This is a genomic window from Opacimonas viscosa, assembly GCF_024199005.1.
GTDB classification, from domain to species: Bacteria; Pseudomonadota; Gammaproteobacteria; order Enterobacterales; family Alteromonadaceae; genus Opacimonas; species Opacimonas viscosa.
Window position 1 is genome coordinate 1 of sequence record NZ_JANATA010000020.1, and the last position, 57,671, is coordinate 57,671.

At 41.5% G+C, this 57,671-nt stretch carries 48 protein-coding genes, 1 tRNA gene and 1 pseudogene (1 of these 50 running past the window's edge); 28 read left to right on the forward strand and 22 right to left on the reverse strand.

Features of this window, described 5'->3' with window-relative positions; translation table 11 throughout:
* Positions 1–5 precede the first annotated feature (5 nt).
* The gene (locus NLF92_RS10430; RefSeq protein WP_254101595.1) at positions 6–350 is read right to left on the reverse strand and encodes a DUF3291 domain-containing protein; all 345 of its coding nucleotides are present in this window, start codon (positions 348–350) and stop codon (positions 6–8) included.
* Positions 351–477: 127 nt separating this feature from the next.
* Here NLF92_RS10430 and NLF92_RS10435 point away from each other — a divergent pair, with 127 nt between their 5' ends.
* The 6 genes from NLF92_RS10435 (at position 478) to NLF92_RS10460 (ending at position 4,842) form a co-directional block, all read left to right on the forward strand.
* Complete coding sequence (locus tag NLF92_RS10435) at positions 478–1,053, forward strand: DJ-1/PfpI family protein (RefSeq protein ID WP_254101597.1); 576 nt, start codon at positions 478–480, stop codon at positions 1,051–1,053.
* 96 nt (positions 1,054–1,149) lie between these two features.
* A complete protein-coding gene (locus NLF92_RS10440; RefSeq protein ID WP_254101599.1) occupies positions 1,150–1,719 on the forward strand; it encodes a DUF2726 domain-containing protein in 570 nt (189 codons plus the stop codon).
* Between the two features lie 130 nt (positions 1,720–1,849).
* Positions 1,850–2,542, forward strand: a complete 693-nt coding sequence (locus NLF92_RS10445) for a 5'-methylthioadenosine/adenosylhomocysteine nucleosidase (RefSeq protein WP_254101601.1) — start codon at positions 1,850–1,852, stop codon at positions 2,540–2,542.
* Between the two features lie 42 nt (positions 2,543–2,584).
* Complete coding sequence (locus tag NLF92_RS10450) at positions 2,585–3,532, forward strand: cobalamin biosynthesis protein CobD/CbiB (protein WP_254101605.1); 948 nt, start codon at positions 2,585–2,587, stop codon at positions 3,530–3,532.
* Entirely contained in the window at positions 3,532–4,362 is an 831-nt protein-coding gene (locus NLF92_RS10455) for a helical backbone metal receptor (protein ID WP_254101607.1), read from the forward strand. The genes NLF92_RS10450 and NLF92_RS10455 overlap by 1 nt, the downstream gene beginning before the upstream one ends.
* Before the next feature lie 81 nt (positions 4,363–4,443).
* Positions 4,444–4,842, forward strand: a complete 399-nt coding sequence (locus tag NLF92_RS10460; protein ID WP_254101609.1) for a DUF2721 domain-containing protein — start codon at positions 4,444–4,446, stop codon at positions 4,840–4,842.
* A gap of 137 nt (positions 4,843–4,979) precedes the next feature.
* Here NLF92_RS10460 and tyrS read toward each other — a convergent pair whose 3' ends face one another.
* A complete protein-coding gene (gene tyrS, locus NLF92_RS10465; RefSeq protein ID WP_254101611.1) occupies positions 4,980–6,179 on the reverse strand; it encodes a tyrosine--tRNA ligase in 1,200 nt (399 codons plus the stop codon).
* A gap of 199 nt (positions 6,180–6,378) precedes the next feature.
* Between tyrS and NLF92_RS10470 the strand changes: the two genes are divergently transcribed.
* The 4 genes from NLF92_RS10470 to NLF92_RS10485 all read left to right on the forward strand — a co-directional run bounded on the left by NLF92_RS10470 (position 6,379) and on the right by NLF92_RS10485 (position 10,587).
* The gene (locus NLF92_RS10470; protein WP_254101613.1) at positions 6,379–7,674 is read left to right on the forward strand and encodes a peptidoglycan DD-metalloendopeptidase family protein; all 1,296 of its coding nucleotides are present in this window, start codon (positions 6,379–6,381) and stop codon (positions 7,672–7,674) included.
* A gap of 12 nt (positions 7,675–7,686) precedes the next feature.
* Entirely contained in the window at positions 7,687–8,838 is a 1,152-nt protein-coding gene (locus NLF92_RS10475; protein WP_254101615.1) for an anhydro-N-acetylmuramic acid kinase, read from the forward strand.
* A 74-nt stretch (positions 8,839–8,912) separates the two neighbouring features.
* On the forward strand, positions 8,913–9,863 hold the full coding sequence (locus tag NLF92_RS10480) for an NAD(P)-dependent oxidoreductase (protein ID WP_254101617.1): 951 nt from the start codon (positions 8,913–8,915) through the stop codon (positions 9,861–9,863).
* 172 nt (positions 9,864–10,035) lie between these two features.
* Positions 10,036–10,587, forward strand: a complete 552-nt coding sequence (locus NLF92_RS10485; protein ID WP_432420224.1) for a hypothetical protein — start codon at positions 10,036–10,038, stop codon at positions 10,585–10,587.
* A 17-nt stretch (positions 10,588–10,604) separates the two neighbouring features.
* On the opposite strand, the gene erpA is transcribed toward NLF92_RS10485, so the two are convergent.
* Together erpA and NLF92_RS10495 are read right to left on the reverse strand one after the other, a co-directional pair.
* Complete coding sequence (gene erpA, locus NLF92_RS10490) at positions 10,605–10,949, reverse strand: iron-sulfur cluster insertion protein ErpA (protein ID WP_254101621.1); 345 nt, start codon at positions 10,947–10,949, stop codon at positions 10,605–10,607.
* Positions 10,950–11,028: 79 nt separating this feature from the next.
* Entirely contained in the window at positions 11,029–11,760 is a 732-nt protein-coding gene (locus NLF92_RS10495; protein WP_254101623.1) for a DUF6776 family protein, read from the reverse strand.
* Between the two features lie 81 nt (positions 11,761–11,841).
* On the opposite strand from NLF92_RS10495, the gene NLF92_RS10500 reads away from it, so the two are divergent.
* Complete coding sequence (locus NLF92_RS10500; RefSeq protein ID WP_254101625.1) at positions 11,842–13,599, forward strand: chloride channel protein; 1,758 nt, start codon at positions 11,842–11,844, stop codon at positions 13,597–13,599.
* Between the two features lie 10 nt (positions 13,600–13,609).
* Positions 13,610–14,038: a CopD family protein gene (locus NLF92_RS10505; RefSeq protein ID WP_254101627.1), complete on the forward strand. Its 429-nt coding sequence runs from the start codon at positions 13,610–13,612 to the stop codon at positions 14,036–14,038.
* Between the two features lie 69 nt (positions 14,039–14,107).
* Here NLF92_RS10505 and NLF92_RS10510 read toward each other — a convergent pair whose 3' ends face one another.
* Positions 14,108–14,746, reverse strand: coding sequence for a UPF0149 family protein (locus NLF92_RS10510; RefSeq protein ID WP_254101629.1), 639 nt, complete (start codon positions 14,744–14,746; stop codon positions 14,108–14,110).
* Positions 14,747–14,830: 84 nt separating this feature from the next.
* On the opposite strand from NLF92_RS10510, the gene ppiC reads away from it, so the two are divergent.
* Both ppiC and NLF92_RS10520 read left to right on the forward strand, forming a co-directional pair.
* On the forward strand, positions 14,831–15,109 hold the full coding sequence (gene ppiC, locus NLF92_RS10515) for a peptidylprolyl isomerase PpiC (protein ID WP_254101631.1): 279 nt from the start codon (positions 14,831–14,833) through the stop codon (positions 15,107–15,109).
* 32 nt (positions 15,110–15,141) lie between these two features.
* Positions 15,142–16,344: an Nramp family divalent metal transporter gene (locus NLF92_RS10520; RefSeq protein ID WP_254101640.1), complete on the forward strand. Its 1,203-nt coding sequence runs from the start codon at positions 15,142–15,144 to the stop codon at positions 16,342–16,344.
* A 41-nt stretch (positions 16,345–16,385) separates the two neighbouring features.
* Here the strand turns inward: NLF92_RS10520 and NLF92_RS10525 are convergent, their stop codons facing one another.
* A complete protein-coding gene (locus NLF92_RS10525; protein ID WP_254101642.1) occupies positions 16,386–17,555 on the reverse strand; it encodes a MalY/PatB family protein in 1,170 nt (389 codons plus the stop codon).
* A gap of 310 nt (positions 17,556–17,865) precedes the next feature.
* Between NLF92_RS10525 and NLF92_RS10530 the strand changes: the two genes are divergently transcribed.
* Entirely contained in the window at positions 17,866–18,168 is a 303-nt protein-coding gene (locus tag NLF92_RS10530) for a hypothetical protein (RefSeq protein WP_254101644.1), read from the forward strand.
* Positions 18,169–18,296: 128 nt separating this feature from the next.
* Here NLF92_RS10530 and typA read toward each other — a convergent pair whose 3' ends face one another.
* A complete protein-coding gene (gene typA / locus NLF92_RS10535) occupies positions 18,297–20,138 on the reverse strand; it encodes a translational GTPase TypA (protein WP_254101646.1) in 1,842 nt (613 codons plus the stop codon).
* 528 nt (positions 20,139–20,666) lie between these two features.
* On the opposite strand from typA, the gene glnA reads away from it, so the two are divergent.
* From glnA to NLF92_RS10560, 5 genes are all read left to right on the forward strand, one after another.
* A complete protein-coding gene (glnA, locus tag NLF92_RS10540) occupies positions 20,667–22,076 on the forward strand; it encodes a glutamate--ammonia ligase (protein WP_254101648.1) in 1,410 nt (469 codons plus the stop codon).
* Between the two features lie 145 nt (positions 22,077–22,221).
* Positions 22,222–22,851, forward strand: a complete 630-nt coding sequence (locus tag NLF92_RS10545; RefSeq protein ID WP_254101650.1) for a hypothetical protein — start codon at positions 22,222–22,224, stop codon at positions 22,849–22,851.
* 65 nt (positions 22,852–22,916) lie between these two features.
* The gene (glnL, locus tag NLF92_RS10550; protein ID WP_254101652.1) at positions 22,917–23,999 is read left to right on the forward strand and encodes a nitrogen regulation protein NR(II); all 1,083 of its coding nucleotides are present in this window, start codon (positions 22,917–22,919) and stop codon (positions 23,997–23,999) included.
* On the forward strand, positions 23,992–25,467 hold the full coding sequence (gene glnG, locus NLF92_RS10555; RefSeq protein ID WP_254101654.1) for a nitrogen regulation protein NR(I): 1,476 nt from the start codon (positions 23,992–23,994) through the stop codon (positions 25,465–25,467). Before glnL ends, glnG begins: the two co-directional genes overlap by 8 nt.
* 108 nt (positions 25,468–25,575) lie before the next feature.
* Complete coding sequence (locus NLF92_RS10560; protein ID WP_254101656.1) at positions 25,576–27,438, forward strand: DUF885 domain-containing protein; 1,863 nt, start codon at positions 25,576–25,578, stop codon at positions 27,436–27,438.
* Between the two features lie 105 nt (positions 27,439–27,543).
* Here the strand turns inward: NLF92_RS10560 and NLF92_RS10565 are convergent, their stop codons facing one another.
* Complete coding sequence (locus NLF92_RS10565; RefSeq protein WP_254101658.1) at positions 27,544–28,665, reverse strand: HD domain-containing phosphohydrolase; 1,122 nt, start codon at positions 28,663–28,665, stop codon at positions 27,544–27,546.
* Positions 28,666–28,812: 147 nt separating this feature from the next.
* On the opposite strand from NLF92_RS10565, the gene NLF92_RS10570 reads away from it, so the two are divergent.
* Positions 28,813–29,550: a 1-acylglycerol-3-phosphate O-acyltransferase gene (locus NLF92_RS10570; RefSeq protein ID WP_254101660.1), complete on the forward strand. Its 738-nt coding sequence runs from the start codon at positions 28,813–28,815 to the stop codon at positions 29,548–29,550.
* On the forward strand, positions 29,547–29,918 hold the full coding sequence (gene rraB / locus NLF92_RS10575; protein ID WP_254101662.1) for a ribonuclease E inhibitor RraB: 372 nt from the start codon (positions 29,547–29,549) through the stop codon (positions 29,916–29,918). The genes NLF92_RS10570 and rraB overlap by 4 nt, the downstream gene beginning before the upstream one ends.
* Positions 29,919–30,083: 165 nt before the next feature.
* Here rraB and NLF92_RS10580 read toward each other — a convergent pair whose 3' ends face one another.
* Genes NLF92_RS10580 through pepA form a run of 3 tightly spaced genes read right to left on the reverse strand, consistent with a single transcriptional unit; the run spans position 30,084 to position 34,854 of the window.
* A complete protein-coding gene (locus NLF92_RS10580; RefSeq protein ID WP_254101670.1) occupies positions 30,084–32,855 on the reverse strand; it encodes a valine--tRNA ligase in 2,772 nt (923 codons plus the stop codon).
* Between the two features lie 45 nt (positions 32,856–32,900).
* Complete coding sequence (locus NLF92_RS10585; protein ID WP_254101672.1) at positions 32,901–33,347, reverse strand: DNA polymerase III subunit chi; 447 nt, start codon at positions 33,345–33,347, stop codon at positions 32,901–32,903.
* Position 33,348: 1 nt separating this feature from the next.
* Positions 33,349–34,854 (reverse strand): leucyl aminopeptidase, encoded by a 1,506-nt coding sequence (pepA, locus tag NLF92_RS10590; RefSeq protein WP_254101674.1) that lies wholly within the window; start codon positions 34,852–34,854, stop codon positions 33,349–33,351.
* A gap of 93 nt (positions 34,855–34,947) precedes the next feature.
* Between pepA and lptF the strand changes: the two genes are divergently transcribed.
* Positions 34,948–36,063, forward strand: coding sequence for an LPS export ABC transporter permease LptF (lptF, locus tag NLF92_RS10595; protein ID WP_254101676.1), 1,116 nt, complete (start codon positions 34,948–34,950; stop codon positions 36,061–36,063).
* Positions 36,056–37,120: an LPS export ABC transporter permease LptG gene (lptG, locus tag NLF92_RS10600; protein ID WP_254101678.1), complete on the forward strand. Its 1,065-nt coding sequence runs from the start codon at positions 36,056–36,058 to the stop codon at positions 37,118–37,120. The genes lptF and lptG overlap by 8 nt, the downstream gene beginning before the upstream one ends.
* Before the next feature lie 66 nt (positions 37,121–37,186).
* Here the strand turns inward: lptG and NLF92_RS10605 are convergent, their stop codons facing one another.
* Positions 37,187–37,648, reverse strand: a complete 462-nt coding sequence (locus NLF92_RS10605; RefSeq protein ID WP_254101704.1) for an RDD family protein — start codon at positions 37,646–37,648, stop codon at positions 37,187–37,189.
* Positions 37,649–37,994: 346 nt separating this feature from the next.
* On the opposite strand from NLF92_RS10605, the gene NLF92_RS10610 reads away from it, so the two are divergent.
* Together NLF92_RS10610 and NLF92_RS10615 are read left to right on the forward strand one after the other, a co-directional pair.
* Positions 37,995–38,079 (forward strand) — tRNA-Leu (locus tag NLF92_RS10610).
* Positions 38,080–38,380: 301 nt separating this feature from the next.
* Entirely contained in the window at positions 38,381–40,963 is a 2,583-nt protein-coding gene (locus tag NLF92_RS10615) for a TonB-dependent receptor plug domain-containing protein (protein ID WP_254101685.1), read from the forward strand.
* Between the two features lie 129 nt (positions 40,964–41,092).
* On the opposite strand, the gene prpF is transcribed toward NLF92_RS10615, so the two are convergent.
* From prpF to NLF92_RS10650, 7 genes are all read right to left on the reverse strand, one after another.
* Positions 41,093–42,328 (reverse strand): 2-methylaconitate cis-trans isomerase PrpF, encoded by a 1,236-nt coding sequence (gene prpF / locus NLF92_RS10620; RefSeq protein WP_284700416.1) that lies wholly within the window; start codon positions 42,326–42,328, stop codon positions 41,093–41,095.
* Positions 42,325–44,919, reverse strand: coding sequence for a Fe/S-dependent 2-methylisocitrate dehydratase AcnD (gene acnD / locus NLF92_RS10625; RefSeq protein ID WP_254101708.1), 2,595 nt, complete (start codon positions 44,917–44,919; stop codon positions 42,325–42,327). Before acnD ends, prpF begins: the two co-directional genes overlap by 4 nt.
* 1 nt (position 44,920) lies before the next feature.
* Positions 44,921–46,048: a bifunctional 2-methylcitrate synthase/citrate synthase gene (gene prpC, locus NLF92_RS10630; RefSeq protein ID WP_254101687.1), complete on the reverse strand. Its 1,128-nt coding sequence runs from the start codon at positions 46,046–46,048 to the stop codon at positions 44,921–44,923.
* Positions 46,049–46,154: 106 nt separating this feature from the next.
* A complete protein-coding gene (prpB, locus tag NLF92_RS10635) occupies positions 46,155–47,033 on the reverse strand; it encodes a methylisocitrate lyase (RefSeq protein WP_254101689.1) in 879 nt (292 codons plus the stop codon).
* The gene (locus tag NLF92_RS10640; RefSeq protein WP_254101710.1) at positions 47,030–47,716 is read right to left on the reverse strand and encodes a GntR family transcriptional regulator; all 687 of its coding nucleotides are present in this window, start codon (positions 47,714–47,716) and stop codon (positions 47,030–47,032) included. The genes prpB and NLF92_RS10640 overlap by 4 nt, the downstream gene beginning before the upstream one ends.
* A gap of 87 nt (positions 47,717–47,803) precedes the next feature.
* Complete coding sequence (locus NLF92_RS10645; protein ID WP_254101690.1) at positions 47,804–48,649, reverse strand: enoyl-CoA hydratase/isomerase family protein; 846 nt, start codon at positions 48,647–48,649, stop codon at positions 47,804–47,806.
* Positions 48,650–48,666: 17 nt separating this feature from the next.
* Positions 48,667–51,570, reverse strand: coding sequence for an insulinase family protein (locus tag NLF92_RS10650; RefSeq protein WP_254101692.1), 2,904 nt, complete (start codon positions 51,568–51,570; stop codon positions 48,667–48,669).
* A gap of 321 nt (positions 51,571–51,891) precedes the next feature.
* On the opposite strand from NLF92_RS10650, the gene NLF92_RS10655 reads away from it, so the two are divergent.
* Positions 51,892–52,653 carry an exodeoxyribonuclease III gene (locus tag NLF92_RS10655; protein WP_254101694.1) on the forward strand — a complete coding sequence of 254 codons (762 nt, stop codon included), beginning with the start codon at positions 51,892–51,894 and terminating at the stop codon, positions 52,651–52,653.
* 75 nt (positions 52,654–52,728) lie between these two features.
* Here NLF92_RS10655 and NLF92_RS10660 read toward each other — a convergent pair whose 3' ends face one another.
* The 3 genes and pseudogenes from NLF92_RS10660 to NLF92_RS10670 form a co-directional block, all read right to left on the reverse strand.
* On the reverse strand, positions 52,729–53,655 hold the full coding sequence (locus tag NLF92_RS10660; protein WP_254101696.1) for a manganese-dependent inorganic pyrophosphatase: 927 nt from the start codon (positions 53,653–53,655) through the stop codon (positions 52,729–52,731).
* Positions 53,656–53,907: 252 nt separating this feature from the next.
* The gene (gene ahpF, locus NLF92_RS10665) at positions 53,908–55,464 is read right to left on the reverse strand and encodes an alkyl hydroperoxide reductase subunit F (protein ID WP_254101698.1); all 1,557 of its coding nucleotides are present in this window, start codon (positions 55,462–55,464) and stop codon (positions 53,908–53,910) included.
* 166 nt (positions 55,465–55,630) lie between these two features.
* Positions 55,631–56,056, reverse strand: a pseudogene (locus NLF92_RS10670) (redoxin domain-containing protein); the annotation flags it as partial.
* Between the two features lie 99 nt (positions 56,057–56,155).
* Here NLF92_RS10670 and NLF92_RS10675 point away from each other — a divergent pair.
* On the forward strand, positions 56,156–57,671 hold the 5' portion of the coding sequence (locus tag NLF92_RS10675) for a hypothetical protein (RefSeq protein ID WP_254101700.1). 833 nt of this gene lie beyond the right edge of the window; the window shows 1,516 of its 2,349 coding nt (coding positions 1–1,516); it begins with the start codon at positions 56,156–56,158; its stop codon lies beyond the right edge, outside the window.

Consider the following 57,671-nt stretch of genomic DNA (forward strand, 5'->3'; position numbering starts at 1 on the left):
AAGCTTTACAGCCGAAGCCCCGTGATCAGACTTGCTCTGTCGCGGGGTAGTTCACCAAACCACTCTTTTCTTCTGCGCATAATGTCACTATGGATATTGTTGCGGTATACAAAAGACATTAGCGACGCTTGATCCCGCCAAATTGACATATTAAAGGCGATGTTGGGATCTGGAAATACTTGCACATCCATTGCGTCATTCCCGGCACCGGTAAAGCGCCATATAAATCCATCTTGTCCCTCAGCTGCAGCATTCACACGATCTAAATTATCCATAAAACCTGCATTCACAGGATCTTCAGGAGCGTTTCGAAAACGTGCGATATTGACCTCAGCCAGATGATATTTCATAAAGATTCTGCTTAATTATTTTTGGCAATTTTATTTACTATATAAGAAAAAAACCCCAAACTAAAAGAATAAATCAACCAACACCTAATATTTAGTCGTTGACTGGTAGAGGACCTCAGGGGGAAAAATGAACATCGGTATATATATTTACGAACATGCGGAAGTCTTAGACTTCGCAGGCCCCTTTGAGGTTTTCTCTGTTGCCAAACGCTTGCATTGTGCTGATTGGAATATTACCTTAATTGCAGCTACAGAACAGCAAGTTCCTACCAAAGGGAACTTTCAAGTAGTACCGCACCATACCATAAACGATCACCCGTTGCTTGACTTGCTCGTTGTGCCTGGAGGCATTCATACCTACGAAATGGAAAAACCTGAAATTTTACAATGGCTGCGCCAAACAGACCAAACAACCAAACATACTGCTTCTGTGTGTACTGGTGTATTTCTGCTAGCGAATGCAGGCATCCTCAACACTCAAACAGTGACTACTCATTGGGATGACCTCAATGAACTCCAGGAGCGCTTCCCCACATTAGATGTGGTCAGTAACACACGTTGGGTCAATCAGGGGAAATACACCACATCAGGGGGAATTTCAGCAGGTATTGATATGAGTTTAGGGCTGGTGGAGCGGTTCACTACAAAACAACAAGCAGAAGCCGTAGCCAGACAAATGGAATATGTTTGGGAACATAAATAGATTTTAAAAGGTTGGCATCTTGTTTGCTTTGTATAGTTCAGTGACAAGCCTACATCTGGCAAGTCAATTTTCTGACTGAACTATTAGGAGATCATGATGGAACTCGCCATAATACTTACTATGTTACTTATTGTGATGGCGTTAGGAGTGACCAAACTCACAGCCCAAGAAGTAAACGTACCTTTTAAACGCAAACAAAATTTATTCACGCCGACGGAAAGGCAGTTTATCAGTCTTTTAGAAACCTCGGTTGGACATGAATTTCGCATTCTTTGTCGAGTCCGTTTAAGTGATGTGCTCAGCCCGTCTGGTTCAGATAAAAAAGGGAAAGTAGCAACAGCTAAAGCACAGACAAAACAACTTGATTTTATTTTATGTGAGAAAGAATCAATGCGCCCTGTAGCCGCCATTGACTTAGTCAATAGTGCAGAGAAATACAAAACTCAGCGCGACTGGTTTGTTGCTGGTGCTTTAGAATCTGCACATATTGCTCATATCCGCATTAAGGTGAAAGCTGGATACACGCCAAAAGAAATTCGTGCATGTATTGAAAACAAGCTGGTTGAATACCGTCAAATGACAGAGAAAAAACCTTTAGTAAAAACGAGTACCCGCCCGACTCGTCCGCTTCGCTCTAGCAGAACGAATGGCCCTCAAGCGGCGTAAAGTACAATCGGATAACAGGGCTAAACTTTACATTTGGTTATTTTGCTATCTGATATATAATTTCTTTTTTAAACCTGCCAAGTGCAGGTTTTCTTTTACTAATTAATAGTTCTTTTAGGAATGATACCGCATGAATATTTTAATTTTGGGCGCAATGGATGAAGAAGTTGCATTACTCAATGCCAGTCTAGAAGACATAGCCACTCGACAAGTCGCTCATTTGACTTGTCACACAGGTACCTATGCTGGTCATGTGGTGCTCGTTGCTAAATGCGGTATAGGTAAAGTCGCTGCTGCTTTGGCGACGGGACTGCTTTGTCAAGATTTCCAACCCGATGTAGTTATTAACACTGGGTCTGCAGGTGGGTTTGACCCTCGTATTGATGTAGGTGATATTGTCATCGGTTCTGACCTCATTCAACATGATGTTAACCTCACACATTTTGGCTATAAACTAGGCCAACCTGCAGGTATGCCAGAAGTGTTTTCAGCTGATACTTCCTGGGCTGAGTTAGCCCTTGAGTGTGTTACTGATATGCCAAATATAATGGGGATAAGAGGGGTTATTGGTTCTGGTGATGCATTTATTGGTACGGATGAACAAGCGGCACAAATAAAAGCCGACTACCCACAGTTTGCGGCTGTTGAAATGGAAGGAGCTGCGATTGGGCAAGTATGTCATTTACTCGACATACCTTGTCTAGTGATCCGTTCAATTTCTGACCATGCTAACAAAGCATCATCGATGACATTCGAGCAATATCTACCGATAGCGGCAAAAAACTCTGCTAATCTTGTTATGGCGGTCTTACAAAAAGCGTAAGCGCAGCGTTGCAATCGGTCCTAGCCAAGGTGGAGAATAATTATGTCAGCATTATCTGATGGTGGGTTAGCTTGGTTGACCCAACCCTGGGTAGTGACCATATTATGTGTCATGTCTGCTGTGGTGATGGAGCGCCTCTTACCACTTAGGAGAGTGTCCCATCCTATCGGGATCTTTTTTATTATTGCCCACCAAATGAGCTTAGCTGTCGCCAAAGTACATCATAAACCTGCTTTGTGGATGGGGGTATTTTGTTGGTTGATCTTAGTCCTACCTATTGTGGCTATTATCGCCTTTCTCCTCCAACTTGCCGAATACAGAGTGCTACTTGAAGGCATATTATTGTGGCTCTGTATCGCTCAATTTGGGGTGTCGAACATAACGAAACGCGTTTATGGGTATTTACTAAGAGACAAGAAACAACTTGCTCGTGATACTCTAGCCCCTTATGTACTCAGAGAAACGAACACCTTGTCACCTTTAGGTATTGCTAAAACACATGCAGAAATGCTGATTTTAAGACACTTCCAACAAGTAATCGTTACCATATTCTGGTTTGTTTTATTCGGTATTGAAGCCGCTTTAGTTTATCGCTTAACCTTGGAGTTACAACAAGCCTTTAACACTAAAAAAATAGAATTCAAAGAGGCTGGGATCCTCTTATTATGGATTTCTCGGTTTTTTCAATGGCCAGTGGCAGCCCTCTACACTTTTTGTATATGGCTATTTCACCCTCAAAAAGTTTGGCAGGCGCTTGCGGTCTTGGCACATAAAAATCCGAGTAATTTAGTCCTCGCCAGTATTGGTAAAAGCATCGGTTGTCAATTTTGTGGCCCAGCTATCTACTCCGGCAAAAAAATCAGGACAGCAAAATGTGGGGATGTTTTTCCTCTAAAATTGGACCATTTACGGTTAATCAAGCCTCAACAGAACTTGTACCTTTCTACTTTTTTAATTGTTTGTATCGCTCTGGCTTTAGTGGTGCATTGATGAAGTATTGGATTGCCTCCCTCCTGTTTGCTATGACATTCGTTAGCTATTCAAATAGCTGCTATGCTTGGGTAGTAAAGTCCAAAACACCAAAACAACGGATAATTACCCTCGCTCCTCACTTGGCAGAAATTGTCTATGCTCTAGACAAGGGTACGGAACTCATAGCTGTGAGTGAAGCCTCTAACTATCCTGAAAGTGTCAAGGATTTACCTACTGTTGCGAATTATAGAGGAGTAAATTTTACTGAAATTTTACGTGCCAAACCGACGCATATTTTGGCATGGCAAGGCGGTAATCAAAGTAAAGATATTCAGAGGTTAAGGGCAATGGGGCTTTCAGTACTCGCAGTCAGTGTAGAGTCTTTGACTGATATTACCCAACAAATTATAGATGTCGGCACATATATCAACGCAACCAACACTGCAGCAGTAGCCACTCAGTTCGCCAACGCCCTCAAGAAACATCAAAAAAAATACGCTACAGTGACACCAAAACGTGTTTTTTATTACAGTGCACAGCAGCCTTTATTCACCATTGGCAAAACAGCTTGGGTCACTCAATTACTGGCCACTTGTCAGCTACATTCGATTTATGCTGACAGTGCAATACCTTATCCACAAGCAAATATAGCTTTTGTTCTTAACAGTCAGCCTGAGGTCATCATCAGCAGCCAAAAACAACCTTTAACCGAACTGGAACGGTTTTGGCAGACGCATCAAAACATATTAGCCTCGATGCTAATTCAAGCTGATCCTGACCAAATGCATCGCTTTACCCCTCGAGTACTCGATGAGTTAGGTAGGATCTGTGCCACTGCGCATTTGTAGTTGTAGATAGAGTTAACCCAGACTCGGTGTTATAATACCAACCTCTTATATTGCTTATCCTTAATCAAATAGGTCATCCGTATGGAAATTTCGATTTCGACACCTGCAATGCTCTTTCCTGCTATTAGTTTATTACTCCTTGCATTCACACAACGATTTTTGGCCTTGGCAAATTTGACTCGTTCATTCGCCAACGACTACGAGCAAGAAAATGTCATGTTACAAATCCAAAATTTTCGTAAACGTATTAAACTGATCAGAGAAATGCAGCAAGCTGGTGTGTCTAGCTTCTTTTTTTGTGTTGTGACTATGCTGATGATTTATATGGGCTGGAGCGTCATTGCGAACTGGACATTTGGGATAAGTCTCTTGTTACTTATGTTTTCTCTAGTACTATCCATCAAGGAAATTCATATTTCTATGCAAGCACTCGATGTTCATCTAGAACAAGTATTAAAAGATACCAAGAAAAAAGTGTGATACAAAAAAGCCTGAGTGACGGTTCAGTTTAACCACTCAGGCTTATATTTATTGTTTAGCTGAAGATGATGCGAGCATCGCTTAAAGAGTGCACTCAATAATACCTCTTTTTTGGGTACACACTTCGACGCGCCCTTTTAAACTAGGGTAATTCTCGCAAACTTACGTTTCCCAACTTGATAAACCGCTGTATCGGTCTGTTGTAGACGCAGTTTTGTATCTTCGACTTTTTCACCATTTATCTTTACTGCGCCTTGTTTAATCATACGCATGGCGTCTGAGGTGGAAGCCACTAGACTCGCTTCTTTCAACAGATTCGCAATACCTATCCCATCTTCACCTAAAGTAATAGTCACTTCTGGCATATCATCAGGAATGGCATTTTTTTGGAACCGTTGGATAAAATCAGCATGAGCAGCTTCTGCAGCGGCTGCATCATGGAATCTTTCAATAATTTCTTTGGCTAATAAAATCTTAGTATCACGAGGATTTGCCCCATCGGCTACCGCTACTTTTAACTCATCGATTTCAGCAATCGGACGGAAACTCAATAAATCAAAATAACGCCACATCAACTCATCGGAAATAGACATGATTTTACCAAACATATCATTTGGCGCATCAGTAATACCAATATAGTTATTCAACGATTTGGACATTTTCTGGACGCCGTCCAAACCTTCTAATAGCGGCATCATTAAAACAGTTTGTTGGGACTGACCTTGTGCTTTTTGCAGTTCTCGTCCCATCAGTAGGTTGAAACGTTGGTCGGTCCCACCTAGTTCGACGTCTGCTTCTAATGCAACACTATCCCAACCTTGCACCAATGGATATAAAAATTCATGGATAGCAATGGGCTGCTCATTTGCATAGCGCTTTTTAAAATCATCTCGTTCGAGCATACGTGCAACCGTTTGGCTGGCTGCTAATTTAATCATTCCTGCGGCACCTAACTCGTTCATCCATTCAGAGTTGAACCGAACGGTAGTTTTGGCAGGATCCAAAATTTTGAAAACCTGTTCTTTGTAAGTCTGTGCATTCGCTAATACATCTTCCTTACTCAAAGGTTTGCGCGTGACGTTTTTACCCGTTGGGTCCCCTATCAGACCAGTAAAATCGCCGATCAAAAAGATAACCTCATGACCTAGCTGTTGGAAAGTACGTAATTTATTGATCAATACTGTGTGCCCCAAGTGCAAATCAGGTGCCGTAGGATCAAAGCCAGCTTTTATCTTTAAAGGTTTACCCGTTTTCAGGCGCTCTTTAAGCTCCTCTTCTACCAGTATTGCGTCTGAGCCTCTTTTTATCTCAGCAAATGCCGCTTCCCAACCTGCCATGTGCGTTTTCCAATCAAGCTAAAAAATATATTTGTATTTTACGCAGACCACCGCATTATTGAAAGTGTAAAGGTATAGTAAATTTGGTATATGTATCAAAATTAATCCCCAAAGAACCCTGTACTTTTTTGCGAAGAGACTAGAATGTACCTATGTTTAACGGTATTCTTAGGTAACTTACCCTATTGAGAGGTTTTGCGTGGTTGCAAAAACAATTAATAACTTACCCAGACCACATAAAATTTCATTAGTGGCTCTGTCACTTTTTGTTGTTATTTTAATCATTTCGTCACTCTTTAGTGCTGATGCTTCACGCCATACTGTGGCGCAGTCGTTGGTACCTGGTGTCGCTTATCCAGTGCCGCTTGAGTTAGAGGCAGCAGCACAAGACATTGAATTACAACCCTTATCTGAATCCCGCACATATACCGTCAAAGCTGGGGACAGCTTGGGGAAAATATTTGCCCAGCAAGGCTTCAGTGCAGCGACCACTTATCATGTATCTAGAGCCGGTAAAGACGCGAAAACACTTACCAAAATAATGCCTGGAGATGTGCTTCAGTTATCAGTAGATCCTAGAGGCAAGCTGGATCAACTAACCTATCAAATCAACGATACTTCTACCTTAATCGTGCAGCGTAAAACGGATACAGATTATGTATCCAATATTGTTGAGGCAGAAACCTACAGCAAATACAGCTTTGCTCAAGGGACCATTACATCATCGTTTTGGAATGCAGGTATCAAAGCCGGGTTATCTGATAATAAAATAATGCAATTAGCTGATATCTTTGGCTGGGATATCGACTTTGCTATGGAAATTCGCAATGGTGATACATTTAACGTAGTTTACGAAGAACTGTTTGTTGACGGCGATTATATTGGTGAAGGTGATATTGTAGCGGCTGAGTTTGTCAACCAAGGCGAAACATTCAGGGCGATTCGCTATACTGATGGTAGTTATTATTCGGATAGCGGTCGCAGTATGCGCAAAAGCTTTTTACGGGCCCCGGTCAATTTCCGTTATATTAGCTCTAACTTTACCAAGAAGCGATTTCACCCAGTCCAAAAACGTTGGAAAGCACACCGTGGTGTGGATTATGCGGCTCCAACAGGTACACCTGTGGTTGCTGCTGGTAAGGGACGAGTAATAAAATCTACTTATGATCGTTTCAATGGGCATCATGTTTTCATTCAACATGGCGATCGTTATGTCACGAAATACCTGCACTTCTCCAAGCGAAAAGTGAAAAAAGGTGACATGGTTAAACAAGGTCAAGTCATTGGGTTACTAGGGGCAACAGGCTTAGCTTCAGGCCCACATTTACATTATGAATTTTTAGTTGATGGGGTTCATCAAAATCCACGAACCGTTAAACTACCAAAAGCAGACCCGATCGCTAAATCTGAAAAGTCAGCATTTATGACTTTAGCCAAAACACGTATAGCGCAACTTGAGAACAACAAGCGGATCATGCTCGCGAGTATTGATTAACAGGGAAAAAACATGTCTTGGTATATTGGTATCATGTCTGGTACTAGCTTAGATGGTATTGATGTCGCTTTATGTAAAATAGATGTCATCAATGGCTCCATGGAGACTCGAGCGTTTCACTCCCCCCCGTTCCCTGATGAACTTTTAGCTAAGCTCACCGTGTTATGCACCAAACCTATCCAACACTTGGAAAATATTGGTCAAACTCAGCAGCTACTCACCAAAGCCTATGCTGATGCAGTCAATAGCTTACTTGCTAAAGAAAATGTCGATCCAGCAACCATCAGCGCAATAGGTTGTCACGGACAAACTATTTGGCACTCACCTGCGAGTACCTTACCTTTTACATGGCAATTGTTAGATGCGGCTTTGCTCGCAAGACTGTGCAATATCAATGTCATTCACAACTTTAGAGCAAAAGATATGGCATATGGTGGTCAAGGTGCTCCGCTGGTCCCACCGTTTCACCAATGGTTATGTAAAGACTTCCCTGCACATTTTCAGTATCGTGTATTAGTGAATATTGGCGGTATTGCCAATGTCTCTATTTTTGATAAAGAAAAACTGATCGCAGGCTTCGATACTGGGCCTGGCAATACCCTGCTCGATATGTGGTATCAAAGACATAATATTCAGATGTACGACAAAAATGGAGCATGGGCCAGCACTGGTAATTATCATCGTGCACTACTCACACAGTTGTTGAGTGACCCATATTTTGTTCAGGCGGCACCTAAGAGCACTGGTAGAGAATACTTTAATTTAGCTTGGTTAAACCAATATTTGGACCAGTATTATGCAGTAACAAGCAAAACGAAAGATACCGTATTAGCGCCACAAGACATCCAACGCACTTTATCGATGTTAACTGCACAGTCAATCATCACAAGCATTCAAACATACACTCAAAATGCGCCAACTCAGTTAATTGTGTGTGGTGGTGGAACGCACAACCAACAATTATATGCGGATTTAACGAATGTACTCCCTCCAAGTATCGCTGTGACCTTACTCTCTAGTTTAGGGCATGATGTCGATGCTATTGAAGCCATGGCATTTGCCTGGTTGGCCGCTTGTCATGAATCAGGCATTCCGAGCAATGCACCGAGTTTGACAGGTGCTAACAAAGCCGTAGTCTTAGGTTCAAAAACTAACTATAAGTAGTGTTATATCAATACTTTAGTTTTTTTTCGTGAAGTTCGTTATACTAAATTGATGTTTATCTAATTAGAGGCAGCATGCCTAAATATTTAAGTATTCTTACTCAAGATCCCGCTGGCTATGAAGCTGCGCTTCATGAATTCGGTGGAGGTATTGTTGAGTCCATAGAGCTAATACACTGCACTTCGACACCCGCAGATATTAAAGCGTCAAAAACGCAAATTTTGCTTGCTGACCCAGACTTGGCCGCGAGGGTGATTGATGATTTACCTCACCTACAGTGGTTGCAATCCACTTGGGCTGGGAACAAACCTTTGTTGACTCATCCTCGCAGAGACTATTTGTTATCCGGTGTTAAAGACGTATTTGCCCAGCAAATGGCTGAGTATACTCTGACCCATATTCTTAACCATGAGCACCGAACTAGAGAGTTCCAAACACTTCAAGCAATGAAGAAATGGGCCCCACCAGGAAAGTCTTCGATTAAAAACAAATGTTTAGGTATTTTGGGGTTTGGTAATATTGCGCAAAACATGGTCCCTATGTTAGAGAGTATGGGCCTCAAAATTGTAGGTTTGAACTCTAGTGGGGAAACTGTATTTGGTTGTTCCCAGGTGCCAATTGAAGCCCCGCTAGATAAAAATATTTTTGCTTCCCAATGTGATTATTTGTTGAATTTATTGCCTGATACTCATAGTACTTACCAATTTATTGATAAAACCTTTACCGAACACTTACCGAAAAATTGTTTATTTATCAATGCCGGAAGAGGAACAGTAATCTCTGACGGTGTATTGTTAAATGCACTAGAGCAAGGGTATATTAGTTATGCAGTTTTAGATGTTTTTGAACAGGAGCCTTTGCCCATAAAAAGCGTATTGTGGTCTCATCCTAAGATTTTTATTACACAGCATACTGCGGCGAAATCGTCAGCGGAGGATATCATTGATATCTTGGTCCGTAATTTCCAACGCTTTAAAATGCGGGCCCCCCTAAAGTATCAGTTAAGTTGGTTAAAAGGTTACTAACTAAACGGTCACTGCCGCCAATTTACAATACTTGCAAAGTCACTATTACATGGAGCTTACAATGTCTAAACATCAACACAATGCTTTTACATGGTTGGTATTCTCTATACTAACACTCACTAGTATGCATGCCACGGCATTCAAAACGCCATTAAATGTTCTCTCTGATAAGATGCAAACCCCTCCAGCGTTATCACTGAGTCAGATTACGCCAGCTTCGCAAAATTCATTTTTTGCTCGAATTAGAGCATTATGCGGCCAAAGTTTTGCCGGTAAAATTAAGGTAGATACCAGTAATAGCCCTAACTTTGCTAACAAAGCATTAGTGATGCATGTCAGAGAATGTACCGATGACCAACTGCATATCCCTTTCCATGTTGGCACAGACGCTTCACGTACTTGGATACTGACCAAAACAGGCGGTGGTCTATTATTCAAGCATGACCATCGCCATGCCGACGGTTCTCATGATGATTTGACGATGTATGGTGGGCATACGGTAGACTCAGGCTCTGCACATACTCAAGCTTTTCCAACAGACCCATACACCCGTGATCTATTTATTGCACAGGGCTATCCACAAAGTTTGCGGAACATTTGGGAAGTTTTTATCTACGAGGATACCTTCACCTATCGTTTAACCAGAGAAGGTTTTGAATTTAGAGTAGAGTTTGATTTAACAAAACCTGTAGTAACCCCAGTTACTCCATGGGGTTACTATTAGATTTTGCAGAGGTAAGCTTAGATAGAGAAACTTGAGCCACAGCCACAGGTTGTGGTTGCATTGGGGTTGTTAACTAGGAAACGAGAACCTTCTAGGCCTTCTGTATAGTCGACAACACCACCGACCAAATACTGTAAACTCATCGGGTCCACCACCAAGGTAACCGACTCTTTCTCAATCGTCATATCCCCTTCGTTGACCTTTTCGTCAAAAGTAAAGCCATACTGAAAACCTGAACAACCACCTCCAGTGACATAAACTCGAAGCTTAAGCTCAGGATTGCTTTCCTCTTCAATCAAAGTTTTAACTTTCTTTGCGGCTGCATCAGAAAACTCGATAGGTACTGCGGTTTCAACGGTCATGTGTTTTTTACACTCCTAAATATTCAAACCTAATTATCTAATACTTGAGTAAATTCATCAAGTATTAGCAGATAAAAAACTACTCCGTTGCAGCTGCTAAAATATCAGACCATACATACTGTTCAGATACGACTGCTCGTTTACGCTTCCATTGCATGACATTGGTGTTAAAGGTCAGTGTTTCTGGAGTGAAACCCTCAGGGATAGCTAGTACATAAAAACGTTCTATAAAGTATTGATACTTGTATGATAATGGACTATTTTTTTCGACAAAACCAAGCGAACGACTCAACAAATCTGCGACTTTATAGGTCTTTGCTTTGTCACCTTGAAGTCCTGTAATGTGTAAATCTAAATTCCCGTATATGGTGGATTTTAATGCTCGCCCCTGCACGAGTAACAACGTCAAAAGGACTTTATTTTCTTCCGGCAAAGCATCGACTTTAATTGTTTGTACCGTCAAATAACTATCGACAGTATCCTTGCTCATCACCTGTTCGTACATTGTTACTTTTTCTTTTAAAGCACGTTGTTCTGTAAGGGTCGCAGTCATGTTTTCCAACAATACTGCGGTACTTCCCTCTTGCAACGCTAACGCTACCTTTTGCTCGCTGACCAACAAGTTTAAACGGGTGTTTTCTAACTGAGTATGATGTAGCGAACCGGTCAGTTTTTTGATCTCAGCACTTTGATCGCTGACAAAATGACCAGCATATAAAAAACCGAAGAGCCCACCCAATACGACTAAACCACAAATCATGACATACAAGGCTAATTCACTTCGTGTGTTTACCCACTTTACTAAGTCCACAACGCCCTCAAAATTTTCCGCTCAATTTCAATCTATCGTTATGATACACTTTAGACCAATTATTAAACACTCATAAATCAAATGAATCTACATCAGCTCAGAGTGGTGCTCTCTCAACCTAAAACATCTTGGCAACTTTGTATGCTGGGAATTTTGGCGGGCATCTCTGCTGGGTGTGTGATTATTTTGTTTCGCTTGACGTTCCAATCATTGCAATTGTATGTCTTGCCAGAAGTCGGTGCGTATTCTGAATTACCTTGGTGGGGCCGTTTAGGCTTACCTTTTGTCGGAATCATTGGCATTTACTGTATCGCAGCACTGACTGGCTTTAATCATTACCGAGTAGGGATACCATTTGCAATCCATCGGGTCAAAATGCATTTCGGTTTAATGCCACTTCGCTCTACAATCAATCAATTTTTCGGTGGGATTTTTGCACTTGCCAGTGGCTTTTTTGTTGGACGCGAAGGGCCTTCGGTGCATTTAGGCGCTGCTGGCACTAGTTTTATTGGTGACGGCTTAAAACTTCCTTATAACTGTATCAGAATACTAGCTGGCTGTGGTATCGCTGCAGGTATATCCGCCTCATTTAATACCCCCTTTGCAGCGATGATATTTGTCATGGAGGTCGTGTTAAGAGACTACCGTATCCATATTTTCATCCCGATTATGATAGCGGCAGCCATCGGTTCGGTGATGTCTCGAATGGTCTTTGGTGATGGAACTGCACTCTTGTTTTTATCGTTTGCAGATTTAGACCAATGGATCTACCTGTATTTGGTTTTGTTCGGAATGAGCCTGGGCGCCTTGGCTGCTCTATTTAATTATCAACTCATGGCTATCATGCGCACGTGTCAAGATTTAGCTTTGCATTATCGATTTATCATTGCGGCTAGTTTTACCGGTATTATTGGTATTTTTATCCCCGATGCAATGGGAGCCGAGTTTTTATCTGTGCACAGTTTGTTAGATGCGAATATCGAAATCCAAGCTATCTTTGTGATTTTTTTAGCTAAATTTGTACTCGGGTGTGTAGCAATTGGTTTAGGCATTCCAGGTGGAATTATAGGTCCCGTCATGATTATCGGTATGTTTGCTGGTGCTTTATTGGCATTTCCTTTAGAAAATATCCTCGGCACTACAGAATACCATGATACATTTGTGCTATTGGGCGTCGCTGGCATGTTAACGGCGGTTTTAAATGCCCCCTTAGCGGCGATGTCAGCAGTAATGGAGTTATCATACTCACCACAAATTGTACTACCTTGTATCTTGGTGATCGTCCCTGCCTATGTTATTTCGCATCAAGTATTTAAAAACCGTTCTATTTTTATTCAGCAACTGGAACTCCAAAACCTCCCCTATCGGCAATCATCAATCACCCAAAGCTTGCAAAAAACTGGGGTGTTAGCTTTAGCACACAAAAACATCTCTACGTTCGGTGAGAACGAAATAACTACACTGTTAGAGCATCTAAAAACGGATCCCGAACACTATTACCTAATAAAAACAACCAATGAAGAATATCAAGGGAATGCTCGTCCTACAGATAAATTTGCAGAAAATGCATATAGTCTAGAACTCGCGAGTCCATACAACTTTGCTTTGATTACACCGAATTTAGAATTAGCAAGTGCTACTACTCCTGAACCTAGAGAAGCTTTTACGCATTCACCTTTACCCATTTTCTCATTTCAAAACACGTTGTCAGAAGTGTATGATGTACTTAAGACAGAACGACGTGGTGCCGTTTTGATTATGTGTCCTGACGCCAAGACCATTCATGGAATCATTACTTGGAATATGTTGCACGCTTATTTATTCCAACAAAACTTCTAACTGAGACATTATGACAATTTTATGGTTAAAAGCCTTACATGTGTTTTTTATGCTAGCTTGGATGGCTGGCATATTTTATCTACCGCGCTTATTTGTATATTTTGCTGAATCTCCACATCAAGAAACACGAGATACTCTAAAAATCATGCAACGTCGCTTATGGTTTTTTGTGACGCCGTTTGCACTACTCACATTGATTTTCGGTATTTGGCTAATTGTGAGTTATGGGAGTGCGTGGTTGGCAGCGTCTGCTTGGTTGCATGCCAAACTGGTTTTGGTGGCTACCTTGTATGCTTATCATATTTACTTATACCTGATCATGCGAGATCTCGCTCAGGATAAAAACATAAAGACACCAAAGTTTTATCGCATTCTCAACGAAGTGCCGGTACTTGGCGTCCTTGCTATTGTGGTATTTGCGGTGGTAAAGCCGTTCTAATTAGCCCACTCAATAATCGGGTTCTTCTGAGGTCATTTTTAGCTATATTCTATTACTTGAAATATAGCTTTATGTCTCATCATCTGCGGTGCCAAATGGGGCAGCAAATTGTTCAAATTGATTAGGCAAATAACTGGCTAACAGCCCACTTAACTCGTTGTATTGCAGCAATGCGTCAGGTAACTGTGCAAAGATTTGAGGTAATGCAGCGGCTAAAGTAGGGGCATTATCCCCTGCTCTTTCTAACGCAACAGACACATCCACAAATGTAGAAAACATATTCAAACAATGTGTTAAATTATCCGCCTGGGTGGTTTGTTCTTCTGCAGGGAGCTTTTGCCAAGCGGCTTGCCAAGTTGTCTCACATTGCTCATGTGCGAGTAATAGACCAGCTAGAAAAAGCTGACAAGGCGTATTTACTGTTTGGGTAACTTGGTCGTATTCCCATTGGGTAATAAACGCAATTTCTCCTTCTGACATGTCTTGGAGGGTAACTGCCATTTGTTGCATCAACACTGCGGTAATGTTGTCAATTTGAACTTCATCAGTTAGCTGCTGATGCTGAGCAAATGTCCATGGCATCCATTGTTCTGGCATAGGAATTTCAGGTGCGGCACACACCCCAAAAATCATTCCTTGCACCACAGCTTCAGAATGCAGTGCGGTCGAAATTTGCGTATTTTGATAAAGTTCAGATAATGGGGACATAAGTAAGCTTTTAATAATTAATTAGGTTTATAATAACATAAAAATTCTGGCACTAATGAAACAAGAGCATTACAAGGATAACCTATGGCCATTGCAGCAGCTGTACACATTTTAGTGAAAACAGAAAAAGAAGCATTGAGTATTTTACAGCAACTAAAAAAAGGAAAAAATTTTGGTCAATTAGCGAAAAAACATTCGCTATGTCCATCAGGGAAAAAAGGGGGTGAACTAGGTGAATTTCGCAAAGGTCAAATGGTCAAACAATTTGATGACGTTGTTTTTAAAAAGCCTGTTTTAGCACTCCATGGTCCGATTAAAACGAAGTTTGGTTTTCATATCATTAAAACTTTATATCGCAACTGAGTATTCTTCTATTAGTTGGAGAGCCCTACAATATGTCTATTCGTACCTCAGGATTACTTGTCACGGCGGCGTTTATTGGCCCTGGAACTGTTACAACCGCGACCCTTGCTGGTGCGAGCTTTGGTTATAGCTTGGTTTGGGCATTAGTCCTATCTGTGATAGCCACAATAGTCATGCAAAACATGGCTTGTCGAGTCGGTCTGGTTACTGGTCAGGGACTAGCGGGTGCCTTGCACCATACTGTTACGCATCCTATGTTGAAATGGCTCATGATGTTTTTGGTAGCTGGGGCTATCGGAATAGGCAACGCAGCATATGAAGCAGGGAATATTTCAGGTGCGGTACTTGGTTTAAGTCAGTTATTAGGTGGTTCAACCTATATGTGGATTTTAGGTATAGGGGCCATTGCAGGGTATATCATTGTACATGGCAATAGCGCTGTATTTGAGAGGCTTTTAGTCACACTCGTTTGTATTATGAGCGCTGTTTTTATTTTGACCTTTGCCTTATTGGTGCAAACTCAAGACCTGAGTAGTATCTTTATTGGACTAGTTCCTACAGACCTAGCTGTAGATAAATTAACCTTAATTATTGCATTAATCGGTACTACACTCGTACCATACAACTTATTCTTGCAATCCTCTATGGTTGCTCGCGACACCCAACCTACTGTCACTACTAAAAACTTGAAGGCTGTTGGTCAGCAAAATATCCTCAGCATTGGCTTAGGTGGGTTGGTGACTTTTGCTATCATGGGGACTGCTGCAAGTACCTTCTTCGCCTTAGGTCTCCAAGTAGAAGCAGGCAATATAGCGTTGCAACTGACACCGCTGCTCGGTGAATATGCCCAAGTCTTTTTTGCATTAGGGTTGTTAGCTGCGGGGCTAACATCAGCAATGACGGCTCCAATTGCCGGCGCTTATGCTTTATCTGGGGTGTTTAAATTAGCTGAAAAACCAGATGCTAAGCATTTTAAAATGTTTGCTATGGGGATTTTAGTCAGTGGCGTGGGGGTTGCTTTGCTCGGCTTCAAGCCGATCTTGGCCATCATTTTTGCACAAGCTACGAATGCGTTGTTACTGCCCTTTATTGCTATCTTTCTATTACTTGTCATGAACAACAAGCGCGTAATGCATAAACACACCAACAATCTCTACAATAACGTTTTAACAACTTTCATCGTATTAACTGTAAGTGCGCTAGGGCTGTATAAACTCGTATCACTGTTTCTTTAATGGATAACTTTACCGTACTATCTTCATGAGTAAAACTGAGATTATGCTTGTAAACGCCCAATAACTTCATCAAGCATTTCACGACTGACACCATAATTTAAACGGAAGAACTGATCATTTCCAAAATCGATACCAGGAGAAGGGCCGACTCCCTTTGCCTCAGCCCATTTTTGGACATTTTCAACACCGAGTCCTGATGCATCAACCCATAGTAGAAAAGTCGCTTGAGGGGATTTAGCCGACAACCCTGGAATGGCATTAATGGCAGTGACTAAATGATCGCGATTCGCTTTCAAATAGGCTTTCTGAGCTTGTAACCATTCATCACAACGTGTAAAAGCGGCTTCTGTGGCTATCAGTCCCATTATCGTCACCCATGGCACCATGCCTTGAGCTGATTGGGTAAATTGGGTGCGTAACTGCGCATTCGGGATAATGGCAAATGAAGCACCTAATCCTGCTATGTTGAAGGTTTTGTTAGCCGCCATTAACGTTATGGAATGATCTTGGAGTTTAGGGTGAGCCCCTGCCGGTAAATGAGGAACGTCATCCAAAATTAAATCGCAATGAATTTCATCACTACATAAAATAACGTTATTTTCGTAACAAATGTTTGCAATACGATCCAGCTGATCCTGAGTCAATACACTACCTACAGGGTTCATCGGATTACACATGATCAACAATTTAGTAGAATCAGCTTTTGCGGCTTTTTCCAAAGCGACAAAATCTATCATCCAGCGGCCCTCAACTTCATGGGTCGGGATATGTACTGCATGGCACCCTTGGTTTTTAGGTGCCGCTAACAAAGGAGGATAATTTGGAGATTGGACAAGCACATTACTTTCTGGAGCACTAAAAGCTTTGACCGCCATATTAAACGCTGGGCAGACGCCAGGCGTCCAAACTATCCAAGCAGGATCAATGGTCCAGCCATATTGTTGTTGGCACCAATGCACCACAGCAGCATTAGCCGGAGCATGTTGCCCGGGTAGATGATAGCCTAAAACACCATGATCGATATTCGCATGTAACGCGGCAGCTATTTCAGGCGCAATTTTAAACTCAGTATCCGCAACCCACATTGGTAAGATATCTGTGCCTTTATACTTTTCCCATTTGAATGAAAAAGTACCTGAACGGTCAATTCTTTCGGCAAATAAATCTTCGGTTAGCGTGCTTTGCGGAGGCGTTGTTGATGTATCAGACATTCTAAATATTCTATTTCTTAAAACTATAAACGCATCTTAATGCACTTAATTCAATAGTGATAGGGCTTTATGCGTTTTCCTTCTGAGCCATTCGTAATACGATATACATCCTTGTTATAAAAACGCTTGGATAGATGATAATCAACAAAACTAGTACTTAGCTTTATTAGGAGAAAGTATACTGGAGCGGTATAATTAGGAATTTGTAAGGTAATAATACAGAACATGTTGTTGCTGGACTCATGTTATGAGGTCACAACAGGAAACATGTTTTTTGTGACTGTTCGCAGTAAAACTGAAAGAGGATAACATGGCTAAACGTGGTGTGAAAAAGAAACAGTTTCGAGAAGATTTTGGCGTTTTTGTATGTCCTCATGTATTGGAGGGAGCTGCGGTACTCTCGGTTGTCCGAGATGGTGAAGGAGACTGGCAATTTAGTTGTGGCGATGAAGCGTCTGATATGAACGCTGATCTTCATTTAGTGGCTGTGGGTGAGCTAATTCAGCGTGATCCTTCACTCGCAGACAGCGTGGAATTAGCTGAAAATCAAGGTATTGAGCGAGCCAAAACCTACAAAGACTGGGATAGCTTTAGTATTTCAGAGAATGACTAACCGGTGACTTATTTTTGATAATGATAAGGCCAGTATCTAGCTCTTAAATACAAAACGCCCAATGTGATACATCGGGCGTTTTGAGCAAATAAGTGTCAACTTATTCTAGGATAAATCAGTAAATAAAATTACTCTTTATCTTTAGTACGTGAAGCACGTTTACGTTCGTTCTCAGTTAATAACTTCTTACGAATACGAATACTTTCTGGTGTAACTTCAACTAATTCATCGTTATCGATAAATTCTAACGCTTGCTCCAATGACATAATGACTGGTGGTACAAGTGTTTGCGCTTCGTCCGTACCAGATGCACGTACGTTAGTTAATTGCTTACCTTTCAGTGCATTTACGGTTAAGTCATTATCACGACTGTGAATACCAATAACCATGCCTTCATACACTTCAACACCATGACCGATAAATAAACGACCACGCTCTTGTAAGTTGAATAATGCGTTAGTAAGTGCTTTACCTGTAGCGTTAGCAATCAATACACCATTCTTACGTTGACCAATCTCTCCACCTTTGTGTGGACCGTAGTGATCAAATGTATGATAAAGCAAACCAGAACCAGACGTCATTGTCATAAAGTCAGTTTGGAAACCAATTAGGCCACGTGACGGAACAATAAAGTCCATGCGAATACGACCTTTGCCATCTGGAGACATGTCGCGCATTTCAGCTTTACGCAGACCTAGCTGCTCCATGATTGAACCCTGGTGTTCTTCTTCACAGTCAATCGTTAATGTTTCAAACGGTTCTTCTAATTGACCATCGACTTCTTTAATAATAACTTCTGGACGTGATACTGCTAACTCGTAACCTTCACGACGCATGTTTTCGATCAAGATACCCAAGTGTAATTCACCACGACCAGAAACTCGGAATTTATCCGGATCAGCCGTTTCTTCTACGCGCAATGCTACGTTGTGCACTAATTCGTTCTGTAAACGCTCTAGAATATTTCGTGACGTAACGTACTTACCTTCTTTACCAGCAAACGGAGAGGTGTTTACCTGGAACGTCATCGTTACGGTCGGTTCATCAACCGATAATGCAGGTAATGCTTCAACCGTGTTTTGGTCACAAATCGTGTCAGAAATTTTCAACTCACCAAGACCAGTAATAGCAATGATGTCACCAGCAGAAGCACTTTCTACTTCATGACGGTCAAGACCTAAATAACCTTGGATAATACCTACTTTACCATTACGTGTTTTACCGTCAGCTCCGATAATAGTGGTTTGTTGATTAGGCTTCACCGAACCACGCTTGATTCGACCGATACCAATAACGCCTAAATAAGAGTTATAGTCCAACTGCGAAATCTGCATTTGGAAAGCACCTTCTGGATCGGCTGCTGGCGGAGCGACTTTATCAACAATAGCTTGGAACAATGGTGTCATATCTGCACCCTGCTCATCAGCGTCTAATGATGCCCAACCGTTTAATGCTGATGCGTATACCACGTCGAAATCTAACTGTTCGTCCGTTGCACCAAGGTTATCAAATAAATCAAATACTTGATCCATAACCCAATCAGGACGTGCACCTGGCTTATCAATCTTATTGATAACCACAATAGGCTTTAACCCCTGAGCAAAGGCTTTTTGCGTTACAAAACGAGTTTGTGGCATTGGACCTTCTTGGGCGTCTACTAATAATAGTACTGAATCCGCCATCGACATGACTCGTTCTACTTCCCCACCGAAATCGGCGTGTCCTGGAGTATCGACGATATTGATACGGTAATCGTTCCAGTTAATAGCTGTGTTTTTTGCAAGAATCGTAATACCACGCTCTTTCTCGATATCGTTGCTATCCATTACGCGTTCTTCACTTTCACCGCGGCTTTCTAATGTACCGGACTGCTGTAGTAATTTATCTACTAAGGTAGTTTTGCCGTGGTCAACGTGAGCGATAATCGCGATATTTCTTAACTTTTCAATAGGAGTCTGAGCTGCAGACATATGATACTCTCTTTTTTACAAATGCTATCCTCGCACCAACATTAGTGTGAGGATTTATGGGCGCGGATCATACAGACTTATTGACCAATAAGCTATTTATATCAAACATAATCAATCTAATTGTTTTTATCAATCATTTGGAATATTGCTAACTCCATGAATATTAGACAATTATTCGACATGACTTAGTGCAAAAAAAGTTATTCTACTTTGTATTATACCGCTCAGTTTTTTTGTTAATAAAATATTAAAATTTAATAGCAAATCTACGCCATCAGTCTTATAGTAATTAATGCATTATCTAACTACATTATAGAGTGTAATTAGCAATCCAAAACGAAGCTCCGCACCAAAATGATACCAAATGCACCAATGTAGTGCGAATTTTCTAGATTTCATTCGGCTGCCCTTCACTGTACTTGATTCGAGTCAGTAAAAATGGACCTTAATTATTTGGCATGTTCATTGCTACAAATTTTAGATAATGGCAACATTAGATTCAAATCTTAGAAAACATTGGAGAAAAGAATGTCAATTGAGAAGACGTTACAACTCATTAAAGAAAGCGAAGCAAAATTTATCGATCTTCGTTTTACTGACACAAAGGGTAAGGAACAACACGTTTCAATTCCAGCACACCAAGTCGACGAAGACTTTTTCGAAGAAGGTAAAATGTTCGATGGTTCATCTATCGCTGGTTGGAAAGGTATTAATGACTCAGATATGGTGCTTATGCCTGACTCTGAGACTGCTGTAATTGACCCATTTGCAGAAGAGACACAAATCAACATTCGTTGTGACATTCTTGAGCCTACTACTATGCAAGGCTATGATCGTGACCCACGTTCTGTTGCTAAACGCGCTGAAGAGTACCTAAAATCTACTGGTATCGGTGATACTGTTTTATTTGGTCCAGAGCCAGAATTTTTCTTATTCGATGATGTCCGTTTCCACACAGACATGGCTGGTTCTTTCTACAAAATCGATGATGAAGAAGCGTCTTGGAACTCAGGTACTGACTACGACAATGGTAACCTTGGCCACCGTCCACGCGTTAAAGGCGGTTACTTCCCAGTACCACCAGTAGATTCAGCTCATGACATCCGTGCTTCAATGTGTATGGTTATGGAAGAAATGGGTTTAACTGTTGAAGCGCATCACCACGAAGTTGCTACAGCGGGCCAAAACGAAATTGCATGTTTATTTAACACAATGGTTAAAAAAGCAGATGAAACGCAAATCTATAAATATGTTGTGCACAATGTTGCTCACGCATATGACAAGACAGCGACATTTATGCCTAAGCCTCTTGTTGGTGATAATGGTTCTGGTATGCACTGTCACCAATCTATCAGCAAAGATGGTAAAAACATCTTCGCCGGTGACAAATATGCAGGTATGTCTGAAGAAGCTTTATACTACATCGGTGGTATTATTAAGCACGCTAAAGCAATCAATGCATTCGCCAATGCCTCTACTAACTCTTACAAGCGTTTAGTTCCAGGCTTCGAAGCACCAGTTATGCTTGCTTACTCAGCGCGTAACCGTTCTGCATCAATTCGTATTCCTTTCGTAACGTCTGACCGTGCACGTCGTATCGAAGTACGTTTCCCTGACCCGACAGCTAACCCATACCTAGCTTATACAGCGATGTTAATGGCTGGCCTTGACGGGATCAAAAACAAAATTCACCCTGGTGATCCTGCTGATAAAGACTTATATGACTTACCAGCAGAAGAAGCAGCTCAAATTCCAACTGTAGCTGGTTCTTTAGAAGAAGCATTAGCTGCATTAGATGCTGACCGTGACTTCTTGACTGCAGGTGGCGTAATGTCTGATGAGTCAATCGATGCATACATCGAATTGAAGAGTGCTGAAGTTGAAAAACTAAACATGACAACTCACCCAGTTGAGTTCGAAATGTACTACAGCGTATAGTCAACAGACTTACTAATATCCTTACGTTAACTCAGTAAGGGTATATAAATAAATACGAAGCCCGCATTTAAGCGGGCTTTTTTTTACTCATATATTCTATAATTAGTTGTAAAAAGCGGTTCACTCACTCTGTGGGAGCATAACAATGCCAAGTAACAAAGTATTCAACAACACGCATAAGTTGTATGCGAGCGTTAGTCTGAGTGTTTTATTCATACTTTGTACAACAAAAGCCTTAAGCTCTGAAAACGCTGAAGAAAAGTCCGCATCGGGAGTAGAAAAATTACTATCCACAGCAGAAACACCGTTTTATCAAACCATATTACCCAATGGCACCATCCAGTTTAGCGATACCCCAACGGCACTAAGTACACCAGTCGTTATGGAGCAACAACGACTCAATAGCATGCCCTCATTAACCCAAAATCTTGTTACTGCACAGCAGCCACAGACTCAAGTCGCTCACGTGCCAAACACTCCGATACACCGATTAGAGTTTGTTACTCCAGCGAACCAAGTAACCGTTCGAAATAACCATGGTACAGTCGAAGTCAACCTATCATTACCACCTGTTTTGGTACAAAACACACAATTAGTCTTCACTGTAAATGTCAGTAATATATTAACTTTCACAGCAAACAAACCACGTTTTAATATAGAAAACATCCCTCGTGGCACTCACACCATTTTTGTGCAAGCCCATGATAAAAACGGCAAGCTTATTGCAAAATCATTAACAAGTACCTTTTTTATGCACCGGGCGCGGGTAAAATAATATTTTATTGCCACTACTGGTGCAAACACATGGATATTTGCACTGTTATAGTGCATAGTAATCGTATGATTTTTCAACACCAAAGCCTTTTGTTAGAGAATTTAATAACAGCGGTCCTTGTCATTAATAAAGAAATGCAAGTGATCTATGCAAACCATTCAGCGTTGAACTTTTTATCTACCGGTAGAAAGCAGCTCTATCGCATGCCTATAAATGAGGTATTTGCCTTTGCATCACTAGATAAGGCTAGAATCGTTGAGGCTTTTTCGACCCAAGAAAATTTTAGTGAAAATGATGTAGAAATTTGTTTGCATGATGAGCAAATCTTACATTTTGATGTCAGTGTGACATTTATTGATATGCAAGGCTGTCCTAGCCTCATGATAGAAGCAAAACACATTGATCAGCAGAAACGTATTAGTCAAGAAACACTGCAATTAGCCCAACAAAAAGCAGCCAAACAACTAGTGCGTGGTCTAGCTCATGAAATAAAAAACCCACTAGGTGGTATCCGTGGCGCCGCACAATTACTCGCGTTGGAACTGAGTAACCCCGAACATGCAGAGTACACATCAATGATTATTGAGCAGTCTGATCGCTTGCGGAATTTAGTCGACCGACTGTTAGGTCCTAACGCAGTTCCGAGTTTGTCCCATGACACGATTCACCACCCATTGGAATCGGTTTATGCGTTAATTAAAAATGATAATCCATCAAATATTGTGATTGAACGTGATTACGATCCCAGTATTCCAGATATCATGATGGATGCAGATATGCTGCAACAAGCCTTTTTAAATATCGTTAGAAACGGGATGCAAGCGCTCGCTAATAGTCATTCAGCCATACCTAAATTAAGAATTAAAACGCGTATTTCTCGCAATCATGTCATTCGTGGTGAAAAAGTCCCACTATGTGCCATGGTATCTATTTATGATAATGGACCAGGAATCCCCCCATCTATCAGAGATACGTTATTTTATCCTATGGTCTCAACTAAACCTGATGGTAATGGTTTAGGTTTATCTATCGCACAAAATTTAATTGAACATCACAACGGTAAAATCGATCTTGAAAGTCGCAAAGGACGGACTGAGTTTACGATTTACCTTCCCATAAAAAAACGTGGAGTAAACATACATGAATAACGAACCTGTTTGGATCATTGATGATGATGACTCGATTCGTTGGGTCTTACAAAAAGCGTTAATGACAGCCAAAATTGAGTGTTGTAGTTTCGCCAACCCTCATGATTTATTATTGCAATTAAACAGTGGACAGATGCCACAGGTCATCATCTCTGACATCAAGATGCCAGAAATGGATGGACTGACTTTGTTAGATAAAATTCATGAATTGCATCCTGATTTACCTGTTATTATTATGACTGCGCATTCTGATTTAGACAGCGCCGTTAACGCATATCAAAACGGTGCTTTTGAATATCTACCAAAGCCATTTGATATTGCTGAGGCGGTCAATCTCACTCAAAAAGCACTGCAACATGTAAAAGAAAATACATCAAAAAAACGCAAAACAGAACCTGCATTAGAGTCTGAGATTATTGGCGCAGCCCCGGCAATGCAAGAAGTTTTTCGGGCTATAGGGCGACTCGCTCGTTCCTCAATTAGTGTATTAATCAACGGTGAATCAGGTACCGGTAAAGAGTTAGTTGCACATGCTTTGCATAAACACTCACCACGTGCTGATAAAGCATTTATCGCATTGAATATGGCCGCCATTCCTGCAGACCTGATTGAATCAGAATTATTTGGCCATGAAAAAGGCGCTTTTACGGGTGCCCAATCGACTCGTCAGGGACGTTTTGAACAAGCCAATGGCGGTACTTTATTTTTAGATGAGATTGGAGATATGTCTCTAGACATCCAAACGCGTTTATTACGAGTGCTTGCGGATGGTCAATTTTATCGAGTAGGTGGCACATCCCCAGTGAGTGTGGATGTCAGAATCATTGCAGCAACACACCAGCATCTAGAAAAACTGGTGGCACAAAATCTGTTTCGAGAGGATTTATACCATCGTTTAAATGTCATCAAAATTCAGATTCCTGCCTTACATGATCGCCGTGAAGATATCCCTTTATTAGCCAGACATTTTTTACGCAAAGCAGCCAAAGAATTGGATGTAGAAGTAAAAATATTGACGAAAGCAGCTGAGCAAAAATTAGCAGCAGTCGCCTGGCCTGGCAATGTTAGGCAGCTAGAAAACACTTGTCGCTGGATAACGGTAATGGCAAATTCGCAAGAAGTACAGGTTAACGATTTACCACCTGAACTCGATGATGCCCCAATGTCACTCCAAGCGACATCATACTCAACCCAAAATACTCAGCCATCATCCGCCCAACAGCCGCATAGTGATGCTACTCAAATAGCAGGCTCAGGTAATTGGCAGTCGGATTTGGCTGTATGGGTTGATGAACAACTCGCTACAGGGGAAGATGATATTCTCACAACTGCGACAGAAACATTTGAAAAGATTCTGTTAGAACGCGCATTATCATATACCCGTGGACACAAACAAGAAGCGGCAAAACGTCTGGGTTGGGGGCGCAATACATTAACTCGAAAACTCAAAGAGTTGGCGTTGGACTAACCTCTCTTTTCTCCATCCTTAAACTCCACTGGCACAAGGCCTAAGCATCTAGTAAGCTTGGGCCTTGTTCATTATGATAATAATAAATTCACTACTTTGGAGAACCGCATGCGTTTCACCCTTATCGCTTTAGCTACAGCACTCACATTAACTGGTTGTGGCCAGGCTCCTACAACGTCCAGTAACACCTCACCTCAACCGATGACGCAAGCTGAAGTTATCGCTTCAGAAACTGCGCGTTTAAATGCTTGGTTTGAAGAGAAGTATGAAGTAGAGGTGCTCACAAGTCCGATTCAGTTGACCATGTTAGGTCGCACAGAACGCCAAGGTGAAATCGATGATTTTTCTGAATATGCCATGGCAGAATCTCTTGCTAGAACGAAAACCAATCTCATTCAACTGACGAAACAATTTGACTATGAAAAGCTCTCTCCAGACGCGCAAATTTCTTATGATATTTGGGTTTACCAAGCAGGTCGTGAACTAGCTTCAGACGAATTCAAATTAAATAGTTACATCTTTGATCAAATGTCTGCAGTTCATACTTTTTTTCCACAACTGCTTATTTCATTTCATAAAGTCGAAACCGTTCAAGACTTAGAGAACTATATTTCTCGTATCGCTGGCAGTGCTCGAGCAGTAGAACAGTTAATTACGTTATCCAAAAAAGTAGTAGAAAACGATGTACGTCCGCCCTACTTTGCATTTGATATGGTCATTGAAGAAGCTAAAAAAATTATTACTGGCGCCCCCTTCACCACTGCACCAGATTCTGATCTTTGGGCAGATGCAAAAAGCAAAGTCGCTAAATTAGTTGAACAAAATGTGCTCACCCAAGCTCAAGCGGACCAATATTTGGCAACGATTAGCGCAGCGTTTACCAATGAGTTTCAGGCAGCTTATCAAAACCTAATTGCTTGGCAGGAAGAGGATAAAGTCAACGCTAGTCCAGAAGCATCAGGGGTAAGTGCCTTACCTAACGGTAAAGCTTATTACAATGAGCGTTTAATGAACCAAACTACGACGAAACTGAGCGCCGATGAAATTCATAATATTGGTTTAAGTGAAGTCGCTAGGCTAAAAGCTGAAATGGAAAAAGTGAAAGTAGAGTTTGGTTTCACAGGATCTTTAGCTGAATTCTTTGTTTTCCTGCGTGATAATAAAGATGACGAACGTTTATATTACCCTAACACAGATGCTGGCCGCCAAGGTTACATTGATGATGCTACTGCTGCTATTGACAAAATTAAAGCTGTATTGCCTGATTTCTTTGGTATTCTGCCTAAAGCCGATATGGTAGTAAAACGCGTGGAAGCATTTCGCGAGCAACCTGGCGCTGCACAACATTATTTCCCTTCGACACCAGACGGTTCAAGACCTGGGGTGTATTATGCGCATTTGTCAGATATGACAGCAATGCCTAAGCGTGAGCTTGAAGTTATCGCTTATCATGAGGGTTTACCTGGGCACCATATGCAAATCGCTATCCAGCAAGAATTAACCGGTGTACCAACGTTTAGAACACAAGCCGGTTTTACTGCTTATGTGGAGGGGTGGGCATTATATTCTGAATGGCTAGCAACTGAAATTGCTGGGACTTATGCAGACCCATTATCAGAATTTGGACGCCTAGGTTCTGAAATCTGGCGAGCTATACGTTTAGTTGTTGATACTGGTTTACATGCCAAAGGTTGGACTGAGCAACAGGCAGTAGATTATTTTATGGCGAATTCAGCAATTACTGAAACTCAAGCACGCAGTGAGGTTAGACGCTACCTTGTATTACCTGGACAAGCGACCAGCTATAAAATCGGTATGATCAGAATTCAAGAAATGCGGGCTCAGGCAGAAGCAACCTTGGGTGATAAATTTTCTATCAAAGAATTCCATGATGTTGTTCTAGGTGGCGGGGCAATGCCTTTGGCTATTTTAGAAAGACAAGTAGACAAGTGGGTACAAAGCAAAATTTAAAGCACTCGTCTTTTTTTGAATAAATCATCGACTTATTAAACGGTGATAATGACGCAAAGTTCAAAAGCTAAATATCTTCGCTGTATTTAGCTTTTTTTTTGCTTTTTAATGAGCTAACACTCGAGCAATCGTTTGATTAAAATGCTCTAGCCAAAATGGGCATAATTGTCCCATATAGTTTTTATTTACCGCAACTAAAGCCTTTTTTTGTGCTGGTAACTCATGTTCTTGACCAAGGGCTTCATGATGCAGGTCATAGTAAGTGTCTAAGATAGCTAATAGTTTTGCTCCTGCACAGATTGCATCTCCTGCCAGACCAAAAGGATAGCCTGAACCGTCACAACGTTCATGATGTTCCATAACTATCTTGCGTGCACCGTCCCACACCGAAAGATGCTCCAATAGTCGAGCACTTTTATACACATGAGAATGCAGTAGCTTTTCTTCTTGTGCAGAACGCGTTTCTGCATTAACTAAAGACAGTGGCATAAAGGCCATACCAAAATCATGGACATAACACGCTAAACTCAGTTGTTCAGTGGGAATAATACTCCCAGCATGTGTATTAATGAGGTGAGCCATCTGCGCCATTCGATCGCCACGTCCTTGCAAAGCCAACACACGTTTCTCAATAGGTTGCATTAACTCTCTAAAAAAGAGCATGTCGGCTTTTAAATCCGGAGCAAGATCTTTAGGAATACCCGAACGGGTTAATGTATTTTGGTTCAAACTATCAATGGTCACAGTCTCTGAGCCACTCATATCTCCACCAAACATCTTTGCCGCATTAACCAGAATTGCTTGGTTCTGCTCATCAGAATCTGGTTTAATTTCTTTCAGTACATCCACAACTTTCGTAAAAAACTCAGCATCATATTCAACACTGCCTTCGCCAATACAATCACGCACAAAGTGTTTAACCCGATCTAGGCCTTGTAGCACTACATCAGACATATTACTGGTATAAGTCATTTGTCCTTTGCGTAAGTAATCCAACAAATCTTCAATATGCTGCATCAGCGGGTATAATGGAGTGAATCCGACTAAGCCCAAATCCCCTTTGATAGTATGGACTGAGCGAAACAAAGAACGTTGTAAATCATTATCTTGGGGGTTTATTTCCAGCTCGATTAACGTTTGTTCACTGGCCTCATAGAGCTCGTTGATCTCTTCCAGTAAATCATGAAGGATATCCGCATCAGTATCATCGTGGGTAAATCTTTGCATTTTGATTGTTCTACAAGTCCATAGTTATTCTTTACTGTATCGACTAGAAAATAAAAATTGTGACTTTTTTTGATTTGTACTGATCCATTGATGCAAAGCCATGACAGAAACAGTATACTGCGCAAAAAAGTTTATTTGAGCGTACACGTGTTAGCCTTAGCCAGATTTATTATTATTCCATTCTATTTTATTTTATTAAATATCGCCTTAATTACCTATTCTGCTTTTCGTCCATTTCATCGAGACGGAGTCAAAGTTGCAGGGCAGTGGTATTCATCAATGGCTCGCCTTGTTGGTCTAAAAATCGTTATTCAAAATAGCGAAGTTATCGCACCCGAACAGTCCTATATTTGTATTGCCAATCACCAATCGACCTACGATTTAATCACAACAGCTAGCTGTGCATTTTCTGGTTTAACAACCATTGGTAAAAAAAGTTTAAAATGGATCCCATTCTTTGGCCAGCTCTACTGGCTAACAGGCAACATCATGATTGATCGAAAAAACTCAGGCAGTGCCCAAGCCACATTAAAGCGCACTGCTCACATTATCCAAAAAACCAATAAATCTGTATTATTTTTTCCAGAAGGTACTCGGAGTAACGGACGCGGGCTTTTGCCTTTTAAAACCGGGGCTTTTCGCATTGCACAAGCCACAAAGAAGCCTATAATGATGGTGTGCGCTAGTGATAATATTAATAAAATCAAGTGGAATAGATGGAATAATGGTATTGTCATTATTCGTTACTATGAACCAGAACCTTTCGATGAAAGTAATGATATAAAGGCATTGGCCCTTTCGTATCATGCCAAAATGGCTGAACGATTAGCAACACTCAATGCAGATGTAGCATCCCTGGAACAATCAAACAAGGACAACGCATGACCAATCTAGAAGAAAGGCAAGAGTGGGTAGACTTTACCCAAGAATGTATCGCAGCCCTGTTAGACGACGGTAGCGATCCTAAAGGTACTTATGTCATAGAGCACCATATGGCAGCACAAAACTTCGATATGCTAGAGAAAGCTGCTGTAGATGCCTTCAAAGCCGGTTTTGAAGTGGGAGATGCAGAAGAAATGCCACTAGATGATGGTGGTATCGTATTTTGTTTTGACGCAGTTATCGACCGCCCCTTAAGTGAAGATAAATTAGTGGCGGATGTCGATACGCTTATTGCCATTTGTGACAAGCATAAAGTTCATTATGACGGTTGGGGTACACAGTTTATAGAACCAACCCCTGGTTCTGAATAAAATTAAAATGAATACATACAAAAAGAGAGCTTTCAGCTCTCTTTTTTTTTATGTATCCATAAAGTAGGTATCTTCAATTAAAAAACCGGACAAGAAGAGAGTGATTGCTTCTTGACCGGTTGTATATTTTACTCGATAAGCTAACTGAAAGATTTACTTAGCAAACTACAGCGCAGCTATCGTTTCTTTTTGCTCATTTAACTTAGCTATTTGCATAGTCATATCATCTAGCTTAGCTTGTTCTTTGGCGATAACCGCCTCAGGTGCTTTACTTACAAAGTTTTCATTGGAAAGCTTACCAGATGTACGTGCCATATCTTTTTCGATTTTCTCAATGGCTTTGTTGATACGTGCTAACTCTGCGTCCTTATCAATCAAACCAGCCATTGGAATCATTAACTCCATCTCACCTACCAACGCTGTAGCACAAGCAGGGGCTTGTTCATCAGTGGCTAGTGGTGTTAATGTTTCGAGTTTAGCCAGTTTGGTCAATACATTTTGGGTGGCAGCTAGGCGACGTTCGTCCTCAGCACCAGCATTTTTAAGTAATACAGATAAAGGCTTATTAGGTGAGATATCCATTTCACCACGGATATTACGGATCCCCATAATACATTGTTTTAACCACTCAATATCACCTGCAGCTTTACTATTGCGTTTTGCTTCATCATATTCGACAAAAGCCTGCACCATAATACTTTGTGACGTATCTTGGACATCTGACAATGGCGCAACGCGTTGCCAAATTTGCTCAGTAATATAAGGCATGATTGGGTGTGCGAGTCTTAGCAACTGTTCAAGTGTATTAATCAAGGTATGACGGGTACCGCGCTTTTGTGCCTCAGAAGTATTCTCGTCCTGCAAGATAGGTTTAGATAGCTCTAAATACCAGTCACAGAATTGATTCCAAGTAAACTCATAAATAGCCTGTGCTGCTAAGTCAAAACGGTAATCCGCAATCGCTGCTTCGACATCAGCAATCGTGCTTTGAAAACGGTCAATAATCCACTCGTCAGCTAATGACAACGATAATTCGCCACCTGCTCGACCCGTATCAAATTCTTCGGTGTTCATTAGGACAAAGCGTGATGCATTCCACAGCTTGTTACAGAAATTACGATAACCTTCAACACGCCCCATATCAAAGTTAATATCGCGGCTAGTCGAGGCCATGGCAGCAAAGGTAAAGCGCAGCGCATCAGTACCATAAGCATTAATGCCTTCTGGGAATTGCTTGCGTGTGCGTTTTTCGATTTTCGCAGCGTCTTGTGGATTCATCATGCCAGAAGTCCGTTTGGCTACTAATGTCTCCAACTCTATCCCATCAATCAAATCGATTGGATCAAGTACATTCCCTTTAGACTTGGACATCTTGTCGCCATTTTCATCGCGAATAAGGCCGGTGATGTAAATTTCCTTGAAAGGGATCTGCCCAGTGAACTTCTTGGTCATCATGATCATACGAGCGACCCAGAAGAAAATAATGTCAAAACCAGTCACCAGCACCGAACTCGGCACAAAGGTCGCTAATTCAGGCGTATCTTTAGGCCAACCCATCGTGGCAAATGGCCATAAAGCGGATGAGAACCACGTATCTAATACATCTTCATCCTGACGCAATAACACATCGGCACCTAAGTTATGTTTTTCACGCACTTCGGCTTCATCACGACCGACATAAACCGCACCGGCTTCGTCATACCATGCAGGAATACGATGGCCCCACCACAACTGACGAGAAATACACCAGTCTTGGATATTGTGCATCCATTGATAGTATGTTTTGTTCCAATTTTCAGGAACAAACTTTATTTCACCGCTCTCGACAGCTTCAATAGCAGGCTTGGCGAGTGAATCTACCGCAACATACCATTGGTCAGTGAGATAAGGTTCGATAACCGCCCCGGTACGATCGCCGCGAGGTACTTTTAATTTGTGATCTTCAACTTTGACTAATATGCCTTGGGCATCTAAATCAGCAACGAGTTGCTTGCGGCAATCAAAACGATCTAAACCTTGATATGCTGCCGGTGCATTATCATTAATCTTGGCATCCGAGGTCAAAATATTGATCATCGGTAAATCGTGACGTTTGCCCATATCATAATCATTAAAATCATGTGCAGGGGTGATCTTTACACAACCGGTCCCAAATTCAGGATCGACATAGTCATCGGCAATGATTGGGATTAGACGATCTGTCAGCGGTAACTTGATTGCTTTGCCAATGAGTGCTTGGTAACGCTCGTCATCAGGATGCACCGCCACAGCACTGTCACCAAGCATCGTTTCTGGACGTGTCGTTGCAACAATCAATTCCCCAGAGCCATCCGCTAATGGGTAACGCAAATGCCACATGTGTCCATTTTCTTCTTCGTTCAAAACTTCTAAATCGGAAACTGCTGTGTGCAATACCGGATCCCAGTTGACTAGGCGCTTACCACGATAAATAAGACCTTCTTCATGCAGCTTTACAAAGACTTCTTGTACCGCATAGGATAAATCTTCATCCATCGTAAACGCTTCACGCGTCCAATCTGGCGAGGTACCTAGTCGACGCATTTGTTGAGTGATATTCCCGCCTGATTCCTCTTTCCATTCCCAGATTTTCTTGACAAAATCTTCGCGGCCTAAATCATGACGAGTAAGTCCTTTAGCATTTAACTGGCGTTCTACCACCATCTGAGTGGCTATTCCTGCGTGGTCTGTACCACATTGCCACAGAGTATTATCGCCTTTCATACGACGGTGACGGATCAACGCATCCATGATGGTATGCTGAAACGCATGGCCCATATGTAAGCTACCGGTAACATTCGGTGGTGGTAATAAAATACAATATGGATCACCTGAACCACTGGGCGCAAAATAACCATTTTGCTCCCATTCAGCGTAACATTGTTGTTCGATATCTTGTGGATTAAAAGTCTTATCCATGGGTTCTCTCGTTCTTTGCTATATGGACGGCTAAGTCGTGTGGAATCAATTAAACTCAGCCGCTTTCTGGAACTGCATTGAGCAGCCAGCTATTTTAAAAGTCTTGTAACGCTCTCGCGCCATTTGTTTTGCCGTTTCATCCGTTGGTACAAAGTCAAAAATCATTTTATAACGATTTGGGTTAGGGATATCTTGCATCGCAACATTCACCACGGTTGCTCTCAAAGCACTTTCATTGCCCCAAGTAATTTCAACCGGTGCCCCGCCCACGGGCCCCTCACCAGCTAAGTTATGCGCAATGAAACTATCGGCAGGTAACTGCCATAACAATTCATCAAACGCTTCTGCACTAGCTTTATCCGCACATAAAACGGTTAATTTCTGATTGGTACGATAACATTTGGCAACCACGTCACAGGCAAATGCCAATTCAGCAGGAATAGCTGCTGGCGTTGCTGCGTTATCTAGTTGATAAAAAATGACTTGGGTCATATTAATCTTCAGTTTGGATACCTGCACGATTCATCAAGAACTGTGCAAGTAAACCGACTGGACGCCCTGTGGCACCTTTATTTTTGCCACTATTCCAAGCCGTTCCTGCAATATCCATATGGGCCCAGTTGTACTTTTTCGTAAATCGCGACAAGAAACAACCTGCAGTAATTGTCCCTGCAGCACGTCCACCTAGATTAGTCATATCGGCAAATGGAGAATCTAACAAAGGTTGGTATTCGTCCCATAATGGTAAACGCCAGGCTTTGTCAGAAGCTTGTTCTGAAGCATTTAAGAGCTCGTGCGCTAATGGATTGTGCGTCGACATCACTGCTGAAGCATGATGCCCTAATGCGATAATACAAGCACCGGTAAGTGTCGCTAAATCGACCACACAATCCGGCTCAAAACGTTCTACGTAAGTAAGAGCATCACATAATACTAAACGCCCTTCCGCGTCTGTATTTAACACTTCAACGGTCTGTCCTGACATCGTGGTCAAGATATCACCTGGGCGATATGCGTTCGCATCTGGCATGTTTTCGCAACCAGCCAAGACGCCAATGATATTCAATGGTAGATTCAGTTCAGCAACAGTGTGCATCGCGCCTAAAACAGCAGCTGCACCACCCATGTCATATTTCATTTCATCCATGCCTGCGCCTGGTTTGATTGAAATACCACCCGAGTCAAAAGTTAACCCTTTACCGACTAACACGATAGGTGCTTGGTCTGCAGATCCACCGTTGTGGTGAATGATACTCATCAGTGATTCATTTTCTGAACCACGACCTACGGCTAGGTAACTCCCCATCTTCAACTCGGCCATTTTTGCTTCGTTGACGACTTCGGTGGTGATGGAATCATAATTTGCAGATAACACTTGCGCTTGTTCCCAAAGATATTTCGGGTTACAAATGTTCGGTGGCATGTTAGCTACATCACGAGTAATTTTAACACCTGCTGCGATGGCATTACCGTGTTCAATCGCTCGCTCGCCAGCAGTTAACTCTTTGCGTGTGGGGACATTAAAAACCATTTTGCGCAATGGACGTCTCGGCTCACCTTTTTTCGTTTTTAACTGTAAAAATGTATATAAACTGTGCTGAGTTGCCTCAACTGCCTGACGGACTTTCCAATAAGTGTCACGACCTTTGACGTGTAATTCTGGTAAAAAGCATACCGCTTCCATCGAGCCAGTTTCATTCAACGTCTGAATAGTTTTTGCGATGATTTCTTTGTATTGACGCTCATTAAGTTCGCGTTCTTTACCACAGCCAACTAACAAGACACGTTCACTAAGAACATTGGGGACATGGTGTAATAAGAGCATTTGCCCGGCTTTTCCTTCCAAATCACCGCGACGTAAAAGGCCTGAAATATAACCTTCACTGATCTCATCAAGTTGTTCTGCAACAGGAGTTAAGCGACGTGGTTCAAAGACACCGACAACAATACACGCACTACGCTGTTTCTCTGGGCTACCGCTTTTTACACTAAATTCCATCGTCATTTCCTCTGAAAAAACTTGCAAAAACACGTAGTTTACTTAAAATTTCAGCTTACGCCACCAAAAAAGCACGTTTTCCAGACTTATTATATGATTATTTTTCGCTATTTACTGAAGGAAACGTTCAAATCGCAACTCGCGATCTTCTTTATCCTCATGGCCATTTTTATTACTTTGCGTTTCGTTCGAGTACTTGGCGATGCCACTGACGGTGAAATACCTGCAGACCTCGTGTTAGGTTTTCTCGCGTTATATTCTCCTATCCTTGCCTCATTGATCCTCCCGATTAGTTTTTTCCTCGGGATAATGATTGCTCATGGGCGCTTGTTTGTCGACTCTGAAATGACGGTTTTAAGAGCCTGTGGTGTATCCGAATGGTATGTCACTAGGGTCATGTTAATCCTCTCAATGTTACTCGCTTTAGTGACTGCAACTATCACTATGTACATCGCGCCACTAGCGGTTGAAAGTGAGTATCAATTAAAAGAAAAGGCAGGTGCAGAATCGGGTATTTCAGCTGTTATACCTGGGCGTTTTCAACAAACAGGAAATGCCAATGCCGTTATTTTTGTCCATGAAATTGAAACTGAAAACCAGCAATTAGTAAAAATATTCTTGTCTGAACGAGAAAAGCAAAATAACAAATTGATTCGTATTATTTATGCTGAAAATGGGACGATTAACGCTCTGCCAGACGGCTCACAAATACTTACTTTACGGTCTGGCAAACAATACAACGGTGAAATTGGTCAACGCAATTATCAAGTCATAGACTTCGCGGTATATCGCATCCAAATCGGCGAACGTTTACCTGATGAAATGCGTCGTAAAGTAGCCGCATTAAGCACGCTAGAGCTGTGGGGAGATCCCAGCTTTGAAGCGATTGCAGAACTACAATGGCGGATTGCAATCCCTCTGTCTTTGCCCTTTTTAGTTTTACTAGCGGTACCTTTAAGCTCTGTGAATCCACGCCAAGGTAGGTTTGGCAAACTCTTACCTGCAATCATGATGTACTTAGGTTACTTCTTACTACTCATGGCCGCTAAACGCGCCTTAGAGGATGGAAAAATACCTGTTTCCCTCGGTCTATGGTGGGTCCATGGACTCATTTTAATCATTGGATTTATGCTCATTTCAAGACAACGTGCTGTGGGCGTAAAAGTGCGTAAATTATTCCAACGAAATAAAGGGGCCAAACATGTTTAGCCTCATTGACCAATACATAGGACGCACCCTGCTCGGTACTGTTTTTGTCACCTTATCCACGTTGATTGGTCTAAGTGGTCTAATTAAGTTTGTCGAGCAACTCAGAAAAGTCGGCGAAGGTGACTATGATTTATTTATGGCCGGCTTGTTTGTCATTTATAGTATTCCTCGTGATGTGGAACAATTTTTCCCTATGGCGACCTTGATTGGCGGGTTGATTGGCATGGGTGTGCTTGCGAGTAACTCGGAGCTCGTTGTGATGCAAGCTGCGGGTATGAGTAAATGGAAAATTATTCAATCAGCCATGAAATCAGCTGTAATTATGGTGTTATGTGTGCTTTTAGTGGGAGAGTTTGTCACGCCTATAAGTGAGACTAAAGCCAAGAAAATACGCTCTGAAGCGATATCTGGTGGGCAAGTATTCAAAGGCGATAAACTTATTTGGACCAAAGACGGTAACGATTTTGTGAGTATTGGAGCGGTATTTAACCAAGAAAACTTAGGTGATGTGACTATTTATAAATTCAATGAAGCACTTGGCTTAGATGAAATAATCGTAGCTAAACAAGCGGCTTTTGTCGAAGATTCCTGGGCCTTAACCGACGTCACACTCACGTTGTTTTCGGAGCAATATGTCAGTATCCGCAATGTGTCTCTAACCGAATGGAAAGCGGCACTGACCCCTGATAAGCTTAGTGTGGCTACTGTAAAACCGGAAGCGTTATCAATCCAAGGGCTTAACGAATACGTTGATTATTTAGAAAATAATCAACAGGATTCTGCACGCTATGAACTGGCAATGTGGCGCAAAATTATGCAGCCAATATCGGTCGGTGTAATGCTGTTAATGGCCTTTAGTTTTATCTTTGGCCCTTTGCGTTCTACGTCAATGGGAGCGCGGATCATTATGGGGACATTAACAGGCTTTGGATTCTTTGTGGCTAACCAAGTATTTGGACCATTCGCTCTAGTGTATAACCTTCCGCCATTTTTAGGGGCATTGTTACCTAGTGTTATGTTTGCGTTGGTCGCCGTTTTTCTGCTGCGCAGACCATAGCCTCGTCTATATTTTAGTTTGCGCTTTGTTCACATGTGCCAAGTGAATAAAAGAAATGTTGTGAATCTACCGCCATTGCTTGTGATCATTTGCATCTTTGGTCAAAACTAATATTTCTGTTTTGGCTAAACGGTCCTGCAGTGATTGTTTGTGTTTAAAATCAATTAACACCAGCAACGTACCCAAACCACCTAAAGCACTAACCAAACGCAAGCACAAACGGCCAAAGGTCATGGGCGCTTCCACAGTACTAAAGATCCGCATGCGCCATGCACGCATCCCGATAGTTTGACCACCTTTCGCCCAAAACCACATAAAGAACCCCAGCACCCAAGCTCCCACCCAAATTTGCAGAATTGTGGTATAGATTGTGGATGTTTGCATGAAATCACTAAAATGTTCATATTGTTGGCCAATCAAGCCATTAGCATGGCAAATCGTAAATATGACTAATAGGAAAAGAGCAGCCACCATACCAACAGCAACCGCAACTAGCGCGTCGTATACCATAGCAGCTAAACGGCGCATAAAACCAGCTCGCGGGAAATCCAAACGCTCTGTAGCTGCGATTTTCTCATTCTGTAGGTCCTGCTTCGGAGCCAACTTTTTATGTTGTCGCTTCGTATTGTGTTTCATGGATGATTGCTTTGCCATAGGAGACGTTGACCTGTTGGATGAAGTTAAGTAACAGAGCAGTGTATGCCACTGACCGTTTTATAATTGTCTTATTGTAACGTACATTATTAATCAAGCAAAATGACGACAATCCATCGTTGTAAACCAGGAATACTGAAATAAATCAAAAAAGCGCTTGCGACAAACGCAATGGTCGTTATAATTCACACCGTTGTTACCAAGAAGCCCTTCTTACTGTGCCGGTGTGATGGAATTGGTAGACATGACGGATTCAAAATCCGTTGCCTTCGGGCGTGGCGGTTCAAGTCCGCCCACCGGTACCATTAAACTCAATCTTTATCAGCTCTCTCTTTGACAAACGCCTGTTGACAAACGCCTGATTTAATCAGCGGTGATATGTTTTATCAAAAAAACAATCTAATCGAACGAAATATTATAAAATTTCAATTTATTAGGATAAAAGCATTAAAAATTAGCAAAAAACAGGAAGCTTCATCCTTTTTTGCTTCTGTTTTTCAATTTTTTTGATAAAAACTTGTAACTCTCAAAATGTCCTATATTCTTCAGTCGAGCAAAATTCATACTACTAAAAATGCTCATAAAAATTAAAATAATGGGAAATTTATGAAAACAAATCAATCAAAAATTGCTAAGCAAGTAGGTATTGCGTTATCTGCATCTATTGCTTCTAGCGTGTTAATTGCGACACCGGCACTTGCACAAAATGCCAATGCAGAAGCCAGTGTTGAAAAAATAGCTGTTGTTGGTACTCGTGCAGCGCCACGCTCAATATCTGACTCACCCGTTCCTATCGACATTATCGGTGGAGAAGAGCTAGCAAAAGCTGGTAATACCGATATGCTAGAACTTTTAAAAGGTACTGTACCTTCTTTAAATGTTCATACAAACCCTATTTCTGATGCAGCAAGCTTAGTGCGTCCTGCTAACCTTCGTGGTTTACCCACTGACTCTACATTAGTGTTGTTAAATGGTAAGCGTCGTCACCGTTCTTCGGTCATTGCGTTCTTGGGTGGTGGTATCAATGATGGTGCACAAGGTCCAGACATTTCAGTGATTCCAAGCATTGCGATGAAGCAAGTAGAAGTATTACGCGACGGTGCCGCTGCGCAGTATGGTTCAGATGCGATCGCTGGCGTCATGAACTTTGTATTAAAAGATGATGCCGATGGCGGTAGCATTGTGGTTCGTTCTGGCGAGTATTATGAAGGTGATGGCGCTACTACTGAGGTTTCTGGTAACTTCGGAATGGCCTTAACTGACGATGGTTTTGCCAATATTTCTTTCCAGTATAAAAATGCGGATGCAACTAGTCGCTCTGTCCAACGTCCTGATGCTGCAGCATTTGGTCAAGCAGGTCTTAATGTAGCAAACCCTGCACAAATTTGGGGCTCACCTGAAGTTAAAGATGACATTTCAATCTTTGGTAACTTTGGTTTAGATCTAGGCAATGATCGTGAAGCATATATGTTCGCGAACTACTCAGAACGTGATATCCGTGGTGGTTTCTATTACCGTAACCCTCATACACGCGGTACTGTATATTCATTAGATGGTGGTGCCACTTTACTCGTGGGTGATTTAACACCTGATGATGGTGTAAGCTGTCCAGTTATTCCGATTACATCAGCCAACGTAACCACTCAACAAGACTACATTGATGGTGTAGCAAACGATCCTAACTGTTTCGCATTCAATGAAATGATCCCAGAAGGCTTCACCCCTAATTTTGGTGGTAACATTACTGATACTTCAATCACTATGGGGACTAAGGGTGAGTTCAAAGAAGGCGCACTAGCTGGCATCATGTATGACTTTTCAGGCTCTGTCGGTCGTAGTGAATCTGCATTCTTAATCTTCAACACAGTGAATGCATCATTAGGTCCAGATACTCCTCGTGACTTTGCACCAGGCAAATACATTCAACTAGAAAAGAACTTCAATGCTGATTTTGTAAAATTCGTCGATGCAGGTTTCTATGAAGAAGTATCCATTGCTTCTGGTTTAGAGTGGCATGAAGAATCATTTGAAGTTATTGCTGGTGACGAAGCATCATTTGCTGTTGGCCCATTAACATCTCAAGGTTTTGGTATCGGTTCAAATGGTTTCCCAGGTTTCCAACCGTCTGCAGCAGGTGTTTTCACTCGCCGTAACGCAGCCGCTTATATCGATGCAGAGTTACCGATTTCAGAAACGTTCTTAATGGGTGCTGCACTGCGTTATGAAAACTATGATTCGTTTGGTTCTACTACAAATTACAAGATTTCTGCTCAGTTAAATGCAACGGATGACTTGTCTTTCCGTAGTTCGATTTCTACAGGTTTCCGCGCGCCAACAGTTGGTCAAGCGAACGTGTCGAATGTACAAACGAACTTAGACGGTGGTGTATTAGTTGACTCAGCACTGTTACCACCAACAAACCCTATTTCAGCACAATTAGGGGGTACTGAACTCCAACCTGAAGAATCTGAATCATTTACATTAGGTGCAGTTTATACTATTGGTGATGTCTTCTTAACAGTGGATTATTACAATATTCAAGTATCTGACCGTATCTCTCAGTCTGATAAAATCAATCTTACAGATACTGATAGAACGGCGCTTCGTGCGGCTGGCGTTCCTAATGTCGATAGCTTGCAGCAAGTATCGTTCTTTACTAACGACTTCGATACAACAACGCAAGGTATCGATTTAGTTGCTAACTATACGACAGATTTATTTGACGGAAGCTCAGTATTTTCTCTTGCATATAACTGGAACGAAACCGAAGTTGATAAGTTTTCTGATATCACAGGTGCATTCAAAGTTAAGCGTATTGAAGAAGATCTTCCCAACCACCGTGCTACTGCTACTTGGGCACAAACTTGGGATAAAGTCAGCGTCTTCACACGCGCAAACTACTATGGCGAATATCAAGGTGTTCACGTAGATTGGGATGCAACTGCAGTTACAGCTGATGCTGTGGTTACGTTTGATGTTGATGTTAGCTATAACTTTGATGACAACATTGTACTGACTGTTGGTGCGCAAAATGTATTTGACCAAGAAGCTGAACGTATCCAGGTAACTGACTACGGTCGTTCACAAGGATTTACTGATGCAAGTACTTTTGGTGGTCAATATTATGAGACTTCACCAATGGGCTTTAACGGTGGTTTATACTACGTTAAATTAGCGTATAACTTCTAAAGCATCGTTGCTTAAATGTGATACTAACTTATCCCTCACCATTTTCTGCTGAGGGATAAACAAAAAGGGTCTGATAACGTTGTTATCAGACCCTTTTTTTAGATACCTAGAAAGTACAGAATGATTATCTTATTTGACCTGTGGTTCTGGTATGCGTACCCATCCTTCCATTAGAACACGGGCTGAACGACTCATAGTCACTTGTTCGACTTCCCATTTTGAGTCATTTTGAGTCGCTTTTGCGCCCACTTTTAATGTCCCAGAAGGATGCCCAAACGTAACATCAGTCAATTCACCACCACCGGCAGCTAGATTGACGATGGTACCAGGAATTGCAGCAGCAGTTCCGATTGCAACCGCCGCCGTACCCATCATAGCATGATGCAGTTTACCCATTGATAAAGCTCTTACGTGCAAATCAATTTGCTCCGCACTCACTGCAGCCCCACTAGATGTGGTATAGGACTTGGCCTCACTAACAAACGCAATTTTCGGAATATGCTGCGAAGTTTGCGCTGTTTCAATATCCGGGCTCAACCCCATGTGAACCGCACCATGTAAACGGATTTTTTCAAGGCGTGTTAATGCATTGACATCACCATTAATCGCTTCTTGTAATTCAGTCCCGGTATACCCTAAATCTTCCGCTCGGAAAAATAAAGTGGGTATTCCAGAGTTGATCATCGTTACCTCAAGTGGGGCTTCATCAGGTACAACAAGCGTATCGACTAACTGTCCCGTCGGAAAAACCGCTTCATCTGACTCCACAGGTGCGACAAATGCAATCGGTACTTCTGCAGCCGGAAACGTGACTCCATCTAACATAAAGTCACCGGTTTCTTGAACCTGTCCATTAGTAATAGGAACACTTGCTAAAATTGTTTTACCGATGTTTTGTTGCCAAATGCGGACTTCACAAACGCCATTTTCAGGAATACGTGCAGCATCGACTAAACCATTATTTATGGCAAAAGAACCAACTGCAGCGGTTAAATTGCCACAGTTACCACTCCAGTCTACGAAAGGCTTATCAATAGCAACTTGCCCGAACAAATAATCCACATCATGTCCGGCTTGGGTACTTTTGGATAAAATCACTGACTTACTGGTACTCGAGGTTGCACCACCCATACCATCAGTATGCTTAGCATAGGGATCAGGACTGCCAATGACGCGCAACAATACTTCATCGCGATAGCTACCCGGTACTTGAGCTGCAACTGGTAAATCATCTAATTTATAGAAAACACCCTTCGAAGTTCCGCCACGCATGTACGTGGCGGGAATTTTTATTTGGGGTGCATGCAGGCTGTGCGACTTGGTCTGCGCATTATCTGTTGCAGACAAAGTAACTTCTGAACTCATGCGACTTGTCCTTCTAGGAAATCTTGAGCAAAGCGTTGCAAGACACCACCAGCTTCATAGACACTTTGTTCTTCAGCAGTATCTAAGCGGCATTTAACCGGAATATCCACTGTTTCTCCGCTCGCACGTGTCATCGTCACAGTCAGCATTTGCCCCGCCGTTATAGCACCATTGACACTAAACGTCTCAGTCCCATCAATCGCATAAGTATGGCGCGTTTCCCCTGCAGTAAATTCTAATGGTAAGACGCCCATACCCACTAAATTAGTGCGGTGAATACGCTCAAAACCTTCAGCAATAATCACTTCCACCCCGGCTAAACGCACACCCTTTGCCGCCCAATCACGAGATGAACCTTGACCGTAGTCAGCACCTGCGACAATGACCAGAGGTTGCTTTCTTTGCATATATGTTTCAATCACTTCCCACATGCGATCCACTTTTCCTTCTGGCTCTAGACGAGCTAGTGAGCCTTGCTGAATATTACCTTGGGCATCGCGTACCATTTCATTGAGTAATTTGGGGTTGGCAAACGTTGCACGCTGTGTGGTTAAGTGGTCGCCACGGTGCGTTGCATAGGAATTGAAATCTTCTTCTGGCAATTTCATTTTAGCTAGATATTCACCTGCGGCACTGCTTGGCATAATCGCGTTAGATGGTGATAAATGGTCAGTCGTAATATTATCCCCAAGTACGGCTAGAGGACGCATGTTCTGCATCGTTCTAGGAGCCGCTAAAGCACCTTCCCAATACGGTGGTCGACGAATATAAGTCGACATTTCGCGCCAGTCATATAACGGATTATTATCCGCGCCATAATCGACGGTTAAATCAAACATAGGCGTGTAGACCTGCTTGAACATATCAGGTTTAACACTAGCTTTGATGACGGCTTCTACTTCAGCATCGTCTGGCCAAATATCCTTCAAATAAACAGGGTTACCTTCTTTATCCGTACCTAAAGCATCTTTTTCAATATCAAAACGCATTGAACCGGCAATTGCATAAGCCACAACCAATGGCGGTGATGCTAGGAAAGCCTGAGATGCATAAGGGTGAATACGACCATCAAAATTACGGTTACCAGACAAAACAGCTGTTGCATACAAATCGCGGTCGATAATTTCTTGTTGGATTGCAGGATCTAAAGCACCCGACATACCATTACAAGATGTACATGCGTAAGCCACAATACCAAAGCCAAGTTTTTCTAATTCAGGTAAAAGTCCTGCTTCTTCTAAGTACATTTTTACGACTTTAGAGCCTGGTGCCAATGATGATTTGACCCAAGGTTGACGGACTAAGCCTAGCTCATTGGCTTTTTTCGCTAACATACCAGCCATAATGACATTACGCGGATTTGAAGTGTTGGTACAGCTAGTGATTGCGGCAATGATAACGGCCCCATCAGGCATTTGCCCTTCTGTTTTCTCATAGGCTTTAGCAATACCGCGCTGTGCTAATTCACGCACAGGTAATTTAGCGTGAGGGTTAGATGGTCCAGCCATGTTCATTTCGACTGCCGATAAGTCAAAAGATAAAATACGTTCATATTCTGCGTCAACCATGCTATCAGCCCATAAACCAACGGTTTTCGCATACTCTTCAACTAACTTAACTTGTTCCGGTTCTCGGCCAGTCAATGTTAAATAATCGATGGTTTGTTCATCAATATAAAACATCGCTGCAGTGGCACCGTACTCAGGTGTCATATTAGAGATCGTGGCACGATCGCCTAACGATAGATGTTTTGTCCCTTCACCAAAGAATTCTAAATAAGCGCCGACAACACGTTCTTGACGTAAGAATTGAGTTAATGCTAAGACGATATCTGTGGAAGTAATTCCCGGTTGAGGCTTACCAGTAAATTCAACCCCGACAATATCAGGTAAACGCATATAGGAAGCACGACCTAACATCACGTTTTCTGCTTCTAGACCACCAACACCAATCGAAATAACACCAAGGGCATCGGTATGTGGTGTGTGTGAATCTGTCCCCACGCAGGTATCTGGAAACGCAACATTATCGCGTAACTGCACCACCGGCGACATTTTTTCCAAATTAATCTGGTGCATGATTCCGTTGCCGGGTGGGATGACATCTACATTTTTGAACGCTGTTTTGGTCCAGTTAATAAAATGGAAACGGTCTTCATTACGGCGCTCTTCAATCGCTCGGTTTTTCTCAAACGCTTCAGGGTCGTAACCACCATGCTCGACAGCCAAAGAGTGATCTACGATTAACTGTGTTGGAACGACTGGGTTTACTTTCGAGGGGTCACCACCTTTTTCAGCAATCGCATCCCGTAAACCCGCTAAATCGACAAGTGCCGTTTGGCCAAGAATATCATGACAGACGACGCGAGCAGGAAACCACGGAAAGTCTTTTTCACGTTTGCGGTAAATCAACTGTTCCAAAGAAACCTGAAGATTTTCAGGAGAACATTTGCGCACCAAGTTTTCCGCTAATACCTTTGAAGTGTAAGGGAGCTTAGCATAAGCGCTAGGTTCAATCGCATTGACTGCAGCTTCAGTATCAAAGTACTCAATTGTGCTGTCATTTAATAATTTTTTATACTCGGTGTTCATCTTAGCCACGCTCTGCAATTGGGTTAACTGAACGCGGTTCACTGCCAGTATAATCAGCACTTGGACGAATAATCCGATTATTATCACGCTGTTCCATCACGTGTGCAGCCCAACCAGTAAGACGGGAGCAAACAAATATCGGGGTAAATAATTTTGTGGGTATACCCATAAAGAAGTATGCAGAAGCATGGAAGAAATCGGCGTTACAGAATAATTTTTTGGTATCCCACATATATTCTTCACATGCCACAGAGATATCATACAAACTACTATCACCGTATTCTTCGGATAACAATTTAGACCATTTTTTGATGATTACGTTACGTGGATCGGATTCACGATAAATTGCGTGACCAAAGCCCATGATCTTTTCTTTGCGCTCTAACATGCCTGCCATTTGTATTTTGGCATCTTCTGGAGAGCTGAATTTCTGAATCATTTCCATCGCGGCTTCATTCGCACCACCGTGTAATGGACCACGTAAAGAACCAATTGCCCCCGTGATACAAGAAAACAGATCTGACAAGGTAGAAGCACACACGCGCGCCGTAAACGTAGAGGCATTAAATTCATGCTCAGCATATAAAATCAAGGATACGTCCATCACCTTACGGTGTAATTCAGACGGCGTTTTCCCCGTTAATAACGCTAGGAAATGCCCTCCGATAGAATCTTCTTCAGTGGTGCAGGCAATTTCGACTCCTTCATGCGAATAGCGATACCAGTAAGTCATAATCGCAGGAAATGCCGCTAATAAACGATTTGCAGCACGATTCTGATCAGCAAAATCGACTTCTGGTTCTAAATTCCCCAGGAAGCTAGCACCTGTTCGCATGACATCCATAGGGTGGGCATCTTTTGGAATTAATTTTAAAACCGATTTCAAGTCTTCTGGTAAATCTCGCATGCCTTTTAATTCAGCGATATAAGCATCTAATTGTGCTTGGTTAGGTAACTCACCATTAAATAGTAAGTAGGCAACTTCTTCAAAGGTAGCATTGTCTGCTAAATCAGATACATCATAACCACAGTAAGTTAAACCACTACCTGATTTACCTACTGTACATAATTTGGTTTCACCTGCAGATTGACCACGTAAACCTGCACCACTTAATTTTTTATCAGCCATTTTTTTCTCTCTTTGTAGGGTGAGTTAACCCTTAATGGGACTAACTCGAAATTTTATGATTCTCTACCTTGATTATGCATCCTTAGATGTAAGGTAAATATCCGTTTTATTTGTTTTTACCTTCTGCAAATAATGCATCAAGCTTTTGTTCATAGTCGTGATAACCCAGATAGTCATACAAATCCATACGTGTTTGCATGGTATCGACAACCGCTTTTTGGTCACCGTCATCGAGAATATGACGATAGACATTTTCAGCGGCTTTATTCATTGCACGAAAAGCAGATAAAGGATAAAGAACCATCGCTGCTCCCCACTCGCCTAACTGCTCACGATTCCAGAGTTCCGTTTGACCAAATTCAGTGATATTCGCCAAAATGGGGACATCTAAAGCTGCGCTAAATGCACGGTAATGTTCTTCAGTCTTGACTGCTTCTGCAAAAATCCCATCCGCTCCAGCTGCAACATATGCTTTAGCTCGTTCTATAGCTGCTTCGAGGCCTTCTTGAGCAAATGCGTCGGTACGTGCCATGATAAAGAAGTCTGGGTCAGTACGGGCATCTACTGCGGCCTTGATGCGATCGACCATCTCAGCAGTTGAAACAATTTCTTTATTGGGGCGATGACCACAACGTTTTTGCGCGACTTGGTCTTCCATGTGTACTGCGGCAGCACCCGCTTTTTCCATATCACGGATGGTTTTAGCAATATTAAATGCACCACCCCAACCAGTATCGATATCGACAAGCAACGGTAAATCACACGCAGAGGTAATGCGCTGTACATCCACAATCACATCATTTAGTGACGTCATACCGAGATCAGGTAAACCATAAGATGCATTGGCAACACCGCCACCCGAAAGATAAATAGCTTGGTGACCGATTTGTTTTGCCATCATCGCTGAATACGCGTTGATCGTACCAACGACCTGTAAAGGTTTGTTCGCAGCCAATGCTGCGCGGAATTTTTTACCTGGACTCATAAAGATTTCCTTGTGGTGTCTGTAGGGGTAAGAAGTTTGTTTTCGATATTATTTTTCGAATATAAGATGTGACGACGCATCAACATTTCTGCTAATTCTTCATCACGGTTTTGGATTGCTTGAGCAATATTGGTATGCTCAGCAAAAGCAGTTGTTACCCGAGGCCCAGCCATACCAAGCTGCACACGATACATGCGCACTAAGTGATAAATGCCTTCGGTTAATAATGTGATTAATTGGGTATTTTTACTACCCATTATAATGCGGTAATGAAAATCCACATCACCGGCTTCTTGGTAATAGGTTTTTTCTGACTCGACCGTCGTAAAGTGGGTATCGAGTAAAGCCATTAAATCCTTAATCTCTAGCTCTGTCATGTTTTTAGCAGCGAGCCTTGCAGCCATCCCCTCTAGAGATTCACGCACTTGATACAGTTCAATCAAGCCTTCAGGAGTTAACTCAACAACTCGTGCTCCGATGTTAGCTTTGCGCTCAACAATATGACAGGAGGTTAACCGATTGATTGCTTCACGAATAACTGCTCGGCTGACAGCGTATTTTGTCGACAACTCTGTTTCACTGAGTTTACTACCTGCAGGGATAAGACCTTCAACGATATCTTGGCGCAACTGGTAAAACGTCTTGTCAGCAGACGTTACTGCCATTGGGAATACTAAACTCATCATTCACTCGACTGATTACATTGTCGACAATATACGTCTTGTAATGTAAAAACTCAAGTGAATTAACTAGGATTGTCGACAATAGTCCTATAAAAAGTATTTCCAAATAGGCCTGGTTACAACCAAGAGGTAGAAAGTCAACGCCGGCATATATTTCTTTTTTGACCATAGGAACTTGGCTTGCCCATTTAAAAAAGGCGTCGCTAGGAAAGCATTCCCTAGCGCAATCGATTCTGCTTGATTAGCCGCTAATAGTTCTGCCTTTTCACTACCAGCCATAAACGCTCGGGGAGTGCCATTTCTGACCCATTCTTTGGCAATGGCTTGTGCGTCAGCAAGTAATTGCTCAGGCTTACTGATGCCTTGAATCAACCCTATCTGAACCGCTTCTTGGGCAGTAGGTACCCACCCTTCAGGCCCCATCATGCGCTCAGCATTATCGGCACCAATTAATTTGGGTAGATGAACCGATGAGCACCCTTCTGGAGGCACACCTAAACGTGCAAACGGCAATAAAAATGTTGCATTGGATGAGGCAATAATGTGATTGCACAAGGTGGCAGAAGTCACACTAGCCCCGATGGCAGGTCCGTTTATCGCAACCAAAATCGGTTTTGGGATGGCCAAAAACATATCAAACAACGCTTGATTCATCTCGGTGATGAGAGCTTTGAGTCGTTTTGGAGCCATCAGTTTGATCGTACTTGATAAATTCACACCAGCAGAAAAATAAGGGCCAGTACCTGTAAAAATAATCGCATGAACATGATCATTATCAGCAGCTTTGCTAAATGCCGCACGAAATGATTCCATCATAGGCAAGGTCCAGCCATTTAATTTGGCTGGTGTGTTCATGGTAATAGTCAACACTTGCTCATGGATGTGAGTCGTACAATATTTAGCTTGCTGTGCAGTCAATCCTAAATCGTTCATCAAAAACCCTTGGTATTTTATTGATATTGCATGATTGCTTTTAGCTCGGAAACATCAGTGATTAAGGTCTGATTAGGCAAATCAGCAAACGCTTTATCAACAAACTTAGTGCCACGTAGCTGAATATTCAAGCGAGCGGCCGTTGGATTTAACATCGTTTGTTGATAGAAGTCTTTGATGTCATCTAAAGTGACTTTTTCCACTGCAGCGATTAACTTGTCCTGGGTATCAAATGAGAATTTTTCTTGGTACCAATCAGCAATAAATGGCCCCACTTCATCAGAAAGATTTTTAGGTTGCTCTTTTAAGCTCACTAATGCTGCATTTTTTAGTTGGCCAAACAACTCAGGCGTCATTTCAGCTAACGCTTTAGCATACTCTGTTTTAAATGCCGCAAAACGCGCTTGCATGTCAGCCGGTCCTTTGACTGGAGTTTGAATATATAAACCTAAGCCAGTGTAATCATCGATAGCGGGTGCAAAACCACCTACTGCATATGCTAACTGCTCTTCGGTACGTAGCTTATCAAATGCAACTGTTCTGAAATGGCTTTGTAAAATTAACCCTTGAGCTCGCTGGGCCACTCCTTTTTGTGGATGCACATGCATATCAATCAGGGCGACATCAGCCACGTCTATATCTTTTTGATACACGAGAACCTCACCTGTTTGAGGAGCCCAACGTCCACTGCGCGCATACTCTGTCACAGTCCGCTGTTCTGGTAGGATAGCGCGTAATTTTGCAACCATAGCTTGGACATCAGCCTGAGCATAATTACCAAAAGCAAAAATCCGCACTTGGTTATTGGCTAATGTACTTTGCAGTACTTGTTGTAAATCACTCACAGTTAAGCTTTGTGCCGTCGCAATAAGATCCTCCTCGCTGTAAACTCCCGAACGAACGAGCTCTCGATATTTATTGATGACTTGATTAATCGGAAACGCTTTACCTGCATTGGTAATATTACGAACATAGCGGTCAACAGCCTGGGCAAACCCTTGTTCGGTGATATCAATCTCCAGTGCGGTTAGTGCATTTTCCAGCAATGCAGCTTGTTTATCTGTAAAACCGTTTAGCGTTAACTCAAAACCATTTAGGGCAGAAAAGCTCATATTCATGCCAGCAATACTGGCTTCAGTTGCCAAAGCAGCCGTCTGTAAATCATACAAATCAGCCCATATAGATAGCAGAACTTCATTTTTGATATTGCTGAGGTTATCAGGGTTGTTCACATAGATTTTAGCTAAACCTTTAGGCTGGTCAGGGAAGTCTTGACTCGCAAATTGCCAGACTTTGATGCCCGCTTCGTCAAACACAATCTTGGGTTGGGCTTTCAGCTCATCCGGCAAATCAAATACCTTAAAATTCTCTGGTAATAAGGTATTAACCTTTGGCAAATTCATTGCAATTTCACTTGGCTGCTGCCAAGTTGCTATCTCGGCATCCGTAATATCTACAATGCGATACTTACCATCATAAAAATGTAATTGACTATCGGTTTTTTCTTGTTGGCTAATATACCAAACCTTCAATGTCTCAGGAGTTAACTGTGCGAGTACATTATTTATCGCCTGTTCATCAAATTCTGCATAAGTAAAGCCAGCATTAATGGCATTAGTAAGAGGGTAATCTTGCATAGCCGCTGCTAAGTTTGAAACATACCCGAACTCATCCCCTTTTTCTAAAAAAGTGAATTGATTTTGTAAGGATGTACGGATCTCGTTAAAGTATTTTTGATCAACGCCTTCTTCGCGGATCAAATCGATATACTGCATCACCAGCGCCACAATTTCTTCACGGTGCTGCATCCCTAAATCCGTTAACTCTATGTTGACGTAAAAAGTGCCATAGTTACCATACTGGTTAGGTGCTGCTCCTGCGGTAAATGATGAAACCCAACCTTTATCACGCAAGAGTTGGGCTGGTGTACCTGGCATCTCAGAATATAACAAGTAGGCTAGATATTGATTTGGCTTCACAGCAAAATCAGCCATGTTGTTGCGAATAGTAAAATCTAAGTTCAACTGTTTGACGTCTTGGTTGGGCGCATAATGTACGCGTTTCCCCCCTACTTGTGATAAATCGAGTGTATCTGTCACATCGGGATCAGGAATGTTTTTATTGGGAATATCGGCAAAGTAATTGGTCGCTAACATTTTCATTTCAGCTAGGGGACGATTGGCGATCATCGCGACATTCATAATATTCGCAGAATAATATTGCTCAAAAAAGGCTACTGTTTCAGGGTGCAGTTTACTGTTTTCTTTATCGCCAAGAGTTTCTAAATTACCGATTAGAAAACGATTTGCCGGATGTTCTCCCATCATCTTTCGGGCAAGTTTAAATTGACCAAAAAAATCCATCTCTCGACGCATTGACCATTCAGCATTGACTGCATTAATTTCTTTTTCTGTATATTCAGGATAAAGTTTTGGGGCTTTGAAAAAATCAGAAAAACGATCTAATGCCTCAGGGAATGCATCGTTGTTAATCTTGAACATGTAATTGGTAATATCTAACCATGTATAAGCGTTATGTTGGCCACCATTTTGCGTCATAAACTCTGTATACTCATTCGTATCAGGGAATTTTTCAGTTCCCAGGAACAACATGTGTTCTAAGTAATGTGCCATACCTTGTTGGGTCATCGGGTCTTGTAACAAACCCACCCCTACACTTAACGCTGCAGCAGATTTTTCGACGCTTTCATCCGATACTAAAATGACATTAATACCATTTGGCAGGGTCATTGTTGCATATTCACGGTCATCGTTTGGACTCGTCACAAGCGTTTCTGGAACCAAAGAAGTTTGGGTGGTTACTGCCGTAGGCGTTTGACTACATGCACTCAAGCCCAGTAAGCTAATCACTAAGGCTGATACAGAGGCTAACTTCCATCTTGTAGGGATATTATTCTTCATTTGTCGCTCCTTTTCTTGCATCTTTATCGTCAGACGCTTATCTACAGACTTTCTAATAAGTCTGTTTAGTTCACATGTGCTACAAAATACACATATAACAAATAAGTAATGGTGTTCAATATTCAAACATCTATGACGATGCTCGAGAACTCACTTTGCTAAAAATATTTCGATTAACACAATAAAACCTGCACACAAAAAGGCAATGACAAAAACGTAAGAAAACATTTCAACATTCCCATCAAAAAGATGCACAGCGAGCAAGGTTGGATGGTATGATCATCTAAAAATTAATGCGTATACTACTTACCGGAGTCAGATATGAAACTCGTTTCGTGGAATGTAAATGGCGTGCGTGCCATAGTAAAAAAAGATTTTCTTAGTTCATTTGCCTCTTTGGATGCAGATGTATTGTGTTTGCAAGAAACCAAAGCGCAAGTAGAACAAGTGAAAGAAGCATTGGCAGACGTTGAGGGCTACCACATTTACGCAAACGAAGCTGTCAAAAAAGGGTACTCCGGTACAGCCATTATCTCTCGTCAAGAGCCTATTAGTGTAACGTATGACATCGGAATCGAAGAACACGATCAAGAAGGTCGAGTCATTACTGCGCAGTACGATGATTTTTATTTAGTGACGGTTTATACCCCTAATTCATCGAGTGGTCTAAAACGTTTGGACTATCGCGTGACTTGGGATGTCGCATTCTTAGCCTTTGTACAAGAATTAGAAAAAACCAAACCGGTTATTATCTGTGGCGATTTAAACGTTGCCCACAGGGATATAGATTTAGCTCGTCCAAAACCAAACTACAATAAAAGTCCTGGATACATGCAGGCTGAAATCGATGCGATTGATAATTTCACAGCAGCCGGATTTATTGATACGTTCCGTTTTAAAAAGCCTGAGGAGGTTAAATATTCATGGTGGAGTTACCGTGCTGGCGCAAGAGAAAAGAATGTTGGTTGGCGGATCGATTACTTTTTAACGTCAGCTAGCCTCAGTGGGCGAATAGCTGACGCTGAAATTCATAATGACTTATTTGGTTCTGACCATTGCCCAGTGAGTATTGAGCTGAGTTAAAAAAGCAGGCTACATTACTAAAAAAGGGTTTGGAGAAAACTCCAAACCCTTTTTATTTTATCTAAGTAAGTGCTTTTAAGCGTTCGCAAATCCATCTTGTAGTGGAGGAACAACTTGCTTCTTACGACTTAAAACGCCGTCTAACCATACTTCGTTATTTTCTACTGTAACACCATATGCGTCTGCGATAATTGTTTCATTATCCGAAGCGATTAACATTAAAGAACCTTCTTTCATAATGTCGGTCAATAACAGCATAACAGAATGACGCTTACCTTCTTCTTTTAACTTGATAATATCAGCAGCTAAATCTGCCTTAATCTCGTCAAAAACAGATAAATCGATCACTTCTAACTGACCAATGCCCACTAAGTTACCGTGCATATCAAAATCTTTAAAATCACGCATAACTAAGTCACGAGTAGGTGTTCCTTGAACCGCAGATTTCACCTTGAACATTTCCATACCAAGTGCTTTATAATCTTCAATTCCCGCAATTTCTGCCAATGCTTCAACACATTTAATATCAGCAGTAGTACAGGTCGGTGATTTAAAAATAACAGTATCAGATAGAATCGCGCACATCATAATACCTGCATAAGCAGGTGGAATGTCTACATTGTAAAAATCATACATCATCTTAACGATAGTATTACTACAACCAACTGGACGGATCCAACACTCTAGAGGTGTCGAAGTCGTTAAGTCACCTAATTTGTGATGGTCAACAACACCGACAACCGTAGCTTCGTCAATATCATCTGGGGCCTGTGTTTTTTCAGTATGATCAACAATATATACTTCTTCACCCGCATAGCTCATTTTCAACTCTGGTGCAGTAAAGCCAAACTTATCTAAAATGAATTGGGTTTCCGGTGAAACATCACCTAAACGAGTCGGGATAGCTTCTTCACCAATTTGATTTTTCAAATATGCGATCGCTAACGCACCACAAATCGAATCTGAATCAGGGATCTTGTGACCCACTACATACATTGCCATAAAAATACTCCAAAAAAATTTGTTTGTATTCTATATGGAAACGTGATTTATGCCAATAGTGCTGTGGTGGTAGGCCTGAGTTCCGGAAAGTGTTATAAACCGAGCGCCTAGAACAAGAAAAGGTTTAGCATGCTAGGAAAACAGAAAAAAAGACCTGGTCTAAGAAAATTAGACCAGGTCAAAATGGGGAAAAGGAGAACACTTAGAGTATTAACTAGATGACTTCCCCAAAGCATCTAGTTCGTGAATCAATTAATCTAATTTTAGGAGATAGTCAAAGGCGGCTAAGCTAGCTTTTGAACCTTCCCCCATCGCAATAATTATTTGTTTGTAAGGAACGGTTGTCACATCACCACAAGCAAATATACCAGGAGCAGACGTTTCACCTTTTTCATTAATGACGACTTCACCCCAAGGAGTTAATTCTACGACATCTTTCAGAATTTGTGAGTTTGGTACTAACCCGATTTGTACAAAGATACCTTCTAGTGCTTGCTGTTTAATCTCGCCAGTTGCTCTATCTTCAAACTCAATGGCAGAAACTTTGCCATCCGTCGCAATAATTTGCTTAGTAGCAGCATTTTTTACGATGCTAATGTTATCTCGCTTAGTTGCTTGATCAATCAAGACTTGGTCAGCTTTTAAATCTGGAGCAAATTCATAAACCGTCACTGATTTTACAATACCGGCTAAATCTAGCGCAGCTTCCACACCAGAATTACCACCGCCGATGACAGCTACATCCTTACCTTTGTAGAATGGGCCATCACAATGCGGACAATATGCAACACCATTACCAATGTTTTCTTTCTCACCTGGTACACCTAATTCTCTCCATTTTGCCCCTGTCGCGACGATGATAGATTTTGATTTGATCACTTCACCGGAGGATAAGGTTAATGACTTGATATCACCTTGTTCGATTTTTTCAACACGTAAGTGCTCTTTCAACGTCACTTCATAATCATTTAGATGCGTCATCATTGCCCCAGTTAATTCTGGGCCTGTCGTACTGGATACCGAAATAAGGTTTTCAATTCCCATGGTGTCCTTTACTTGTCCACCAAAACGATCAGCAATGACAGTAACTTTTAAGCCCTTACGTGCTGCATATATTGCTGCACTGACACCTGCTGGTCCTCCACCTAAAACAGTGACATCCTGAACGGGTAATTGGGCAGCTAAAGGATCAACTTTCTTGGTTTCTGGTGCTACTGCCATTAACTTTTCAACCAATTGGGCGGTATCAATCTTGCCGTTTGCAAAAATTTCACCATCCAAATAAACACTGGGTACGCCTTGGATGTTGTTTTCTTCAATTAATTTAGGGAATAAACCGCCATCGATCATTTCTGTAGTGATCAACGGATTAAGCAATGCGAATTGATTTAATGCCTGAACAACATCAGGACAGTTGTGGCAGCTCAAACTCACATATACGGTGAAATTTAACGGCTGAGTTACTCGTTTGACCATATCCTGAATGGTCTTATCTAATTTGATTTCTGTACCTGTTGCATGCAGTACCGCAAGGACTAAAGAATTAAACTCGTGTCCACTTGGGATCCCCGAGAAGATAACACCCGTTGGTTCGTTATTCACCAACAAAGTAAATGAAATAGGACTACGTAACTCTGGACGTTCAGCCTCTTTTACTGATATCAAATCAGAAGCTGTCGCGAATTTATTTAAAAAATCTAACAGTTCAGCACGCTTGCTATGTTCACCCTTTTGTAAAACAAATTGAAGAGGCGCATTCATATTCTGTGTGTACTGAGTTAATGCGTTAATAATATCTTGAGTAATCATGAGCGATTTCCTTTTTTACAGATGCACTGAACGAGATGAACGCCATTAGGCATCATCAAAAATTCATATTTTACTTGGGAATATAAGGGCTAGTGACCTAGCCCTTTATTCTTAAGGCATGGAGAATGTGTTAAATCACTCTGCAATACCTAAATTAACGTTTGGCTTAGATTTTACCAACTAAGTCTAAGCTTGGAGCAAGTGTCTTTTCGCCTTCTTCCCAAGCAGCTGGACATACTTCACCATCGTTATTCGCTACATACTGAGCAGCTTTAACTTTACGCAACATATCTTTAGCAGAACGACCAATACCCAAATCATGAATCTCTGCAACTTTGATAACACCTTCAGGGTTTACTAAGAAAGTACCACGTAATGCTTGACCAGCTTCTTCAATCATAATATCGAAACCACGAGTAATCGCACCAGTCGTATCACCTAACATCGGATAAGTTACTTTGCTGATTGCTTCAGAAGCTTCATGCCACGCTTTGTGTACGAAATGAGAATCTGTTGATACTGCGTATACTTCAACACCTAGTGCTTTTAGTTCTGGGTAGATATTTTGCATATCTTCAAGTTCTGTAGGACAAAATGTTATTACTGATTAACTGTTATATTTTATCTGTTGAAAAAGTGCATTTGTAAACTATAATTCAATGTAATTTTGATTAACTGTTGAGTTTTTGTGGTGGGAAGAAAGAATCTTTTTTCTAAAACAGATGTTAAAGAAGCATTTCAAGAAAAGAAAGAAGCCATCGTATATAACGGTATCGTTTCAAATCTATCAGATGATGGATTACCAATCTTGGTGCTACCTGAAGAAAACTTTGAACTGCCGATAACAGGTTATCAAAATCAAAACACTATTTTGATTCTTGATCATAAAGAGAAGATCAATATTAACGCTATTCCTGTAAAGCTAAGAAAGGGGAAGAAATCGCTAAACTGGTTTCATGAACATTATCATTTCTCTTCTAAGGACGCTGCTGTTTTACTTCGTGTGCTGTTGAAGGACTATCGAGAAGGTAACTTTAATAATTATAATAAGTTTTATGCATACGAATGGTTGTCTGTTTATCTCACTCAAAACAATGTCACACTGATCGAATTTTCACTCAATGATTATGACAGTATTCTTCAAGCTAAATTAGACAGTAAACTTTCTAGAGAGAGAATTGTTGCGATATCGAAACAGCTTAAAAATGCGATTAAGTTAATTCCACTAATATCGGACAGCGTAAAAGCTTCGATTCATTCATATATTATTACCAATGCTTTAGATAAACCTAAGGAAAGCCTTTCAGCGGAAGATCGCATAAAGAAAAGTAAATTGACTCATGACTATAGCGATTATGTGATGTTTCAGATTTATGCATATGTTAATGCATGTCTGTCAGAAATAAAGGAAGTTACAAATAGAGCAGATGAGCTACTGTATGGATTTGATGAACCTGACTTATTTACCCGTGAGGGATTAAAAAGGTATCGTGAATTAATAATCAATAATACTGCTGAGTCTCATGAGATAGCTTTTGAGATGGAGTTATTAGCTTATGTCAGGATTGAAAGTGCGCATAGCTTACTGATTAACGAACATCGACACAACTATGATATATCGAGCTTATCTAAAGATATATTGGCCTTCGAATATGAAAAAGCCTACAACAGTTTGCCATTAGATTTGAAAGAAAACCCTGATGTATCTTATTTATTAAACAACGTACTTCCAATTGCGATAGCTAATAATAAAGGGGCTAGAGATGGAATTAAATATTTTGGAGAAAAAAAAGCTTTTATAAAAATACACCAACTTTTGAATCGGCCTTTTCGAAATTGGTCTGAAGTTAAAAACTGGCATGAATCACTTGATGATTATAAAAACAGAATAGCAAATAAGTATTGTTGCAATTGGATATTTTATGGGAAACCAGACGATAAAAGTTACATTTTTAGCGGCAGACACAAAGGTATACATAATCTCTTATTAGGATTTACTACTCACTTCGACTACTTAATTATGCTTCTTCTGCTCTGTGAGTCAGGAAGAAACCGCGAAGTCGCATTAAATATTCCAGCATATGTAAACAACATATCAGTTTTAAAAATGTATGCACCGTTTGCTACTGAACCGTCTTGTTTGCTAACAGGCAAAAAAGTAAGAGGACATGTGAACCAAGGTGGAGCACAAGAGGAAAGTATTGAAA

Bases quoted from the DNA above. Each gene is read 5' to 3' on its own strand.
- NLF92_RS10580 (WP_254101670.1), bottom strand. From the start codon at position 32,855: ATGGATAAGACTTTTAATCCACAAGATATCGAACAACAATGTTACGCT.
- NLF92_RS10525 (WP_254101642.1), bottom strand. From the start codon at position 17,555: ATGTCTGATACATCAACAACGCCTCCGCAAAGCACGCTAACCGAAGAT.
- NLF92_RS10460 (WP_254101609.1), top strand. From the start codon at position 4,444: ATGGAAATTTCGATTTCGACACCTGCAATGCTCTTTCCTGCTATTAGT.
- glnA (WP_254101648.1), top strand. From the start codon at position 20,667: ATGTCAATTGAGAAGACGTTACAACTCATTAAAGAAAGCGAAGCAAAA.
- ppiC (WP_254101631.1), top strand. From the start codon at position 14,831: ATGGCCATTGCAGCAGCTGTACACATTTTAGTGAAAACAGAAAAAGAA.
- pepA (WP_254101674.1), bottom strand. From the start codon at position 34,854: ATGGAATTTAGTGTAAAAAGCGGTAGCCCAGAGAAACAGCGTAGTGCG.
- NLF92_RS10605 (WP_254101704.1), bottom strand. From the start codon at position 37,648: ATGCGCCGTTTAGCTGCTATGGTATACGACGCGCTAGTTGCGGTTGCT.
- lptF (WP_254101676.1), top strand. From the start codon at position 34,948: ATGATTATTTTTCGCTATTTACTGAAGGAAACGTTCAAATCGCAACTC.
- NLF92_RS10455 (WP_254101607.1), top strand. From the start codon at position 3,532: ATGAAGTATTGGATTGCCTCCCTCCTGTTTGCTATGACATTCGTTAGC.
- glnL (WP_254101652.1), top strand. From the start codon at position 22,917: ATGATTTTTCAACACCAAAGCCTTTTGTTAGAGAATTTAATAACAGCG.
- NLF92_RS10475 (WP_254101615.1), top strand. From the start codon at position 7,687: ATGTCTTGGTATATTGGTATCATGTCTGGTACTAGCTTAGATGGTATT.
- NLF92_RS10565 (WP_254101658.1), bottom strand. From the start codon at position 28,665: ATGCAAAGATTTACCCACGATGATACTGATGCGGATATCCTTCATGAT.
- NLF92_RS10530 (WP_254101644.1), top strand. From the start codon at position 17,866: ATGGCTAAACGTGGTGTGAAAAAGAAACAGTTTCGAGAAGATTTTGGC.
- tyrS (WP_254101611.1), bottom strand. From the start codon at position 6,179: ATGGCAGGTTGGGAAGCGGCATTTGCTGAGATAAAAAGAGGCTCAGAC.
- glnG (WP_254101654.1), top strand. From the start codon at position 23,992: ATGAATAACGAACCTGTTTGGATCATTGATGATGATGACTCGATTCGT.
- NLF92_RS10545 (WP_254101650.1), top strand. From the start codon at position 22,222: ATGCCAAGTAACAAAGTATTCAACAACACGCATAAGTTGTATGCGAGC.
- prpF (WP_284700416.1), bottom strand. From the start codon at position 42,328: ATGAGTTCAGAAGTTACTTTGTCTGCAACAGATAATGCGCAGACCAAG.
- NLF92_RS10440 (WP_254101599.1), top strand. From the start codon at position 1,150: ATGGAACTCGCCATAATACTTACTATGTTACTTATTGTGATGGCGTTA.
- acnD (WP_254101708.1), bottom strand. From the start codon at position 44,919: ATGAACACCGAGTATAAAAAATTATTAAATGACAGCACAATTGAGTAC.
- lptG (WP_254101678.1), top strand. From the start codon at position 36,056: ATGTTTAGCCTCATTGACCAATACATAGGACGCACCCTGCTCGGTACT.
- NLF92_RS10450 (WP_254101605.1), top strand. From the start codon at position 2,585: ATGTCAGCATTATCTGATGGTGGGTTAGCTTGGTTGACCCAACCCTGG.
- NLF92_RS10645 (WP_254101690.1), bottom strand. From the start codon at position 48,649: ATGAACGATTTAGGATTGACTGCACAGCAAGCTAAATATTGTACGACT.
- NLF92_RS10520 (WP_254101640.1), top strand. From the start codon at position 15,142: ATGTCTATTCGTACCTCAGGATTACTTGTCACGGCGGCGTTTATTGGC.
- NLF92_RS10640 (WP_254101710.1), bottom strand. From the start codon at position 47,716: ATGAGTTTAGTATTCCCAATGGCAGTAACGTCTGCTGACAAGACGTTT.
- NLF92_RS10435 (WP_254101597.1), top strand. From the start codon at position 478: ATGAACATCGGTATATATATTTACGAACATGCGGAAGTCTTAGACTTC.
- NLF92_RS10660 (WP_254101696.1), bottom strand. From the start codon at position 53,655: ATGGCAATGTATGTAGTGGGTCACAAGATCCCTGATTCAGATTCGATT.
- erpA (WP_254101621.1), bottom strand. From the start codon at position 10,949: ATGACCGTTGAAACCGCAGTACCTATCGAGTTTTCTGATGCAGCCGCA.
- NLF92_RS10655 (WP_254101694.1), top strand. From the start codon at position 51,892: ATGAAACTCGTTTCGTGGAATGTAAATGGCGTGCGTGCCATAGTAAAA.
- NLF92_RS10585 (WP_254101672.1), bottom strand. From the start codon at position 33,347: ATGACCCAAGTCATTTTTTATCAACTAGATAACGCAGCAACGCCAGCA.
- NLF92_RS10485 (WP_432420224.1), top strand. From the start codon at position 10,036: ATGCAAACCCCTCCAGCGTTATCACTGAGTCAGATTACGCCAGCTTCG.
- NLF92_RS10480 (WP_254101617.1), top strand. From the start codon at position 8,913: ATGCCTAAATATTTAAGTATTCTTACTCAAGATCCCGCTGGCTATGAA.
- prpC (WP_254101687.1), bottom strand. From the start codon at position 46,048: ATGGCTGATAAAAAATTAAGTGGTGCAGGTTTACGTGGTCAATCTGCA.
- NLF92_RS10615 (WP_254101685.1), top strand. From the start codon at position 38,381: ATGAAAACAAATCAATCAAAAATTGCTAAGCAAGTAGGTATTGCGTTA.
- NLF92_RS10500 (WP_254101625.1), top strand. From the start codon at position 11,842: ATGAATCTACATCAGCTCAGAGTGGTGCTCTCTCAACCTAAAACATCT.
- rraB (WP_254101662.1), top strand. From the start codon at position 29,547: ATGACCAATCTAGAAGAAAGGCAAGAGTGGGTAGACTTTACCCAAGAA.
- typA (WP_254101646.1), bottom strand. From the start codon at position 20,138: ATGTCTGCAGCTCAGACTCCTATTGAAAAGTTAAGAAATATCGCGATT.
- prpB (WP_254101689.1), bottom strand. From the start codon at position 47,033: ATGAGTCCAGGTAAAAAATTCCGCGCAGCATTGGCTGCGAACAAACCT.
- NLF92_RS10650 (WP_254101692.1), bottom strand. From the start codon at position 51,570: ATGAAGAATAATATCCCTACAAGATGGAAGTTAGCCTCTGTATCAGCC.
- NLF92_RS10505 (WP_254101627.1), top strand. From the start codon at position 13,610: ATGACAATTTTATGGTTAAAAGCCTTACATGTGTTTTTTATGCTAGCT.
- ahpF (WP_254101698.1), bottom strand. From the start codon at position 55,464: ATGATTACTCAAGATATTATTAACGCATTAACTCAGTACACACAGAAT.
- NLF92_RS10430 (WP_254101595.1), bottom strand. From the start codon at position 350: ATGAAATATCATCTGGCTGAGGTCAATATCGCACGTTTTCGAAACGCT.
- NLF92_RS10445 (WP_254101601.1), top strand. From the start codon at position 1,850: ATGAATATTTTAATTTTGGGCGCAATGGATGAAGAAGTTGCATTACTC.
- NLF92_RS10510 (WP_254101629.1), bottom strand. From the start codon at position 14,746: ATGTCCCCATTATCTGAACTTTATCAAAATACGCAAATTTCGACCGCA.
- NLF92_RS10560 (WP_254101656.1), top strand. From the start codon at position 25,576: ATGCGTTTCACCCTTATCGCTTTAGCTACAGCACTCACATTAACTGGT.